This window comes from Nonomuraea spiralis (assembly GCF_014648435.1).
Classification (GTDB): Bacteria; Actinomycetota; Actinomycetes; order Streptosporangiales; family Streptosporangiaceae; genus Nonomuraea; species Nonomuraea spiralis.
The window spans coordinates 57,672-112,532 of the sequence record NZ_BMRC01000007.1 but is presented as its reverse complement, the minus strand read 5'-3'; the positions used below and the strand labels follow the sequence as shown (position 1 = coordinate 112,532).

General features: G+C 73.6%; 52 protein-coding genes and 1 pseudogene (2 of these 53 running past the window's edge). 25 read left to right on the top strand and 28 right to left on the bottom strand.

All coding sequences use genetic code 11. The features are described 5' to 3' along the window. Nucleotides 1–228, top strand: the final stretch of a protein-coding gene (locus IEZ27_RS18875; RefSeq protein ID WP_189648436.1) for a GNAT family N-acetyltransferase. 576 nt of this gene lie to the left of the window's left edge; 228 of the gene's 804 nt are visible here — the last part of the coding sequence; the start codon falls outside the window, past its left edge; its stop codon occupies nt 226–228. A gap of 7 nt (nt 229–235) precedes the next feature. Here the strand turns inward: IEZ27_RS18875 and IEZ27_RS18870 are convergent, their stop codons facing one another. The 4 genes from IEZ27_RS18870 to IEZ27_RS18855 all read right to left on the bottom strand — a co-directional run bounded on the left by IEZ27_RS18870 (nt 236) and on the right by IEZ27_RS18855 (nt 4,456). Continuing rightward, on the bottom strand, nt 236–547 hold the full coding sequence (locus IEZ27_RS18870; protein ID WP_229824114.1) for a low temperature requirement protein A: 312 nt from the start codon (nt 545–547) through the stop codon (nt 236–238). Between the two features lie 144 nt (nt 548–691). Then, nucleotides 692–2,113 carry a PI-PLC domain-containing protein gene (locus IEZ27_RS18865; protein ID WP_189648435.1) on the bottom strand — a complete coding sequence of 474 codons (1,422 nt, stop codon included), beginning with the start codon at nt 2,111–2,113 and terminating at the stop codon, nt 692–694. Between the two features lie 123 nt (nt 2,114–2,236). Next, complete coding sequence (locus IEZ27_RS18860) at nt 2,237–2,758, bottom strand: snapalysin family zinc-dependent metalloprotease (RefSeq protein WP_189648434.1); 522 nt, start codon at nt 2,756–2,758, stop codon at nt 2,237–2,239. Between the two features lie 168 nt (nt 2,759–2,926). Beyond that, nucleotides 2,927–4,456: an alpha/beta fold hydrolase gene (locus IEZ27_RS18855; protein WP_189648433.1), complete on the bottom strand. Its 1,530-nt coding sequence runs from the start codon at nt 4,454–4,456 to the stop codon at nt 2,927–2,929. Between the two features lie 136 nt (nt 4,457–4,592). Between IEZ27_RS18855 and IEZ27_RS18850 the strand changes: the two genes are divergently transcribed. The 3 genes from IEZ27_RS18850 (at nt 4,593) to IEZ27_RS18840 (ending at nt 10,868) form a co-directional block, all read left to right on the top strand. Continuing rightward, nucleotides 4,593–6,944 carry an ATP-binding cassette domain-containing protein gene (locus tag IEZ27_RS18850; RefSeq protein WP_189648432.1) on the top strand — a complete coding sequence of 784 codons (2,352 nt, stop codon included), beginning with the start codon at nt 4,593–4,595 and terminating at the stop codon, nt 6,942–6,944. A gap of 237 nt (nt 6,945–7,181) precedes the next feature. After that, complete coding sequence (locus IEZ27_RS18845; protein WP_189648431.1) at nt 7,182–9,986, top strand: helix-turn-helix transcriptional regulator; 2,805 nt, start codon at nt 7,182–7,184, stop codon at nt 9,984–9,986. Nucleotides 9,987–9,989: 3 nt separating this feature from the next. Continuing rightward, nucleotides 9,990–10,868, top strand: coding sequence for an alpha/beta fold hydrolase (locus IEZ27_RS18840; RefSeq protein ID WP_189648430.1), 879 nt, complete (start codon nt 9,990–9,992; stop codon nt 10,866–10,868). Nucleotides 10,869–10,903: 35 nt separating this feature from the next. Here the strand turns inward: IEZ27_RS18840 and ppk2 are convergent, their stop codons facing one another. From ppk2 to IEZ27_RS18820, 4 genes and pseudogenes are all read right to left on the bottom strand, one after another. Continuing rightward, complete coding sequence (gene ppk2 / locus IEZ27_RS18835; protein WP_125638300.1) at nt 10,904–11,698, bottom strand: polyphosphate kinase 2; 795 nt, start codon at nt 11,696–11,698, stop codon at nt 10,904–10,906. Nucleotides 11,699–11,773: 75 nt separating this feature from the next. Then, on the bottom strand, nt 11,774–12,280 hold the full coding sequence (locus tag IEZ27_RS18830) for a hypothetical protein (RefSeq protein WP_189648429.1): 507 nt from the start codon (nt 12,278–12,280) through the stop codon (nt 11,774–11,776). A gap of 40 nt (nt 12,281–12,320) precedes the next feature. Further along, nucleotides 12,321–13,223: pseudogene (locus tag IEZ27_RS55545) on the bottom strand (Acg family FMN-binding oxidoreductase); the annotation flags it as partial. Nucleotides 13,224–13,291: 68 nt separating this feature from the next. Beyond that, complete coding sequence (locus IEZ27_RS18820) at nt 13,292–13,522, bottom strand: PLD nuclease N-terminal domain-containing protein (protein ID WP_229824112.1); 231 nt, start codon at nt 13,520–13,522, stop codon at nt 13,292–13,294. A gap of 217 nt (nt 13,523–13,739) precedes the next feature. On the opposite strand from IEZ27_RS18820, the gene IEZ27_RS18815 reads away from it, so the two are divergent. Continuing rightward, nucleotides 13,740–16,643 carry a pyridoxamine 5'-phosphate oxidase family protein gene (locus tag IEZ27_RS18815; RefSeq protein ID WP_189648428.1) on the top strand — a complete coding sequence of 968 codons (2,904 nt, stop codon included), beginning with the start codon at nt 13,740–13,742 and terminating at the stop codon, nt 16,641–16,643. Between the two features lie 92 nt (nt 16,644–16,735). Continuing rightward, nucleotides 16,736–17,617 (top strand): GerMN domain-containing protein, encoded by an 882-nt coding sequence (locus tag IEZ27_RS18810; protein WP_189648427.1) that lies wholly within the window; start codon nt 16,736–16,738, stop codon nt 17,615–17,617. A 28-nt stretch (nt 17,618–17,645) separates the two neighbouring features. Here the strand turns inward: IEZ27_RS18810 and IEZ27_RS18805 are convergent, their stop codons facing one another. Then, complete coding sequence (locus IEZ27_RS18805; RefSeq protein ID WP_189648426.1) at nt 17,646–18,509, bottom strand: universal stress protein; 864 nt, start codon at nt 18,507–18,509, stop codon at nt 17,646–17,648. Between the two features lie 215 nt (nt 18,510–18,724). Between IEZ27_RS18805 and IEZ27_RS18800 the strand changes: the two genes are divergently transcribed. Next, complete coding sequence (locus tag IEZ27_RS18800) at nt 18,725–19,576, top strand: universal stress protein (protein ID WP_189648425.1); 852 nt, start codon at nt 18,725–18,727, stop codon at nt 19,574–19,576. Nucleotides 19,577–19,675: 99 nt separating this feature from the next. After that, complete coding sequence (gene lgt / locus IEZ27_RS18795; RefSeq protein WP_189648424.1) at nt 19,676–20,551, top strand: prolipoprotein diacylglyceryl transferase; 876 nt, start codon at nt 19,676–19,678, stop codon at nt 20,549–20,551. A gap of 34 nt (nt 20,552–20,585) precedes the next feature. Here lgt and IEZ27_RS18790 read toward each other — a convergent pair whose 3' ends face one another. Then, nucleotides 20,586–21,494, bottom strand: coding sequence for a sigma-70 family RNA polymerase sigma factor (locus tag IEZ27_RS18790; RefSeq protein WP_189648423.1), 909 nt, complete (start codon nt 21,492–21,494; stop codon nt 20,586–20,588). An 84-nt stretch (nt 21,495–21,578) separates the two neighbouring features. Here IEZ27_RS18790 and IEZ27_RS18785 point away from each other — a divergent pair, with 84 nt between their 5' ends. Then, entirely contained in the window at nt 21,579–22,028 is a 450-nt protein-coding gene (locus IEZ27_RS18785; RefSeq protein ID WP_189648422.1) for a carboxymuconolactone decarboxylase family protein, read from the top strand. 15 nt (nt 22,029–22,043) lie between these two features. Here the strand turns inward: IEZ27_RS18785 and IEZ27_RS18780 are convergent, their stop codons facing one another. From IEZ27_RS18780 to IEZ27_RS18765, 4 genes are all read right to left on the bottom strand, one after another. Continuing rightward, complete coding sequence (locus tag IEZ27_RS18780; RefSeq protein ID WP_189648421.1) at nt 22,044–23,054, bottom strand: C-terminal binding protein; 1,011 nt, start codon at nt 23,052–23,054, stop codon at nt 22,044–22,046. Then, a complete protein-coding gene (locus IEZ27_RS18775) occupies nt 23,041–24,810 on the bottom strand; it encodes an IlvD/Edd family dehydratase (RefSeq protein WP_189648420.1) in 1,770 nt (589 codons plus the stop codon). Before IEZ27_RS18775 ends, IEZ27_RS18780 begins: the two co-directional genes overlap by 14 nt. A 252-nt stretch (nt 24,811–25,062) precedes the next feature. Further along, the gene (locus IEZ27_RS18770; protein WP_189648419.1) at nt 25,063–27,357 is read right to left on the bottom strand and encodes a phosphoketolase family protein; all 2,295 of its coding nucleotides are present in this window, start codon (nt 27,355–27,357) and stop codon (nt 25,063–25,065) included. A gap of 81 nt (nt 27,358–27,438) precedes the next feature. Then, nucleotides 27,439–28,287 (bottom strand): universal stress protein, encoded by an 849-nt coding sequence (locus IEZ27_RS18765; protein WP_189648418.1) that lies wholly within the window; start codon nt 28,285–28,287, stop codon nt 27,439–27,441. Between the two features lie 204 nt (nt 28,288–28,491). Between IEZ27_RS18765 and IEZ27_RS54990 the strand changes: the two genes are divergently transcribed. Beyond that, nucleotides 28,492–28,620: a hypothetical protein gene (locus tag IEZ27_RS54990; RefSeq protein ID WP_260478010.1), complete on the top strand. Its 129-nt coding sequence runs from the start codon at nt 28,492–28,494 to the stop codon at nt 28,618–28,620. Nucleotides 28,621–28,707: 87 nt separating this feature from the next. On the opposite strand, the gene IEZ27_RS18760 is transcribed toward IEZ27_RS54990, so the two are convergent. Continuing rightward, a complete protein-coding gene (locus IEZ27_RS18760; RefSeq protein WP_189648417.1) occupies nt 28,708–29,187 on the bottom strand; it encodes a universal stress protein in 480 nt (159 codons plus the stop codon). A 224-nt stretch (nt 29,188–29,411) separates the two neighbouring features. Here IEZ27_RS18760 and IEZ27_RS18755 point away from each other — a divergent pair, with 224 nt between their 5' ends. Beyond that, nucleotides 29,412–31,925 (top strand): cation-translocating P-type ATPase, encoded by a 2,514-nt coding sequence (locus IEZ27_RS18755; RefSeq protein ID WP_229824111.1) that lies wholly within the window; start codon nt 29,412–29,414, stop codon nt 31,923–31,925. A 51-nt stretch (nt 31,926–31,976) separates the two neighbouring features. Here the strand turns inward: IEZ27_RS18755 and IEZ27_RS18750 are convergent, their stop codons facing one another. Genes IEZ27_RS18750 through IEZ27_RS18740 form a run of 3 tightly spaced genes read right to left on the bottom strand, consistent with a single transcriptional unit; the run spans nt 31,977 to nt 33,833 of the window. Continuing rightward, nucleotides 31,977–32,495 (bottom strand): flavodoxin family protein, encoded by a 519-nt coding sequence (locus tag IEZ27_RS18750; protein WP_189648416.1) that lies wholly within the window; start codon nt 32,493–32,495, stop codon nt 31,977–31,979. Between the two features lies 1 nt (nt 32,496). Beyond that, nucleotides 32,497–32,997, bottom strand: coding sequence for a CBS domain-containing protein (locus IEZ27_RS18745; RefSeq protein WP_189648415.1), 501 nt, complete (start codon nt 32,995–32,997; stop codon nt 32,497–32,499). Beyond that, nucleotides 32,994–33,833 carry a universal stress protein gene (locus tag IEZ27_RS18740; RefSeq protein ID WP_189648414.1) on the bottom strand — a complete coding sequence of 280 codons (840 nt, stop codon included), beginning with the start codon at nt 33,831–33,833 and terminating at the stop codon, nt 32,994–32,996. The genes IEZ27_RS18745 and IEZ27_RS18740 overlap by 4 nt, the downstream gene beginning before the upstream one ends. Nucleotides 33,834–34,026: 193 nt before the next feature. On the opposite strand from IEZ27_RS18740, the gene IEZ27_RS18735 reads away from it, so the two are divergent. Then, entirely contained in the window at nt 34,027–34,482 is a 456-nt protein-coding gene (locus IEZ27_RS18735; RefSeq protein ID WP_189648413.1) for an ester cyclase, read from the top strand. 81 nt (nt 34,483–34,563) lie between these two features. Here IEZ27_RS18735 and IEZ27_RS18730 read toward each other — a convergent pair whose 3' ends face one another. Then, the gene (locus IEZ27_RS18730; protein WP_189648412.1) at nt 34,564–35,670 is read right to left on the bottom strand and encodes a cellulose binding domain-containing protein; all 1,107 of its coding nucleotides are present in this window, start codon (nt 35,668–35,670) and stop codon (nt 34,564–34,566) included. Between the two features lie 133 nt (nt 35,671–35,803). Further along, nucleotides 35,804–36,343, bottom strand: coding sequence for a GyrI-like domain-containing protein (locus tag IEZ27_RS18725; RefSeq protein ID WP_185844912.1), 540 nt, complete (start codon nt 36,341–36,343; stop codon nt 35,804–35,806). A gap of 133 nt (nt 36,344–36,476) precedes the next feature. On the opposite strand from IEZ27_RS18725, the gene IEZ27_RS18720 reads away from it, so the two are divergent. Beyond that, nucleotides 36,477–37,094, top strand: a complete 618-nt coding sequence (locus IEZ27_RS18720; RefSeq protein WP_189648411.1) for a TetR/AcrR family transcriptional regulator — start codon at nt 36,477–36,479, stop codon at nt 37,092–37,094. Beyond that, nucleotides 37,091–37,498 (top strand): hypothetical protein, encoded by a 408-nt coding sequence (locus tag IEZ27_RS18715; protein WP_189648410.1) that lies wholly within the window; start codon nt 37,091–37,093, stop codon nt 37,496–37,498. Before IEZ27_RS18720 ends, IEZ27_RS18715 begins: the two co-directional genes overlap by 4 nt. Before the next feature lie 10 nt (nt 37,499–37,508). On the opposite strand, the gene IEZ27_RS18710 is transcribed toward IEZ27_RS18715, so the two are convergent. Further along, entirely contained in the window at nt 37,509–38,132 is a 624-nt protein-coding gene (locus tag IEZ27_RS18710) for a response regulator (protein WP_189648409.1), read from the bottom strand. Beyond that, nucleotides 38,129–39,316 (bottom strand): sensor histidine kinase, encoded by a 1,188-nt coding sequence (locus tag IEZ27_RS18705; RefSeq protein ID WP_189648408.1) that lies wholly within the window; start codon nt 39,314–39,316, stop codon nt 38,129–38,131. Before IEZ27_RS18705 ends, IEZ27_RS18710 begins: the two co-directional genes overlap by 4 nt. A gap of 148 nt (nt 39,317–39,464) precedes the next feature. On the opposite strand from IEZ27_RS18705, the gene IEZ27_RS18700 reads away from it, so the two are divergent. Together IEZ27_RS18700 and IEZ27_RS18695 are read left to right on the top strand one after the other, a co-directional pair. After that, nucleotides 39,465–40,547 (top strand): ABC transporter permease, encoded by a 1,083-nt coding sequence (locus IEZ27_RS18700; protein WP_189648407.1) that lies wholly within the window; start codon nt 39,465–39,467, stop codon nt 40,545–40,547. After that, nucleotides 40,544–41,233: an ABC transporter ATP-binding protein gene (locus IEZ27_RS18695; protein WP_189648406.1), complete on the top strand. Its 690-nt coding sequence runs from the start codon at nt 40,544–40,546 to the stop codon at nt 41,231–41,233. Before IEZ27_RS18700 ends, IEZ27_RS18695 begins: the two co-directional genes overlap by 4 nt. Here IEZ27_RS18695 and IEZ27_RS18690 read toward each other — a convergent pair whose 3' ends face one another. Then, a complete protein-coding gene (locus tag IEZ27_RS18690; protein WP_189648405.1) occupies nt 41,234–41,431 on the bottom strand; it encodes a hypothetical protein in 198 nt (65 codons plus the stop codon). Between the two features lie 96 nt (nt 41,432–41,527). On the opposite strand from IEZ27_RS18690, the gene IEZ27_RS18685 reads away from it, so the two are divergent. Then, nucleotides 41,528–42,094, top strand: coding sequence for a carbohydrate ABC transporter permease (locus tag IEZ27_RS18685; RefSeq protein ID WP_189648404.1), 567 nt, complete (start codon nt 41,528–41,530; stop codon nt 42,092–42,094). A 791-nt stretch (nt 42,095–42,885) separates the two neighbouring features. Here the strand turns inward: IEZ27_RS18685 and IEZ27_RS18680 are convergent. The 3 genes from IEZ27_RS18680 to IEZ27_RS18670 all read right to left on the bottom strand — a co-directional run bounded on the left by IEZ27_RS18680 (nt 42,886) and on the right by IEZ27_RS18670 (nt 44,945). Beyond that, nucleotides 42,886–43,758, bottom strand: a complete 873-nt coding sequence (locus IEZ27_RS18680) for an alpha/beta fold hydrolase (RefSeq protein WP_189648403.1) — start codon at nt 43,756–43,758, stop codon at nt 42,886–42,888. Beyond that, nucleotides 43,755–44,348: a TetR/AcrR family transcriptional regulator gene (locus tag IEZ27_RS18675; protein WP_189648402.1), complete on the bottom strand. Its 594-nt coding sequence runs from the start codon at nt 44,346–44,348 to the stop codon at nt 43,755–43,757. The genes IEZ27_RS18680 and IEZ27_RS18675 overlap by 4 nt, the downstream gene beginning before the upstream one ends. A 93-nt stretch (nt 44,349–44,441) precedes the next feature. Then, complete coding sequence (locus tag IEZ27_RS18670; protein ID WP_189648401.1) at nt 44,442–44,945, bottom strand: beta-class carbonic anhydrase; 504 nt, start codon at nt 44,943–44,945, stop codon at nt 44,442–44,444. 82 nt (nt 44,946–45,027) lie between these two features. Between IEZ27_RS18670 and IEZ27_RS18665 the strand changes: the two genes are divergently transcribed. Further along, the gene (locus tag IEZ27_RS18665; RefSeq protein WP_229824110.1) at nt 45,028–45,768 is read left to right on the top strand and encodes a GNAT family N-acetyltransferase; all 741 of its coding nucleotides are present in this window, start codon (nt 45,028–45,030) and stop codon (nt 45,766–45,768) included. Nucleotides 45,769–45,807: 39 nt separating this feature from the next. Here IEZ27_RS18665 and IEZ27_RS18660 read toward each other — a convergent pair whose 3' ends face one another. Continuing rightward, nucleotides 45,808–46,188, bottom strand: coding sequence for a DUF6223 family protein (locus IEZ27_RS18660; protein ID WP_189648400.1), 381 nt, complete (start codon nt 46,186–46,188; stop codon nt 45,808–45,810). A 217-nt stretch (nt 46,189–46,405) separates the two neighbouring features. Between IEZ27_RS18660 and IEZ27_RS18655 the strand changes: the two genes are divergently transcribed. From IEZ27_RS18655 to IEZ27_RS18625, 7 genes are all read left to right on the top strand, one after another. Beyond that, nucleotides 46,406–47,533, top strand: coding sequence for a sensor histidine kinase (locus IEZ27_RS18655; RefSeq protein WP_189648399.1), 1,128 nt, complete (start codon nt 46,406–46,408; stop codon nt 47,531–47,533). Next, nucleotides 47,530–48,192: a response regulator gene (locus tag IEZ27_RS18650; RefSeq protein ID WP_189648398.1), complete on the top strand. Its 663-nt coding sequence runs from the start codon at nt 47,530–47,532 to the stop codon at nt 48,190–48,192. Before IEZ27_RS18655 ends, IEZ27_RS18650 begins: the two co-directional genes overlap by 4 nt. Nucleotides 48,193–48,282: 90 nt before the next feature. Further along, the gene (locus IEZ27_RS18645) at nt 48,283–48,639 is read left to right on the top strand and encodes a YybH family protein (RefSeq protein WP_229824109.1); all 357 of its coding nucleotides are present in this window, start codon (nt 48,283–48,285) and stop codon (nt 48,637–48,639) included. Between the two features lie 113 nt (nt 48,640–48,752). Beyond that, the gene (locus tag IEZ27_RS18640; protein ID WP_189648396.1) at nt 48,753–49,304 is read left to right on the top strand and encodes an RNA polymerase sigma factor; all 552 of its coding nucleotides are present in this window, start codon (nt 48,753–48,755) and stop codon (nt 49,302–49,304) included. Further along, on the top strand, nt 49,301–50,284 hold the full coding sequence (locus IEZ27_RS18635; RefSeq protein WP_189648395.1) for a hypothetical protein: 984 nt from the start codon (nt 49,301–49,303) through the stop codon (nt 50,282–50,284). Before IEZ27_RS18640 ends, IEZ27_RS18635 begins: the two co-directional genes overlap by 4 nt. Before the next feature lie 66 nt (nt 50,285–50,350). Beyond that, entirely contained in the window at nt 50,351–52,447 is a 2,097-nt protein-coding gene (locus IEZ27_RS18630; RefSeq protein WP_189648394.1) for an NACHT domain-containing protein, read from the top strand. 84 nt (nt 52,448–52,531) lie between these two features. After that, entirely contained in the window at nt 52,532–53,353 is an 822-nt protein-coding gene (locus IEZ27_RS18625) for an IclR family transcriptional regulator (protein ID WP_189648393.1), read from the top strand. A 49-nt stretch (nt 53,354–53,402) separates the two neighbouring features. Here the strand turns inward: IEZ27_RS18625 and IEZ27_RS18620 are convergent, their stop codons facing one another. Further along, on the bottom strand, nt 53,403–54,861 hold the final stretch of the coding sequence (locus IEZ27_RS18620) for a hypothetical protein (RefSeq protein WP_189648392.1). Its footprint extends 2,816 nt past the window's final position; 1,459 of the gene's 4,275 nt are visible here — the last part of the coding sequence; its start codon lies off the right edge, out of view — the gene reads right to left on this strand; the stop codon is at nt 53,403–53,405.

The following is a 54,861-nucleotide window of genomic DNA, read 5'->3' as shown; positions in this document are numbered from 1 at the left end:
GGCCGGTGCGGGCTGCTGGAACCGGTCGGCACGCATCCGGACCATCGCGGGCACGGCCACGGGCGCGACGCCGTGCTGGGCACGTGCGCGGCCCTGGTCCGCCTGGGCGCGAGCGCGGTCGCCGTCCTGACGCCGTCCTCGAACGAGGCCGCGGTGGCGCTCTACCGGTCGGCGGGGTTCACCGTCGTACGCGAGAACCGCGACCGGGTCCGCCCCCGACCGGCCTGACCGGCGTTCAGGGCGACCGCGAGCCCGGCCGACGACACGCGGGTCGCCGCGATCGCCGCGAAGACGCCGTAGTGGCCGTACCCCACAGGTACGAGCGATCGCGGCGGTCGCCGAGCCCGTCACCGGCCTCCACCAGGAAGTACAGCCACCACAGGGCGAACAGCACCACGAGGCCGGACACCGCGATCACCACGAATCGGCCGCTGATCCCGTTCGTCCCGACCGCCGCCGCGACGCCCCTGGACGCCGCGAGCACGCTCTCGCCGAGCAGGATGATCGTGAACAGGCCGTAGCGCTCGTCGATCGGACGTGCGCTCATCCTGATCCGAACCCTGATGCCGGCTGCCGCCAGGATCCCGCTCCTGTCGCTCGGGTTCCGGCACTGAGACAGGGCGGCGTCCCGGATTGTGGCAGTCAGGCCGTCACCGGGCCCTCGTTCCCGCGTTCGCGGCGCGGCCGGCGGTCATTCGACGGCCCCGGCCCGCGTCAGGAGGTCCCGGTACCAGGTGTCGTACGGGTGGTTGGTCGCCAGGTAGCTGGCCGGCGGGTCGGTCGCCTGGCCCGCCGAGTCGAAGTCCCAGCCGCGTACGAGCCGTCCGGCCTGCCGTGCCGAGGTGATGAACGCCGACTCCCCGGCGGGCGCCGCGTAGAACAGCGCGCCCTGCTGGAGCTCCGCGCTGTCGCCGCGCTGGAACTCGTCGAAGGCGACCTGCCGGTAGCGGATGCGGTCGCCGGTGACCGCGTCGGTGTCCACCCGCAGCGTCCTGGCCGGGGTCGGGCCGTCCGCGCCGGTCCACACGTGCACGCGGGGCGTACCGCCGGCCGAGGTGGTCTTGTCGTAGCGGGCGTCGGAGGTCTTGGCGTTGCCGCTCCACGCGACGGTCATCGCGCCGCCGTCGAGCGCGCCGGTCCACTGCCAGTTCTGGTTGTTGCTCTGGCTGCGGTGGATCTCGCGGAGCCGGGTCCCGCCCGCGTCGGTGAAGCGGACGGTCGGCAGGACGCCGTTGTCGTACTGGCGGCTGGCGGACCAGGTGATCTCGCCGTCGGCGCCGAGGCGACCCACGCGGTACCAGAGGGTGGTGGCGTTCTGGGACTGGTGGACCTCGACCAGGTCGCCGTTGTCGGAGAGGGCGACGGCCGGGGTCACGCCGTTGTCGTAGCGGCCGTGGCGCAGCCAGCTCACCCGGCCGTCGGCGCCGTACGTGCCGGTCCAGTACCACAGGACGCCGTCGCCCGAGTCGTGCACCTCCACGACCTGGCCGCGGTTGTTGGCCGCGACGGCCGGGTTGGAGCCGATGTCGCGTTTGTACAGGGTGCGGGTCACGCCGTCGCCGGAGATCACGGGGAGCACGCGGCCGCGCAGCGCGTCCACGGTCGGCGGGGTGGCCGGGTAGTCCTCGGCGCGGAACAGCCGGGGCCCGAAGGCGGAGACGAGTTTCTGGTTGAGCGCGGCCAGGTTGCCCGCGGCGTAGGAGGGGTTGTCGGTCAGGTCGTCCTTGATGTCGAGGGCGACGACGATCGGGGCGGCCGTGGGATGCGCCGCGGACCAGGTGTCGATGACCGCGAGCCAGTCGCGCAGGAGGTTCGAGGCCGGGTTGCCCGCGTGGTCGACCTCGTCGCCGGGCGCGTCGTGGCCGACGGAGTAGTCGAGGGCGGTGGCGTAGCCGTTGTCGTGGATGTCGAGCTCGATGAAGCGGACGCCGTGGTCGAGCTGGTAGGCGATCGAGTTCCTGGCGCCGGAGATGTTGCCCGAATAGCTGTTGTGCGTGGCGCGGAAGATCGCCGAGGGTAACGGCACGTCCGCCGCCGCCTCCGCGGACCCGCTGATCAGCAGGATCGAGGCGGCGGCGGCGAGGACTGGCAGGACGGCTCTCGGACGAGGCATGCTCTGATCCTCACGTCGGGGGCGATGCCCCCAGACAATACGATCAACGCCGTTCGGCCAACCCCGTCGCCGCCGCCGTCCCGCCCGTGGCCGCCGGGGCCGGGGCGGGACGGCGGTCGCGGGTCAGCGGTTCTCGTGCACGCGGCCGAACTCCACCGCCGGGGCGCTGCCGGCGAAGTTGCGGTCCACCTCGGCCCGTTCGGCCGTGCTGGGGTTGGCGTTCGTGCAGCTCACGGGGGCGCTGGAGCCGGACATCAGGTCACTGCACAGACCGGTACGCCGGTCGGGCAGGCCCAGGATGTGGCCGATCTCGTGGGTGGCGATCCGGAGCGGGTAGTAGCCCTGGTTGACCGCCTGCCGGCCCATCCAGATCGTGCCGCGGCCGAGGCTGGTGGGCAGTGTCCTCGGCCAGTTGTTGTCGGCCAGGACGACGAAGCTGGCGGGCGTGCCCTGCACCAGCCGGACGTTCACCACGTTGGCGTTCCAGACCTGGGCCGCCTGGTTGACCACGCTGACGAACTCGGCCGCGCGGGAGGCGTCGTACCGTACGACCCTGACCAGGACGGCGGCCTGGGCCGGGGAGGTGACCAGCAGGAAGGAGAGGGCGAGGACGACGGAAAGCACATGCCGGAGAGACCTTGACACGGATCCTCCTCCTGGAGTTGGGGGGTTCTGTCACGGTATGCATGCCTTCGGTCGTCCGAGAAGTAGCGAATCGCACCTATCACTGGGATATAGCCGCCACGCCAGACCCAGCCCGTTCACCGGACGGCGCGGCCCGCGGAAGGCGTCCGCGGGCCGCGCCGCCGTACGTCACCGCAGTGCGGACGTCCAGCCGGGACGGCCGGGCAGCGGGCCCGGGAAGGGCTGGAGGCGCTTGAGCGTCACCTCGGCGGGCGGGACCGCCGGGCAGCGGGCACCCTTGGCGGGCAGGTCACGGGAGAGCAGAAAACGGTCGAAGGCGGCCGTCGGGCAGTCGCCGCGGCCGTAGATGCCGTGCCCCCACCCCTCGTACGTGAGCAGGCGAGCCGCCCGCCCGGCCTGCCGCGCGGTGCCGGTCGCCCACATGTACGGGGTGGCCGGGTCGTGCAGCGCGTTGCCGAGCAGCAGCCCCGGCGAGCCGTCCAGCTTCAGCCGGTGTTGCGGGTTGGGCGTGGCCGCGCCCTGGCAGGCCAGTGTGAGCGGGTGCGCCGCGGCGCTGACCAGCATGTCCGGCGCGATGGCCGCCGACCGGCGCAGCAGCCGGTCCCATTCCCGGTAGCCGCGGACCGGCAGCGCGTAGTCCTGGCAGAACACGAACGTCGCGTCGTTGACGGTCTCCCCCGCCGCCTTCACGGGCGGCGCGAGGAGCGGGCTCGCCACCTGGGCGCCGCTCTCCATGGCGGCCAGCAGGTCGGCCAGCTCGCTCCAGGCGGGGCCGTAGAACGCGCTGAACGCCACTCCGATCAGGTCGAGCTTGCGCAGCACGACGCCCGGCTGCCCGGGGAAGGTCAGCTCGCCGCGCTCGGCCCGGCCCAGCAGGTCGCGCCAGACCGCGCGCAGGTCCCGGCCGTGCAGCGCGCACGACGCGGTCCGCTCGCACCAGGACACGAACTCGTCGAAGGAGTCCTGCGAGGTCCACGTCTCGGTCTCCAGGAACGCCTGGGTGCCGAGGCTGTGGTCCATGTTGCTGTCCAGCGCGAGGGCCCGGACGCGGCGCGGGTAACGCTCGGCGTAGAGCTGGCCGATCAGCGTGCCGTACGAGACGCCGTAGTAGGTCAGTTTGTCGTCGCCGAGCGCGGCGCGCAGGGCGTCGAGGTCGCGGATCACGTACCCGGTGTGGACGTTGTCGAACAGCGGGCCGGTGCGCCGGCGGCAGTCGTCGCCGTAGCGCTTGTTGAAGGCGAGCAGGGCGTCCCAGCCGGCCTGGTCCTTGATCGACAGCGGGTCGGGCGCCTGCTGGGCGAGCTCCAGCGAGCAGGTGATCGGGTGGCTGCGGGCCACGCCGCGCGGGTCGAAGCCGACTATGTCGAAGCGGCTGGTGATCTGGGGGGTGAAGCTGAGCCAGTTGTTCAGGACGCTGGTCACGCCCGAGCCGCCGGGGCCGCCGGGGTTGATCACCAGCGATCCGATGCGGGCGGCCGGGTCGCTCGCCCTGCGGCGGGCGAGGGCCAGTTCGAACGTCCCGGCGCCCGGGTTGTTCCAGTCGATCGGCACGGTCAGCGTCCCGCAGTCGACCGCGGGATCCTCCGCGCACGGCGCCCACCTGACGGCCTGGGACGGTGTCGCGGCGGCCGCGGGGACCGGCGCGAGCGGGGCCGCCAGGGCCGCTAAGAGGGTGAGGATCAGGACTGGTCTTCGCATCGCGATTCCAATCGTCGGGGGTTTGATCATCGGTCACTTCACCCGACAAGACCATCCGACTGGAGTAGGAGAACCGGGTCATCCCCTGGTACCTGTCCCCCTCATCCCGTACCGGCCGGGGGGCGTACGGCGGGCGATGGGTAGATTGCGCAGAGTGGAAGACGATGTGGTCAGCGGCATCCGGGTGCGCGGCGCGCGGGTGCACAACCTGCGGGACGTGGACGTCGCGATCCCGCGCGACGCGCTCGTGGCGTTCACGGGGATCTCGGGGTCGGGCAAGTCGTCGCTGGCGTTCGGCACGATCTTCGCCGAGTCGCAACATCGTTACCTGGAGTCGGTCGCCCCGTACGCGCGGCGGCTGCTGCAACAACTGCCCATGCCCGACGTGGACGACATCACCGGCCTGCCGCCCGCGGTCGCGCTCGGCCAGCGGCGCTCGACGCCGTCCGCGCGATCCACGGTCGGCACGCTGAGCAGGGTGTCCAACTCGCTGCGGATGCTGATGTCGCGCGCCGGCGACTACCCCGCGGGCGCGCCGCGCCTGGACTCGGACGCGTTCTCCCCCAACACGGTCGCGGGCGCGTGCCCGGAGTGCCAGGGGCAGGGCGTGCTGCACGAGGTCACCGAGGAGTCGCTGGTCCCCGATCCGGCGCTGAGCATCGCGGAGGGCGCGATCGCCTCGTGGCCGGGCGCCTGGCAGGGCAAGAACCAGCGCGACATCCTGGCGACGCTGGGCTACGACATCCACCAGCCCTGGCACAGCCTGCCCCAGGAGCAGCGGGACTGGATCCTGTTCACCGAGGACGAGCCGGTCGTCACGGTTCACCCGGTGCGCGAGGCCGGCCGGATCCACCGCCCCTACCAGGGCAAGTACGCCAGCGCGCGGCGGCTGGTGCTCAAGGCGTACGCCTCCTCGGCCAGCGAGAAGAGCCGCCTGCGGGCCGAGCGGTTCATGACCCGCCGCACCTGCCCGACGTGCGGGGGACGGCGGCTGCGTCCCGAGGCGCTGGCGGTCACGTACGCGGGCAGGACCGTCGTCGAGCTGGCCTCGCTGCCGATGAGCGAGCTGGCCGGCGTGCTGGGCCCGTCCAGGGGCGAGCCGGGCCCCGCGGGGGCGCTCGCGAGCGACATCCTCGACCGCATCGAGGTGCTGGACGAGCTGGGGCTCGGCTACCTGAGCGTCGCCCGGCCCGCGCCGACCCTGTCCAGCGGCGAGCTGCAGCGCATCCGGCTGGCGACCCAGCTCCGCGCCGGCCTGTTCGGCGTCGTGTACGTGCTGGACGAACCCTCGGCCGGCCTCCACCCCGCCGACTGCGCCGCGCTGTCGGAGCTCCTGCGCCGCCTGCGCGACGGCGGCAACACCGTCTGCCTCGTCGAGCACGACATGGACGTCGTACGCCAGGCCGACTGGCTGGTCGACGTGGGCCCCGGGGCGGGCGGCGACGGCGGGCGCGTCCTGTACAGCGGGCCGGTCGCCGGGCTGCGCGAGGTCGAAGGATCGGTGACCCGCCGCTACCTGTTCGCCGCCGTCGTGCCGGAACGCCCGGCCCACCGCCCGTCGGGCCTGCTGGAACTGCGCGGCCTGACCCGCAACAACCTGCGCGACGTGGACGTGGACGTGCCGCTCGGCGTCTTCACCGCGGTCACCGGGGTCTCGGGCTCGGGCAAGAGCAGCCTGCTGGAGGCGATCGCCGAGGCCGCCGCCGTGGACCGGCGGGTGGTGTGGGTCAACCAGCAGCCCATCGGCCGCACCCCGCGTTCCAACCTGGCCACCTACACCGGGCTGTTCGACACCGTACGCAAGCTGTTCGCCGCCACGGACGGCGCCCGCGCCCACGGGTACGGCCCCGCGCGCTTCTCCTTCAACGTGGCGGGCGGACGCTGCGAGACCTGCCAGGGCGACGGCTACGTGGCGGTCGAGCTGCTCTTCCTGCCCACGACGTACGCGCCCTGCCCCGACTGCGGCGGCGCCCGCTACAACCCCGACACCCTGCGGGTGACCTACCGCGACCGGACGGTCGCCGAGGTCCTGGCGATGACGGTCGACGAGGCCACCGGCTTCTTCGGCGACGTCCCCGCCGTACGCCGCCCGCTGGAGACGCTGCACGACGTCGGGCTCGGCTACCTGCGGCTGGGCCAGCCGGCCACCGAGCTGTCCGGCGGCGAGGCCCAGCGCATCAAGCTGTCCGCCGAGTTGCAGGGCCGCCGGGCCGAGTCCACGATCTACCTGCTGGACGAGCCGTCCACCGGACTGCACCCGCACGACACCGACGTGCTCATGGACCGGCTGCACGAACTGGTCGGCGGCGGCGGCACCGTCGTGGTCGCCGAGCACGACATGCGCGTGGTGGCGACCGCCGGCCACGTCATCGACCTCGGGCCCGGCGGCGGTTCGGCCGGCGGCACCGTCGTGGCGGCCGGGACGCCGGCGCGGGTCGCGGCCAGCCCGCGCAGCCGTACCGCGCCGCATCTGAAGGGGCTGCTGTGATGCGCCGCGGGGTGTACCTGCCGCCGTTCGGCGAGCTGGCCGACCCGCGCGTGCTCGCCGATCTGGCCGTCTGCGACGCCTGGATCGCGCCGGCGGCGAGCTGAGCCGGACGGTCCAGCGGTCCCGGATCCCCGTCTGACGGCCGAACAGGTGATCTCGGCCCTGACGCGGGGCTGACGTACGCTCGTCCGGCTCGGCGGGACGGGACCGCCTGGGGGCCTCCTAGAGTGTGGTGTTGTGCTCTACGGCAGATCGGCGGAAATCAGCGCAATAGACCAGGTGATCGCGCGGGCCCGCGAGGGCTCCGGCGGCGCGGCGGTGTTGCGGGGCGAGGCGGGGGCGGGCAAGACCGCCCTGCTCGACGCGGCGTGCGAGCGGGCCGGCGGGATGCGGGTGTTGCGGACCACCGGCGTCGAGTCCGAGTCCGACCTCGCGTTCGCGGCGCTGCACCAGGTGTTGTGGCCGGTGACCGGCTCGCTCGGCGCGCTGCCCGAGCCGCAGCGCCTCGCCGTCGGGGCGGCCCTGGGGCTGGCCGCGGGCGGGACCGGTGATCGGTTCCTGGTGGCGGCGGGCGTGCTCTCGCTGCTGGCCGAGGCCGCCGCGCCGGACGGGCTGGTGTGCGTGGTCGACGACTTCCAGTGGGTCGACCGGGCCTCGGCGGACGCGCTGCTGTTCGCCGCCAGGCGGCTGGGCACCGAACGCGTCGCGATGCTGCTCGCCGTACGCGGTGACGCTCCGGTCAAGGGCGTGCCGCTGACGGTGGACGTACGCGGCCTGGCCGAGCCCGCCGCGGCCGAGCTGCTGGAGTCGCGGCACGGCGCGCTGCCCGTACGGGTGCGGCGGGAGCTGGTCACGCTGACCGGCGCGAACCCGCTGGCCCTGGGCGAGATCGCCGCCCGCCTGACACCCGCCCAGCTCGCCGGACGCGAACCGCTGCCCGACCCGCTGCCCGGCGGCGCCCGGCTCTTCGGCGACCGCGTCGCCGCGCTGTCCGCCCCCGCCAGCCTGGCCGCCCTGATCGCCACCGCCGAAACCGACCTCACCACAATCCTCCACGCCACCACCCACCTCCTCCCCACCCCCACCCCACCCGTCCCCCACCCCGACGCCCCCCTGGCCTCGTACTCCCTCCCCGCCGACAGGACCTCGGCCCCGCGCGGTGCGGTCGGGCCGGAGGGCGGGGAGGAGGCCGGGCCGGTTGCGGCGGATCCGGCGGACGGCGCGCGGAGGGCTGTGGCGGAGTTGGAGGAGGTGGGGCTGGTCGAGGTGGTGGGGGCCGGGGTGCGGTTCAGGCATCCGCTGGTCCGGTCGGCGGTGCACGAAGCGGCCGCGCCGGCCGAGATCCGCCGCGTGCACGCCGTCCTCGCGGAGCTGACCGCGGACGACCGCCGCGCCTGGCACCTGGCCGGCGCGGCGATGGGCCAGGACGAGCGGGTCGCCGCCGAGCTGGTGGCCGCCGCCGGACGGGCCCGCGACCGCGGCGGGTACGGCGCCGCCGCCACCGCCCTGGCCAGGGCCGCCGAACTGACCCCCGGCCCGCGCGACCGCGCCGTACGCCTGAAGGACGCCGCCGTCGCGGCCTGGCTCGGCGGCCGTCCGGGTCAGGCGGACTCTCTGCTGGCCGAGGCCCGCGAACGTGCCGGCGCGGACGCCGTCCTCGCCATGGAGATCGCCCGGCTCCGGGGCCGCTTCGAGCTGAACTCGGGCAACGCCGCCGAGGCCGTACGGATCCTGGCGGCGGGCGACAGCCTGGACATGCTGGCCGACGCCGTGGAGGCGGCCTCGTACGTCGGCGACACGGCGGCCATGGTCGAGCTGGGCCGACGGGCCACCGCGCACCCCGAGGGCTTCCTGCGCGACACCGTGGCCGGGATCGGCCTCACCCTGGACGGCGACCCCGCGGGCCCGGCCCTGCTGCGGCGCGCGCTGGCCAGGAGCGGCGAACTGGAGGACGCGGCGGGCTACCTGTGGGCGACGGCCGCGGCCAGCCAGCTCGGCGAGCCTGACCTGGCCGGCGAGATGACCGACCGGGCCGGCCGGGTGGCCAGGGTGTCGGGGATGGCCGGGCAGCTCCCCGTGGTGCTGGAGTTCGTGGCGACCGCCGAACGCCTGGCCGGACGGCTGGCGCGCAGTCAGGCCATCTCCGAGGAGGGCCTGGAGCTGGCCCGCGAGGCCGGGTACACGAACACGGTGGCCGCCCACCTGGCCAACCTGGCGGTGCTGGCGGCGCTGCGCGGCGAGCAGGAGTCCTGTGAGCGGCAGGCCCGCGAGGCGTTGGCCATCGCCGTACCGCACCGGGTGGGGTTGCGGGCGGGGGTGGCCGCGTACGCGCCGGCGCTGCTCGACCTGTGCCTCGGCCGGTACGCGGCGGCGAACGACCGTTTCGCGGCCATCGCGGCGGCGGGGCCGGGCGCCGGGCATCCGGCCGTGGTGTGGCGGATGACCCCGGACCGCGTCGAGGCGGCCGTGGGCGCGGGCGACGAGGCGGGCGCGCTGGCGGCGCTGGAGGCGTACGAACGATGGGCGGAGCACGCCGCGACGCCCGAGTCGCGCGCGCTGCTGGCCCGCTGCCGGGGTCTGGCCGGCGCCGGCGAGGACGCCTTCGGCGAGGCGCTGCGCCTGCACACCAACCCCTTCGAGGCGGCCAGGACCGCCCTGCTGCTGGGCGAGCGGCTGCGCCGCGGTCAGCGGCCCGGCGAGGCGCGGGCGCACCTGCGGACGGCGTGGGAGACATTCGAACGAGCGGGCGCGCGGCCGTGGGCGCGACGCGCGCAGGAGGAGCTGCGGGCGGCGGGCGAGAGCGGGCAGGCGCCGCCCGCGGCCGTGCTCGACGCGCTGACCCCGCAGGAGCTGCGCATCGCGGGCCTGGTCGCCGACGGGTTGTCCAGCAAGCAGATCGCCGCCCAGCTCTTCCTGAGCCCGCGCACGGTCGAGTACCACCTGTACAAGATCTATCCGAAGCTGGGCATCGGCTCCCGTACGGATCTGGCGCGGCTAGTAGTTCTACAGAAGGCGCCCGTAACCGGCGACGGCATGATCTGAGGCATGCAAAACGTGAACATCTGGAGCGAAGAGTTCGGCGCCGAGAACGCCACGCCGATCCTGTTGATCATGGGTTCGATGTCGCAGGGCGTCCTGTGGCCGGACGAGTTCGTCGGCCGTCTGACCGCCGGAGGCCGCCGGGTCATCCGGTACGACCACCGCGACACCGGCATGTCGGACACCGTGGACTTCGAGGCCCATCCGTACACGTGGGACGACATCAAGGACGACGTCTACCGCGTGCTGGACGCCCACGGCCTGGAGAGCGCCCACCTGGTCGGCCATTCGGCGGGCGGGCTGCTCGGCCAGTTCGTGGCCGTGGAACGGCCGGAGCGGGTGCGTTCGCTGACCGTCATCGCCTCCTCGCCGCTCGGCGGGGGCGAGGGCCAGGTGCTCATGCGGGCGCTGCTGGGACAGCCGCAGCCCGAGGGCAGTCTGCCGGAGCCGGCGCCGGAGTTCGTGGACTTCTACCGCGCCCTGATGGCCGCCCCGCCGCCGCAGGACCGGCGCGCGGTGATCGACGGCATGATCGCCGAGCAGCGTGTGCTGCACGGCACCGGGCTGCCCTTCGACGAGGACGCGGCCCGCCGGGCGCAGGAGCGGATCTTCGACCGGGCCCGCGACCTGTCGGCGGCGGCCAACCACCGGCTGGCCGCGGGCGGCAAGCCCGACTTCGAGCCGGTGGGCGTGCTGCACCAGGTCAAGGCGCCCACGCTGGTCATCGAGGGCAGTCACGAGCCGGTCAAGCCGGGGCACGGCGCGGTGATCGCCGAGCAGATCCCGGGGGCGCGGCTGGTGATCGTGGCGGGCATGGGACACACCCTGCCGCCCGAGACGCACGAGGAGCTGGCCGCCGCCGTCCTCGCGCACACGGCCGGCTGACCCGCCGCGCGGGCCGGCCCCCTTACGCCCGGCCGTCAGAGCTCGGCGGTCACGTCGGGCACGGACGACTCGGGGCGGCGCGGCGGGCGCCGGTAGCCGGTGGCGGGCGGTCGCTCGGGGATCTCCAGCGGCGGCCGCCGCACCTGGCGGTAGGGGATCGTGGACAGCAGGTGGGAGATCATGTTGATCCTGGCCCGCCGTTTGTCCTCGCTCTCCACCTCGTACCAGGGGGCCTCGGGGATGTCGGTGTGCACCAGCATCTCGTCCTTGGCCCGGGAGTACTCCTCCCACCTGGTGATCGACTCCAGGTCCATCTCCGACAACTTCCACCGGCGCATCGGGTCCTCCAGCCGGTCGCGGAAGCGGCGCTCCTGCTCGTCGTCGCTGACCGAGAACCAGTATTTGCGCAGCAGGATCCCGTCCTCGACCAGCAGTCTCTCGAAGATCGGGCACTGGTGCAGGAAACGCGTGTACTCCTCCTGCGTGCAGAATCCCATCACCCGCTCCACCCCGGCCCGGTTGTACCAGCTCCGGTCGAACAACACGATCTCCCCGGCGGCGGGCAGGTGCTCGACGTACCGCTGGAAGTACCACTGCGACCGTTCCCGCCCGGTCGGCACGGGCAGCGCGGCGATCCGGGCCACGCGCGGGTTCAGGTACTCGGCGACCCGCTTGATCGTGCTGCCCTTGCCCGCGGCGTCGCGTCCCTCGAAGATCACCACGACCCGCCGCCCCTCGGACCGCACCCACTCCTGAAGGTTGACGAGTTCCGCCTGCAGGCGGAGAAGTTCCTTCTCGTACGGCTTGCGACGCAGCCTGTCGGTTCCCATACCTGCGGATTCTAGGAGTGCGGACACGCCGAGGGCCCGCCCCCCGCGCGGGAGACGGGCCCGTGGCCTGGGCGGTTACCTGAGCCAGGCGTTGCGGCGGACGATCGGCAGGTTGCCGAGCCCGAGGGTGGTGCCGGCGCCGGTCAGGGCCAGGCCGACCAGGACGATGGCGTAGATGATGTGCTCGTCGAGGAAGGGGTTGGTGGCCAGGGGCAGTTCGGCGGCCCACATCAGGGCCAGCATCAGGGTGCCGGTGACCGCGGCGATCCGGGTGCCGACGCCCAGGACCAGCGCCAGGCCGATACCGGCCAGGCCGGTCATGAACAGCCAGTCCACCCACGCCTGGCCGGCCAGCGCGCCGAACAGGCCGCCGAGCGCGTTCTCGCCGGTGCCCTTGAGGAACCCGGTCGTCGGGCTGCCGCCGTTGATCCACGCTTTGGCGGCGGGGGTGGCGAAGCCCCAGCCGAACGTCTTGTCCAGGAACGCCCACAGGAAGATCCAGCCGATCGCGATCCGGGCGGCGGCCCAGACGTAGTCGACCGGGGCGTGCGCCGCCTTGGCGACGGCGGCGACGTGCGTCACACGTCTCCTCGCCGTCCGGGGCGACGCCGAGCCGCATGATCATCTGCGGGTACTCGCCGGAGAAGAGCTCCTGGCGCAGGAACTCGCGCAGCAGGTCCATCTCCAGCGCCTGGGTGTGGAAGGCGGCGCTGACGCCGTGCGCGGAGGCGTGCAGCAGGACGTGTTGCAGCGCCTGCCCGGTGGCGAGCCACTCCGCCCGGCCGTCGTCGCGCGTGGTCATGACGGCCACGACCCCGGTCGCCGCCTCGTCCCGGTCGCTCGGCGCGCTCCAGCCGTGCCGCCAGGAGTAGCGGCGCTGTGGGAAGGCCGACTCCGCCGGCGCGGACTCGCGCGGCCGGTCGTCGGCCGGCATCCCGTCGGCGCGGGCGCTGCCGGGCGGCCTGGACCAGCGTACGATCTCCAGGCTGAACTTCTGGTCCTGCGTCTGGACGCCCTGCGCCGCCCGGGTGAGCGCGGCGAGCACGTCCACCGCCTCCGGGGAGCGTACGGGCGTCAGCTTGCCGCCCTCGCTCATGGCGGCCCTGACCAGCGACTCGACGAGCTGATCGGGGACCGGGACGTCGGCGAACCCCGCCCGGTGGGTGTGGCGTCGTTCGATCTCGTCGCCGAGCACCCGGGTGGGCTCGTCGGGCTCGCTCTCCGCCCCCGGCCTGATCGTCGCCAGCAGGCCGGGCCGGTCGGGATCGGGCAGGATCCGGACGACGGGCTCGTACCCCTGGCAGCGCATCGCGGTGCGCATCGTGAACAGCGCGGCGCCGCAACTGATCAGCAGTTCCCGGCCGGCGGCGTCGCTCACCGCGAGCTTGCGCGCGGTGTCGGCCTTCAGGCCGATCTCCTCGCCGGTGACGGCGAAGGTCCAGGGCTGGGTGTTGTGCACGGAAGGAGCCAGTCGACCGGCCTCCACCGCCGCGTCCAGCGCCTGCTTCGGCGAGCGCGTGGTCATGGTCCACCTCCAGGAGACGATGAGGTCAGCGCATCACATCCGGGCCGCCCAGTGACGCAGACCCGCCCTTACACCTGCGGAAACGCGTCCGGGCGGCGGCGTCGTCCCCACAGCAGGTAGGCGACCGGGCCGAACGGCTGGACGAAGATGCCGAGCCACCACAGTCCCTTCTGCCCGCGTACGTCCCCCTTCGGACGGCGCCACAGGTCCACCGCCGCGGCCGTCGTGGCCGCGAGCTCCACCGAGGCCAGCACCGCCAGCCAGCTCCGCTGCCTGTTCGACATCTCGTTCCAGCGCACCGGACGCGCTCCTCTCTTCAACCTTCCGTACCAGCATGGGCACGTCGGCCGCCCGTCAGCGTGGGTAGGAAGTCCTGTCCTTTCAGGCCATTGTCCTCTTTTCCAGAGCTTCACCTGATCTCGGTGCCTCAAGGGCCGAAGGACCCTGTCTGCGCGGATGGCACGTGGGTAGCGTCACCGGTATGGCCGCCTTCGACCCGCCCCGACAGGGGACGGGATGAACCCGTGGACGCTCTCGTACGAGGGCTTCGACCCCGCCTCGGCGAGACTGCGCGAGGCGCTGTGCACGCTCGGCAACGGCCGGTTCGCCACCCGGGGCGCCACGCCCGAGGGCCGGATCCGCACGCCCGGCACCTACCACGCTGGCTGCTACGACCGTCTGGCCTCCGACGTGGCGGGGCGTACGGTCGTCAACGAGGACCTGGTCAACCTGCCCGACTGGCTGCCGCTGACGTTCGCCACGCCCGGCTCGGACTGGTTCGCGCCGGAGCTGGCCGAACTGCTGCACTACACCCAGGAGCTCGACCTGCGCCGCGGCGTGCTGCTGCGCGACCTGCGCTGGCGGGACGGGCAGGGCCGGGTCACCCGGGTGTGCCAGCGCCGCCTGGTCTCCATGGCCGATCCCGCGCTGGCCGCCCTGGAGACGACGTTCACGGCGGAGAACTGGTCGGGCCCGCTCCGCGTCCGCGCCGCCCTGGACGGACGGGTCACCAACGACGGCGTCGAACGCTACCGTGACCTGCGCGGCGACCACCTGACGGAACACGCGACCGGCGGCCGGGACGGGCTGACCTGGCTCACCGCGGCCACCCGCTCCTCCCGCGTCACGGTCGCCCTCGCCGCACGCGTCGACGCCCCTGCATCGGGTTCCCGTGCCGAGGAGCCCGGTCTGGTCGCCACCGAGCACGTGCTGGACGTCGTGGAGGGCGTGCCGGTGACGCTCACGAAGGTCGTCGCGCTGCTGATCTCGCGCGATCCCGCCGTGCACGACCCGCTCTCGGCCGCGCTGCGCCGGGCGCGGACGGCCCCCGGCTTCGCCGACCTGCTGGCCGCGCACACCGCGGCCTGGGAACGGCTGTGGGAGCGGGCCTGCCTGGACGTGGACGGCCCGGAGTTGTCGCAGATCGTCCACCTGCACATCTTCCACCTGCTCCAGACCCTCTCCCCGCACACCGCCGACCTCGACGCCGGCGTGCCCGCGCGGGGCCTGCACGGCGAGGCGTACCGGGGGCACGTGTTCTGGGACGAGCTGTTCGTCCTGCCCTGGCTCAACCTGCGTTTCCCCGAGATCTCCCACGGCCTGCTGCGCTACCGCTGGCGGCGCCTGCCCGAAGCGCTGGCGGCGGCCCGCGCGGCCGGGTACGACGGCGCGATGTTCCCCTGGCAGAGCGGCAGCGACGGCCGCGAGGAGACCCAGACCTACCATCTCAACCCCGACTCGGGACGCTGGCTGCCGGACGTCTCCCACCTCCAGCGCCACGTGGGCCTGGCCATCGCCTACAACGTCTGGCAGTACCACCTGGCCACCGGTTCCATGCCGTCGTGGTGCGCCGACCTGCTGATCGCCATCGCCCGCTTCTTCGCCTCGCTGGCCGTGCCCGACCCCGGCTCCGGCCGGTACGAGATCCGCGGCGTCATGGGCCCGGACGAGTACCACACCGCCTATCCCGGCGCCGCCGAACCGGGCCTGTCCAACAACGCCTACACCAACGTCATGACCGTGTGGCTGCTGCGGCACGCCCTCCAGCTCGGCGTGGCCGGCCCCGAGGAGGCGGCCCGCTGGGAGGACATCACCCGGCGCATGCGGGTCGACTTCCACGAGGGCGTCATCAGCCAGTTCACCGGCTACGACGGCCTGGCCGAGCTCGACTGGCAACGGTACGAAGGCGTGCGCCGCCTGGACCGGGCCCTGGAGGCGGACGGCGACGACGTCAACCGCTACAAGGCCTCCAAGCAGGCCGACACGCTGATGTTGTGCTACCTGCTCACCGCGGGCGAGCTGCTGGAGATCCTGGAAGGGCTCGGCTACCCGGCCGACCCCGCCCTGATCCCCCGGACGATCGGCTACTACCTCGACCGCACCAGCCACGGGTCCACCCTCAGCGCCGTCGTCCACGCCTGGGTGTTGTCGCGCTGCGACCGGGCGCGCTCGTGGCAGTTCTTCGCCGAGGCGCTGCTCGGCGACGTGCGCGACGTCCAGGGCGGCACCACCGCCGAGGGCATCCACCTGGGCGCCATGGCCGGCACCGTGGACATGCTGCAACGCTGCTATCTGGGCCTGGACCTGCGCCCGGACGGCCTCTATCTCGATCCCCTGCTGCCCGGACGGCTCGGCACGCTGTCGTTGCCGATCCGCTTCCGCGGCCGCCTGATCACCGTCGAAGCCGACCACGCGAGCACGCGGGTCGACGGCGTCCCCCTGCCGGGCGGCGCCGGCCTCGTCCTCACGGAGAAGGAGATGATCATGACGAACAGTGGTGACTTCGGACGCCGGGTGACCTATCACCGCGACCGGCTCGGCCTCACGGTCGACCAGCTCGCGGAGCGGGCCGACATGTCCCCCGGCTATGTCGCGTACCTGGAGGGCCACCTGGGCACCCCCGACAGGAACACGGTGATCCGCCTGGCCACCGCCCTTGAGACCATCCCGCAGGACCTGCTGGGCGGCGGCCGCGACCGCCCGCCGGGCACCGGTCCCGGCCCGGACGAGCCGGTCCTTGAGAACCTCGACCCCGAGGAGTGCCTGCGGCTGATCGCGCCGGGCGGCATCGGCCGGATCGCGTTCAGCGGCTCGCACGGGCCCACGGTGCTGCCCGTCAACTACAGGCTGCACGACGGCGCCGTCCTGTTCCGCACCGCCCGCGGCGGGCCCATGGACCAGGACCTGCGCAGCGGGCTCGAAGGCGTGGACATCAAGATCGGGTTCCAGGTGGACCGGATCGACGAGGCACGGAAGGAGGGCTGGAGCGTGCTCGTCCAGGGGCCCGCCCACCACGTGCCCGAGGACGAGGTGGCCAAGCTGGCCGACGCCGGCGTCACGCCCTGGGCGGGCGGGGAACGCCATCTGTACATCCGCGTCGTACCCCACCAGATCACCGGTCGCCGCGTCCACGGCCTCTGAGGAGCTTTTTCGGGGACGTCCGGCGGTGTCGCCGGGCGGTCGCAGGGGCCAGTCTGGGATCAGGAGCTCCCATTGGAAGAGAGATGATGACCATGCTCCCGATCCGTCCCCTCGTCGCCGTCGCGGCGGCGGTCTGCGTCGCCGTCCTGCCTGCGTTACCGGCGCAGGCCGTCCGGCGGGCCGCCGTCCCCGTCCTCGTGGACGTCCGGGCCGCCCATCAGTCCGGCCTGGACCGGCTGGTCTTCGAGTTCCGCGGCCCGCTCCCGGCCCGGCGCGACGTCCGCTACGTGTCCCGGCTGATCGCCGACGGCTCCGGGGAAGCGGTCGGCGTGGCCGGTGACGCCGTGCTCCGGATCAGCTTCGACCGGGCCGACGGCCACGACCGCGACGGCCGGGTCACCTACGGTCCCGCCCGCCGTACCTACGCGTTGCCCGGCCTCGTCCAGGTCGTCAACACCGGCGACTTCGAGGCCACGCTCACCTTCGGCGCCGGCCTCGCCCGGCGCGTACCGTTCCGGGTCCGTACGCTCACCCGTCCGAGCAGGGTCGTCGTGGACCTGATCACGTCCTACCGGACCGTGCCCGCGCGCGCCTACTTCCTCGACACCACCGGGCGCGGGCCGCGGACGGCGGCCGTGACGCGCCCGGTGATCCCGCCGGCCACCGCCGCCGGCGCGCTGCTGCGGCTGTTCGCCGGCCCGACCCAGGCCGAGCGCGCGCGGGGGCTGCGTTTCGCGGCCTCCAAGGCCACCGGCTTCAGCAGGCTGACCGTCGCGGACGGGATCGCCAGGGTCTACCTGACCGGGCCGGTCTCCGGCGGCGGGTCGGCCTTCACCGTCGCCGACCAGATCAGGCCGACGCTCAAGCAGTTCCCGGCGATCAGGTGGGTCAAGATCTACGACGCGGCGGGACGCACCGGGCAGCCCGCCGGCCCGTCGGACTCCGTCCCGCCGTCACTGGAGCGGCGACCCTAGCCGTCCTGCCGTCGCTGGAGCGGCGACCCTAGCCGTCGCGGTGCTCGGGCGGGCGGACCACCGCGACCGGGCACTGCGCGTGGTGGAGCACGCCTCTGCTGACCGACCCGAGGAGCAGCGCGCCGAACGCGCCCCGCCCGTGGGAGCCGACCACGATCAGGTCGCTCGGGACGCCGGTGAGCGCCTCGACGGGATGAGCGCTCTGGACGTCCTCGACCACGTTCACGTCCGGATACCGCTCCCGCCACCCGGTGGTACGGGACTGGATCACCTCGCGCTGCCCGGCGCGGACCTCGTCCAGGTCGAAGGAGATCTCCGGGGCGAAGGCGTGCACGGGCAGCTGCCAGGCGTGGATCAGGCGCAGCGTGGCGCCCCGCAGCCGGGCCTGCTCGAAGGCGTAGCCGATCGCCGGTTCGCAGGTGCCGGAGTCGTCGATCCCGATCCCGATCTCGCCGACCGGCTCGGGCGGTTCGGCGCGCACGACCACCACGGGACACCGGGCCTGCCCGGCCACCTGCATGGTCACCGAGCCGAGCAGGGCCCCGGCGAACCCGCCCATCCCCCGGTTGCCGATGACCACCTCGTCCGCCCGCCGCGCCTGGTCCTGGAGGACGGCCGCGGGCGTCCCCTCGACGATCTCGGCGCGCACCCGTACCGACGGCTGCCGGGCGCGTACGGCCGCCTCCGCCGCCTCCAGCACCTTGGCCGCGCCCATCAGCAGGTAGTTCCCCTGCCCGAAGTCGGGGAAGCGGGTGCTGCTGTACGGCTGCCGGTCCAGGCCGTGCACGATCAGCAGCTCGGCGCCCGTACGCGCGGCGTCGTCGGCCGCCCAGTCGACCGCCGCGGCACCGGGAGCCGAACCGTCCGCCCCCGCAACGATCAGCCCGGCCATGGTGTCTCCCCCGTACGACAGCGCCCTCGGTGGACCTTCCTCGGCCCTGCCCACCCCAAAGCCAGGATTGGGCGAAAAATCCCCAAGTTCCCGAAAGACGCGCGCGGACGCCGGGCGGCCGGGTCCCCGGGCCGCCAATCTTCTCCAAGTTTTGGAACTTGTCATCCTGTCCGCTCACCTGCCGACCGGCTGAATGAGAGGGGGAGGTAGATGCGATGTCCGAGCTGGTCGTGGTGGGTGTGGACGGGTCGGCGGCCGGGTTCGACGCGGTGGCGTGGGCGGCCGACGACGCCTTCAGGATGGGGGCGGCGCTGCGGGCCGTGTGCGTGGTGGAGACCTGGCCGTACCAGGTGCCGCAGATCGCCGTGCCTGAATGGGAGGACTCGGTGGCCGAGCGGGCCAGGGCGTCCCTGGCCAGGGCCGAGGAGATCGTCCGCGAACGCCGGCCCACAGTCGAGGTGAGCACCCGGCTGCTGGTCGGCAAGCCGGCGGTCGCCCTGCGGGAGCAGGCGGGCGAGGCCGCCGAGCTGGTGGTCGGCCGCAAGGGGGTGGGCGGCTTCGCCGGGGCCGTGCTCGGCTCGGTCAGCATGAACGTCGCCGGCCAGGCGCCCGGCCCGGTGGTCGTCGTCCGGGACGGGGACGCCGCCCCTCAGGACGAGGTGGCGGTCGGCATCGACGGCTCCATCGCCAGCGAGCCCGCCCTGGCCTACGCCTTCCGCCAGGCCGAACTGCGCGGCGCCGCGCTCCGGGCGGTGCACGCATGGCCGCTGCCGTTCGCGCTGGCGCCCGACTTCTCGTGCGACCTCGAAGCCCTGCGGGAGAGCCACCTGCACGTCGCCAGGGAACAGCTCGCCCCCTGGCGCGAACGGCACCCCCGGGTCAAGGTGATCGCGGACGTCCAGTGCGGCCACCCCGTCAGGACGCTGGCCGCCGCCGGCGAGCGGGCCGCCCTGCTGGTCGTCGGGTCGCACGGCAGGACCGGCCTCGAGGCGATCGTCCTCGGCTCGGTCACCCGCGGCGTCCTGCACCACGCGCACTGCACCGTGGCGGTGGTGCGCGCCCGCTGACCGGCGAGCGCGCCCGGCCCGTCGGCGGCACGTCGCGGGATGCTCGCGATCGGATCACGAAAGCGGCCGGGCGGCCTGTCGTTGGCTAGCCTCACCGGCATGCCCCTCGCCTCGATTCCCAGCCCCGCCCAGGGGGTCTGGCATCTCGGAATCATCCCGATCCGAGCCTACGCCCTGTGCTTCATCGTCGCCATCGCCTTCGGCGTCTGGCTGAGCGAACGCCGCTGGCGCGCCCGCGGCGGCGAGAAGGGCGTGATCGGCGACATCGCGGTCCCCGCGGTGATCTTCGGGCTGGTCGGCGGACGCCTCTACCACGTCATCGTCGACTGGCAGACCTACTTCGGCCCGCGCGCGATCAAGGAGCCGTACCAGGCGCTGTTCGTCTGGGAGGGCGGGCTCGGCATCTGGGGCGCGGTCGCCCTGGGCGGCGTGGGCGTGTGGCTGGCCTGCCGCCGCCGTGGCCTGTCCCTCGGCGCCGTGGCCGACACGATCGCGCCCGGCATCGCGTTCGGCCAGGCGATCGCCCGCTGGGGCAACTGGTTCAACCAGGAGCTGTACGGCAGCCCGACCACCCTGCCGTGGGGCCTGGAGATCGACCAGGCCCACGGCGGCGTGCCGGGCACGCTCTACCACCCGGCCTTCCTGTACGAGTCCCTGTGGGACGTGGCGCTCGGCTTCGCCCTGATCCTGGCCGGCAGGCGGTTCACGCTGCGCCACGGACGCCTGTTCGCCCTGTACGTCGCCGGCTACACCCTGGGCCGGTTCTGGATCGAGGGGCTGCGCATCGACCCCGTGGGTGGGGTGGACCACGCGGTGACGCTGCTCGGGCTGCGGATCAACCAGTGGACCTCGATCGTGTTGTTCGCCGGCGCGCTGGTCCACCTCTGGGTGAACCGGCACAAGGACGCCGAAGAGCACGTGGTGCCCGCCGCCCGCGAGGAGAACGGCGGTCACCACCCCGTCGGAAGCGCCTGACAGGGCACCCGGCGAAGGCGGGGACCGGCGTCCCTCACGCGCCGTCCGCCGGGCCACCCGCCTCCCGTTCCGGGACCGGCAGGGCCAGGGCGGCGAGCCGGGCCGGGTCCACCACGGCCGTGATGGCGGTGATCCGGCCGTCCACGATGGTGAAGGCGAGGACCGAGAGCGGGGTGCCGTCCTCGTGCCAGGCGACGAAGCCGGGCAGGCCGTTGACGAGGGCCGCCCGCCCGCGCGTCGCCCCGCCGGAGGCCACCCGCGCGCCGGAGGCGATCTGCGTGGCGCCGAGGACGACCGTCGTGCCGCCGGAAGCCTCGACGGTCAGCCGCACGTCGGGGTCGAGGACGCGCAGCAGCCCCTCGAAGTCGCCGTCGCGCGCCGCCGCCAGGAACGCCTGGACCACCGCCCGCTGCTCCGGCCCGCCGGCGGCCGGCCGTTCCGTGGCCCGTACCTTGCGGCGGGCGCGGCTGGCCAGCATCTTGGCGGCGTCGCCGGACCTGCCGAGGATCGTGCCGATCTCGTCGAACGGCACCCCGAACAGGTCGTGCAGCACGAACGCCAGCCGCTCCCCCGGCCCGAGCGAGTCGAGCACGGTCAGCAGCGCCAGCCCGACCGAGTCGGCCAGCGCCACCTCCTCGTCGGGGGCCGGGGCGTCGTCGAGGATCACCGTGAACTCGGGCAGGCGGTCGTCGTAGGACGCCTCCGGGCGGGCCTTGCGCGACCGGAGGACGTCCAGGCTGATCCGGCCGACCACCGTGGTCAGCCAGCCGGCCAGGTTGCCGATCTCCTCCGGGTCGTGGCGGGACAACCGCAGCCACGCCTCCTGGACCGCGTCCTCGGCGTCGGCGTGCGAGCCGAGCATCCGGTAGGCGACCGCGTGCAGCCGGCCGCGCTGGGCCTCGAACGCCTCGGCCGTCGGATCCCCCGGGCTGGTTCCGGACATGCTGTTACCTTTCTCGGTTCCACTCCGTCATGGATGATGACGGGCCCGGCCGGGCCCGGGTAACCGACCATGATGGAGAAGACCATGCCGGTCCGTCTGACCAGCGCGCCGAACGCCGACATCTACACCGCGATCAAGCATCTGAACAAGGCCATCGCCGCCGGGGGCGTCGACGGGCGGCTGTTGTCGCTGGTCCACCTGCGGGCCAGCCAGATCAACGGCTGCAGCCCCTGTGTGTACACCTCGGTCGCCGCCGCGAGCAAGGCCGGGGAGAGCGACGAACGTCTGCACGCGGTGTCCGCCTGGCGCGAGACGCCGTTCTTCACCGACGCCGAACGGGCGGCGCTCGCGCTGACCGAGGCCGCCACCCGCATCCAGGACGGCGCCCCCGGCGTGACCGACGAGATCTGGCAGGCCGCCGCCGACCACCACACCGAGGAGCAGCTGAACGCTCTCATCCTGGAGATCGCGCTGACGAACTTCTACAACCGCATCAACCACACCATCCGGGAGCAGGCCGGCAAGACCTGGTGAGCCGGATGGCGTCCCTCAGCGCGACAGCCGGGCCCGTACGTCGTTGACCGGGCTGCGGGCGCCCTGCCCGGTCAGGACCCGTACGGCCTCCTCGGCGGCGAAGCGCCGCACGGTCGCGACGGCCTGCTCGGAGTAGTAGGCGGCGTGCGGGGTGACGATCACGTTGGGCAGCGTGAACAGGGGGTTGCGCGGCTGCCAGCCGCGCTGTTTCGCGGGCTCCTCCTCCAGGTCGTCCAGGGCCGCCCCGGCGATCCATCCTTCGGCGAGCGCCTGGTGGAGGGCCGCGTCCTCGACGATCGGGCCGCGCGCGGTGTTGACCAGGACGGCGGTCGGCTTCATCCGGCGCAGCGTCGCGCGGTCGAAGGTGTGGTGCGTCGCCGGGGTGAGCGGCGCCTGGATCACGAGGTAGTCGGCGCCCTCCACGAGTTCGTCGAACGACACCGGCCGCACCTGGTGCTCCCGGATCGCGGCGTCGTCCAGGTACGGGTCGTGCGCCCACACCTCGACGCCGAACGCCCGCGCGCGCTCGGCGATGAGCTGGGCGATCGCGCCGAAGGACAGCAGCCCGAACACCCGTCCCCGCAGCCGCCAGATCGGCTGCCCGGTCTGCCACTGCCACAGGCCCCGCCGGGTCGCCCGGTCGTACTCGCAGATCTTGCGGGCCGTGGCCAGCCAGAGGGCGACGGCGTGGTCGGCGACCTCGTCGGCGCACCACTCGTTCGGCGCGTTCGTGACCTGGATGCCGCGCCGGGTGGCGGCGTCCACGTCGACGATGTCCACGCCCGTGCCGTAGCGGGCGATCACCCGGCAGCGGGTGAACGCCTCGATCGCGCGGGTGCCGACCTCGGCGTACTGGGTCAGGACGCCGTCGGCGTCCCGGCCCTTGTCGATCACCTCCTGCTCGCTCTTGCACTGTTCGGCGCGGAGGTCGAAGCCGGCGCCCTCGATGATCGCGCGTTCGATGTCCACGTCGCCGAAGTCGGAGTCGGCGATCATGATGGTGCCTCTGGCGTCAGTGCGAGTCACGGGGAATCCCCTTGGTGTGGACGAGATCCTGGTACGACAGCGCCAGCTCCAGGCATCCGCCGCTGTCGAGCTGGCCGACGGTCGCGCGGTAGATCTCCTGCCACGGAGTCTGGTTCTCCAGTGCCGGAGGCGTGTGGGCGGCCCAGCGTTCGGCGATCTCCTCGTCGGTCAGCAGCACGTCCACGCGGGCGTTGCCGAGGTCGACGCGGATGCGGTCGCCGGTGCGCAGGATGGCGAGGTTGCCGCCGGCCGCGGCCTCGGGGCTGGCGTTGAGGATGGACGGCGCGTCCGAGGTGCCGCTCTGGCGACCGTCGCCGAGCGTGGGCAGCGTGGTGACACCCCGCCGGAGCAGCGCGGCGGGCACCTCCATGTTCACCACCTCGGCCGAGCCCGGGTAGCCGATGGGCCCGGTGTAGCGGATGACGAGGATGCAGCCCTCGTCCAGGCCGAGCTCGGGGTCGTCGATGCGGGCGTGGTAGTCCTCGGGCCCGTCGAAGACGACGGCGCGGTAGTCGGCGACCGCGCGGGCGTCGTCGGTGAGGACCGAGGTCTTCATGACCGCGGAGTCGAACAGGTTGCCCGTCATGATGAGCAGCCCGCCGCGCGCGGCGACCGGGTCGTCGAAGGGACGGATGACCACCGGATCGGCGGCCGGGCCGCCGGCCAGGTTCTCGGCCACGGTACGGCCGGAGACGGTGACGGCGTCGCCGTGCAGGCGCCCGGCCGCCAGCAGCGACCGCATGACCGCGGGCACCCCGCCGGCGCGGTAGAAGTCCTCGCCGAGGAACTCGCCTGCCGGGGCGACGTTCGCCAGCACCGGTACGTCGCCCCCGACCCGCTGCCAGTCCTGGATGGTCAGCGGCACCCCGACGTGCCGCGCGATGGCGTTGACGTGGATGGGCACGTTCGTGGAGGCGGCGATGGCCGAGGCGACCACGATCGTGTTCTCGAAGGCCGCCCTGGTCATGATCTTGCGCGGGGTGAGGTCCTCGCGTACGAGGTCGACCGCCCGGCGGCCGGTGTCGTAGGCCATCTGCGCCCGCCGCCGGTACGGGGCCGGGATCGCCGCGCAGCCCGGCAGGGACATGCCCAGTGCCTCGGCCAGGCTGTTCATCGACAGCGCGGTGCCCATCGTGTTGCAGTGGCCGACGCTGGGCGCGGAGGCCGCCACCCGCGCCATGAACTCGGCGTAGTCGATCTCCCCGGTGGCGAGCAATCGCTTCGACTGCCAGATCACCAGCCCCGACCCCGAGGCGGCCATCCGCTCGCCCTGGTGGTAGCCGTTGAGCATCGGCCCGCCGGACAGGACGATCGCCGGGATGTTCACGGTCGCCGCCGCGGCCAGGCAGGCGGGCGTGGTCTTGTCGCAGCCCGTCGTCAGGACGACGCCGTCGAGCGGATATCCGTACAGGACCTCGACCAGTCCGAGGTAGGCGAGGTTGCGGTCCAGCGCGGCGGTGGGGCGTTTGCCGGTCTCCTGGAGCGGATGGACGGGGAACTCCAGCGGGATGCCGCCGCCGTCGCGGATCCCGTCCCTGACCCGGTCGGCGAGGGCCAGGTGGTGGCGGTTGCACGGGACGAGGTCGCTGCCCGTCTGGGCGATGCCGATGATCGGCCGGCCGGACTGTAGTTCATCCGGGGTCAGTCCGAAGTTGAGAAAACGTTCGAGGTACAGGGCCGTCATCTCCGGGTTGCCCGCGTTGTCCCACCATGCCTGGCTGCGCAGGCTGAACGCGGCATGCTCCGTCGGCTCCATCAGCCCCCCTCACCGCGCGGCAGGCCCGCCCCGAAGGCGCCGCTCCCCATGAAGGCCGCCGGTGTCGCCGCGCCGCGCCGGCCGGACCGAAAACCCCCTCCGACCAGCCACGCCGCACACCTGACGGCCGATGACTGGCCTACCCGCCCGCCCTCACCACGTAAACGCCACCACACGCGCGACCCCCGCCGTGACCACCCCTGGTCCTGGGACTTCTTGGCGAGGAGGGCAACTACGAGGGCCGCGCCGAGGTCACCAGGTCCAGTCGCGCGTGCCGGGCGCGTCCTCGCCGTGCTCGCGGGTGTACGCGCGCGCCTGGAGCCGGGCGTCGGCCATCCGCTGGCGCAGGTGCGCCTGGGTGGCGCCCAGCCCTGGGACCCGGTCGATCACGTCCATGACCAGGTGGTAGCGGTCGATGTCGTTGAGCATCGCCATGTCGAACGGCGTGGTCGTGGTGCCCTCCTCCTTGAACCCCCGTACGTGGAGGTTGTGGTGGCCGTGGCGGCGGTAGGTGAGGCGGTGGATCAGCGAGGGATAGCCGTGGAAGTTGAAGATGACCGGCCTGTCGGTGGTGAACAGGGTGTCGAACTCGGCGTCCGGCAGGCCGTGGGGGTGCTCCGACGGCGGCTGCAACCGCATCAGGTCCACGACGTTGACGACCCGTACCTTCAGTTCGGGCAGGTGTTCACGCAGGATGGCCGCGGCGGCCAGCGTCTCCAGGGTGGGCACGTCGCCGGCGCAGGCGAGGACGACGTCCGGCTCGCTGCCCTCGTCCGTGGACGCCCAGTGCAGGACGCCGAGGCCGCGGGTGCAGTGGGCGACGGCCTCGTCCATGGTGAACAGGTCGAGCACCGGCTGCTTGCCCGCGACGATCACGTTGACGTAGTCACGCGAACGCAGGCAGTGGTCGGCCACCGACAGCAGGGTGTTGGCGTCCGGCGGCAGGTAGACCCGTACGACCTCGGCCTTCTTGTTGACCACGACGTCGAGGAAACCGGGATCCTGGTGGCTGAAGCCGTTGTGGTCCTGCCGCCAGACGTGGGAGGAGAGCAGGTAGTTGAGGGAGGCGACGGGCCGCCGCCAGGGGATCCTCTTCGACGACTGCAGCCACTTGGCGTGCTGGTTGAACATGGCGTCGATGATGTGGATGAAGGCTTCGTAGCAGTTGAACAGCCCGTGGCGGCCGGTCAGCAGGTAGCCCTCCAGCCAGCCCTGGCACAGGTGCTCGCTCAGCACCTCCATCACCCGGCCGCCCGGGGCCAGGTTCTCGTCCGTGGGCAGGATCTCGGCCTCCCACGCGCGGTCGGTCACCTCGAACACGTCCGACAGCCGGTTGGAGGCCGTCTCGTCGGGGCCCATCAGCCGGAAGTTGTGCGGGTTGGCGGCGATCACGTCGCGCAGGAACGTCCCCAGCACCCGGGTGGGCTCGGTGGAGCGCGTCGCGGGCGACTTGACCTCGACCGCGTAGTCGCGGAAGTCCGGCAGGGCCAGCGGGCGCAGCAGCTCGCCGCCGTTGGCGTGCGGGCTCGCGCTCATCCGCAGCGGCCCGTCGGGGACCGTCCCCCACAGGGCGGGCGCCGGACGGCCGTCGGCGTCGAACAACTCCTCCGGCCGGTACGAGCGCATCCACTCCTCCAGCATGGCCAGGTGCTCAGGGTTGTCGCGGACGCCGGACAGCGGCACCTGGTGGGCCCGCCAGGTGCCCTCGACCGGCTTGCCGTCCACCTCGCGCGGGCCGGTCCAGCCCTTCGGCGTCCGCAGGACGATCATGGGGAGGCGGTCCACGCGCCCCTCCTTGTAGGCGGCGATCTCGTCGAAGACGGCGTCGAGGGTGGCGGCCATCTCCTCGTGCGACGGGCCGACCAGGTGGGGACGGTAGCCGTACCCCTCCATCAGCTTGAGCAGCTCCTGCTCGGGGATGCGGGCCAGCACGGCCGGGTTGGCGATCTTGTAGCCGTTCAGGTGCAGGATCGGCAGGACGACGCCGTCCCGGTAGGGGTCGAGCAGCTTGTTGGAGTGCCAGCTCGCGGCCAGCGGGCCCGTCTCGGCCTCGCCGTCGCCGACGACGCAGGCCACCACGAGCCGCGGGTTGTCGAAGGCCGCGCCGAACGCGTGCGCGAGCGAGTAGCCCAGCTCGCCGCCCTCGTGGATGGACCCCGGCGTCTCCGGCGCGACGTGGCTGGGGATGCCGCCGGGGAAGGAGAACTGGCGGAACAGCCGCCGCATGCCCTCGGCGTCCTGCGAGACCTCGGGGTACTTCTCGGAGTACGAGCCCTCCAGCCAGGCGTGCGCGACCGCGGCGGGCCCGCCGTGTCCCGGGCCCGCGATGTAGATCATGTCCTGCCGGCGTTCGGCGATGATCCGGTTGAGGTGGGCGAAGCAGAAGTTGAGTCCCGGGGTGGTGCCCCAGTGGCCGAGCAGGCGCGGCTTGACGTGCTCGGGGCGCAGCGGCTCGGTGAGCAGCGGGTTGTCCAGCAGGTAGATCTGCCCGACGGACAGGTAGTTCGCCGCCCGCCAGTAGGCGTCGATGTGCTGCAACGTGGTCATGACGACGATGATTTCCTGAGCTGTGCGCGTTCCCTAGGGCCCTTGGTCCCGTCCTCGGGGGGCAGAGGGTCCCGCGCGGCGTCAGTCCCGCGCACGGACGACCGCCACCGGGCAGCGGGCGTGGTGCAGCACGCCGCGGCTGACCGAGCCGAGCAGCGCCGACCCCAGGCCACCGCGTCCGTGCGAGCCCACGACCAGCAGGTCGGCCTCGTCGGACGCCGCCGTGAGCGCGTCCACCGGATGGGCCGTCGGGGCCTCCCGCAGGACGTTCACCTCCGGGTAGTCGGCGGCGAACCCGTTCACCCGCTCGGCGACGACCTGGTGCTGGGCGGCGCGGACCTCGTCCAGGTCGTAGGCGGCCTCCGGCGCGAACGCGTGCACCGGCAGCTGCCAGGCGTGCAGCACCCGCAGCGTGGCGCCCCGCAGCCTGGCCTGCTCGAAGGCGTAGGCGAGGGCGGGCTCGCACTCCGGCGAGTCGTCCACCCCGGCCACGACCTGCCCGCGCACCTGCTGGTGCTCGCCGCGTACGACCACGACGGGGCAGCGGGCGTGCCCGGCGACGTTCGTGCTGACCGAGCCCAGCAGCGCGCCGGCGAACCCGCCGAGGCCGCGGCTGCCGAGCACGATCTCGGTGGCCTCCTTCTCCTGCGCGCGCAGGACCGTCGCGGGCACACCTTCGACGTCCAGCGTCGTCACCTCGACGGACGGCTGACGCTCGTGGGCCAGCGCCTCGGCCTCGCGCAGGATCCGCCGTCCCTCGTCCATCAGCATGTCGGGCATCCAGGCCGTGGCGAACCGGTGGATCTGGTACGGCGTCCGGTCCACGGCGTGCACGATCCGCAACGGCGTCCGCAGGCGGAAGGCGTCGTTGGCGGCCCACACGACGGCCGCCCGCGCGGCCACCGAGCCGTCGACTCCTACAACGATCATGATGTTCCCTCCTTCGTCACCTCCCAGGGGACCCCACCGGCCCCCGTTCCTCGCAGGGCCGGAGGTCGTTCAGGGACAGGGCCGAAGGACCCTGCCCGGTGGGGTGCGGTCGTCCCCCGGGTCCGGGACGTTCGCCGCTGGCCGAAGCGCGTCCGGAGGCGCACGATGGTGCTTGTCCCGGAAGAGACGAAGGGGTGAACCGTCGTGATCGGTGGACGTGTGCTCATGCAGTCACCGGCGCTCGAAGCCGAGCTGCTGGCCCTGAAACAGCGGGTCGACGAACTGGAGGAGCAGGTACGCCGGCTGGCCGCCGCCGTCACGGCCGAGTCGTAACAGGACGACGTCCGCGCCCGCGTCGCACCGCCTTCCCGGGCGGCGCGCGGCGCTTCCGGAGAACCCTCAGCGGCCCCTCAGCAGCCCTCAGTGGGCCAGGGCGAGGTCGGCGCCGGCCGGCCGGACGCCGCCCGGCCCCGCCGCCGGCACCACGACCACCGGGCACGGCTGCAGGCGCAGGCACGTCAGCAACACCGCGCCGAGCCTGCCGTCCCCCGCGCGCCGCGCGGCGGAGCCGAGCACCAGCAGGCCGGCCCCGCGGGCCCGCTCCGCGAGTGCCGCCTCGGGCCGTCCCCGTACGAGCCGTCCCTCGACGGCGACGCCGGGGATCCGCTCCCGGGCCAGGGCGAGCGCGCGATCGAGTACGACCCCCGCGCAGGCCTCCTCAAGTCCAGCCGGCTCCGCCGGATGACGCGCGTAGGGCGCCCTGTGCTCGGTCCTGGGCTCCCAGGCGTGCACCACGACCAGCCGCGCACCGCGGCGGTCCGCCTCCTCGGCGGCCCACAGCAGCGCGGCCTCGCAGTCACCGGTGCCGTCGATCCCGACCATGACACGACGATCGTCCATGCCCTCATCCTCGGCCCGCCGTACCCGTGCGCGGAGCGGCCGAAGGTCCCGCCTTTCGTGACTTTCGCCCCTGATGCCGTACGGGCCGGGGCCTGGAGGCTGGAGCGGGCGGGCGGCGTCGCCGTCCCTGTTTACGGCCGCGCCGTTCGCCAAGACTAAGTCCTGAGACCCACGTATCGACTCCGCCGACCTGCAAGACCACGGCGGGCAGGAAGGACACCCACGTGACGCCATCGTCTCCCGGTCTGTCGTCGGCCGAGGCCGCCGCGCGCCTGGAGCGGGACGGCCCCAACCTGCTCCCGCGCAAACCGCCCACCCCGCTGTGGCGGCGCGTCGTCACGCAGCTCCGCGACCCGCTCATCATCGTGCTGCTCATCGCGGCGGCGCTGACCGTCTCCACCGGCGACTGGACCGACGCCGCCGTGATCGCGCTGGTGATCGTGGTCAACACGGCCGTCGGGGTGGCCCAGGAGGTACGCGCCGACCGCGCCATCGCGGCCCTGGCCGAGCTCGCCACCCCCGAGGCCCGCGTGGTGCGCGACGGTCACCAGCGGCAGATCCCGGCGGGCGACGTCGTGGCCGGGGATCTGCTGGTGCTCGCCGAGGGCGACATCGTCCCGGCCGACGCCGAGGTGGTGGAGTCGGCGGCGCTGCTGGTCGACGAGTCGGCGCTGACCGGCGAGTCCGTACCCGTGGACAAGGCCGAGGGCGCGGCCGTCTCCTCCGGCACCGTCGTGGCGCGGGGCAGGGGCCGGGCGGTCGTCACCGCGATCGGCGCGGCGAGCGCGAGCGGCCGGATCGCCGCCCTCATGGTCAAGGGGGCCGGGCTCACGCCGCTGCAGCGCCGCCTGGTGGGGGTCGGACGGATGCTGGCCGCCGTCGCGGTGCTGCTGTCGGCGCTGGTCCTGACGCTGGGCCTGGTACGCGGCCAGCCGGTCGAGCTGATGGTGGTGACCGCGATCAGCCTGGTGGTGGCCGCCGTGCCCGAGTCGCTGCCCGCGGTCGTGACCTTGAGCCTGGCCCTCGGCGCCCGCCGGATGGCCGCGCGGGACGCGCTCGTACGCAACCTGCCCGCCGTCGAGACGCTGGGCTCGGTGACCGTGCTCGCCACCGACAAGACGGGCACCCTCACCGAGGGCCGGATGGTCGCCCGGCGCCTGTGGACCCCGGCGGCGGAGGCCACGGTCACCGGTTCCGGCTACGCGCCCGACGGCGAGATCGCCGGCGGCGCGGGCCCGGAGGCGTTCGCCGCGCTGCTGACGGCCGCGACGTTGTGCAACGACGCGCGGCTGCGCCCGCCGCTGGAGGCCGGCGAGGAGTGGACGGCGCTGGGCGACCCGACCGAGGCGGCCCTGCTGGCCGCCGCCGCCCGGCTCGGCCTCGACCGCCAGAGCCTCCAGGCACGTTTCCCGAGGGCCGCCGAGCTGCCGTTCGACAGCGGCCGCAAGCGGATGAGCACGGTGCATCTCCTGCCGGAAGGCGGTGCCCGGCTGCTCTGCAAGGGCGCTCCCGAGGCGCTGCTGGACCCGGCCGTGCTGACCGACGACCCGGCGCTGCTGGCCCGCGCCGCCGCCCAGGCCGACCGGTACGCCCGCGACGGCTACCGCGTCCTGGCCGTGGCGAGCGCCGACCTGGACGCCGTCCCGTCCCCCGTACGGGAGAGCGGGTTGTCGCTGCTCGGGCTGGTCGCGATCCTGGACCCGCCGCGTCCCGCCGCGGCGGCGGCCGTGGCCGACTGCAGGCGGGCCGGCATCAGGCCCGTGCTCATCACCGGGGACCATCCCGGCACCGCCCGCGCCGTCGCCGCCGACCTGGGCATCGTCGAGGCCGGCGACCGGGTCGTCGACTGCCGCGAGCCCGGCGCGCTCGCCGGGGAGCCGGCCGGCGTGTACGCGCGGGCCACGCCGGAGCAGAAGCTCGACATCATCCAGGGCCTGCGGGATCGCGGCGAGGTCCTGGCGATGACCGGCGACGGCGTCAACGACGGCCCCGCGCTGCGCCGCGCCGACATCGGGGTGGCCATGGGCAAACGCGGCACGGAGGTCGCCCGGCAGGCCGCCGACCTGGTGCTGGCCGACGACAACCTGGACACCGTCATCGCGGCCGTCGAGGAGGGCCGCCGGGTCTACGCCAACATCCGCCGTTTCCTGGTCTACGGCCTGTCGGGCGGCGCGGCCGAGATCGCGGTGATGGTGCTGGGGCCGTTCGTCGGGCTTCCGCTCCCGCTGCTGCCCGCCCAGATCCTGTGGATCAACCTGCTCACCCATGGCCTGCCCGGCGTGGCGCTGGGCGGGGAGCCCACCGTGCCGGGAACCATGTCAGGCCCGCCCCGGCCGCCCGGCCAGAGCATCATGGGGGCGGGGTTGTGGCAGCGGGTGCTCCGCATCGCCGTCGTGCTCACCGCCGTCACCCTGGGCGTGGCCGTCTGGGCCTCGCTGACCGGGCGGGCGTGGCAGAGCATGGCCTTCTTCGCCCTCGGCGCCACCCAGCTCGGCGTGGCGCTCGGCACCCGGACCCGGCCGCGTTCGCCGGCCAACCCGATGTTGCCGCTCGCCGTGGCCGGCGCGCTCGTCCTGCAACTGGCCGGGCTCTACCTGCCGCCGCTGCGCGAACTGCTCGGCACCGAGCCGCTGCCGCCGGGCGACCTGCTGATCGTCGTCGCGCTGTCCACGCTCGGGTACGCCGCCGCCCGCCTGGACCGGATCCTGCACCCGTCCCCCAGCCCCGCGGCGGCCTGACGACGAAGCGGCGCCCGGCGGGATGACCGCCGGGCGCCGCTTCGTGGGCCGTCAGGACGCCGGGACCGGGAACGAGGCGGCCAGGCTCTCGCCCCACTGCCTGGCCCGCTCCAGCTCCCCCGCCGCGAGCGGCCCCTGGGTGCCGGTCACGTAGAAGCTCTGCGGCGGCACGACCTGCCGGACGCCGAGGCGGCGCAGCCGCTTGGCGACCGCGGCACCGGCCGAGCCCGGCAGGCGGGGCCTGGCCACGCGGGTGTCGAACGCCGCCGAGCAGAGCCCGGCCGACGACGTGCTCAGCGTGGCCAGCCATTCGCGTACGCCCCGGCTCCGGGAGACCAGCGGACCGGTGGCCTGCTGGGCCGCCGATTCGCGGGTGGAGGCCCGGCTCATGGAGAAGACGTGTGTCGGGCCGCCCACCACCAGCAGCGCGACGTCGCCATCCACGTGCGCGGGGGCCGAGCCGACCTCCGCCACCTCGGCCCGCATCCGGGTGGCCAGCCCTTCGGCCACGGCCTGGGCGATCTTCTCGGTGTTGCCGTACATGGATTCGTAGACCACCAGCGCCTTCATGTCACGCCTCCCGCCAGCTCCTGGACGACCGGGCCGGCTCCCGCCGTTCCGGCAGGACCGGTTCGAGGTGGAACATCCCGGTCACCACTTCGCTCGGCTCGTGTCGCGGTTTGAGCCGCCCGGCGACCACCGACAGGACGTCCCTGGCGGTGATCAGGCCGACCAGGCCGTCCCTGGACAACACGGGCACCGCGTCCACGTCGGCGTCGAGCATGACGGCCGCGACCCGGCTCAGCGAGGTGCCGGGCCCGACCCTGGGCGTACGGACGCCCGCGAGCAGGTCGCGCACCTCGCGCCCGGCCTGCTCCTGCGGCCCGCCGGACCAGGACGCGGCCAGCCGCTCACGGGTCAGGATGCCCACCAGGTGCCGCCCGTCGACGACCGGCAGGTGGTGCACCCCGGCCCGGCGCATCAGCTCCCAGGCCATCAGCGGCGACTCGTCCGGCCGGACGGCCACCAGCACGCGGCTCATCACCTGTCCGGCGGTCGGCGAGCCGTTCATGACCGCTCCTCCGTCCGGGGACGGACCACCGCGACCGGGCAGGTCACGTGGTGCAGCACGCCCTGGCTGACCGAGCCGAGCACGGCGGCGGCGAACCCGCCCCGGCCCCGCGACCCGACCACGACCAGGTCGGCCGATCCGGCCGCCTGGATCAGGGCCGAGACCGGGTGCGCGCACGGCTGCTCGTCGGTGATGACCAGGTCGGGGTTGGCCGCCCGCCAGGGGACGACGCACTCGTGCGCGGCCTCGCGCGCCTGCCGCACCGCCTCCTCGATCAGGCTGTTGTACGCGACGGCGTACGGCGAGAACACCGGCACCTGCCAGGCCGAGACCACGTGCAGGCGGGCCCCGCGGGAACGGGCCTGCTCGACGGCGTACTCCATGGCCGCCCGCGCGTCGTCGGAGCCGTCGTAGCCGACCACCACCGTGGCGTGCCCGGCCGTGGCGGCCGTGCGGACGACGACGACCGGCCCGGCCGCGTGCCCGGCCACGCCGACGCTCACCGACCCGACCACCATCCCGGCGAACCCGCCGAGCCCCCGGCTGCCCAGGACCACGCTGTCGGCCGTCGCCGACTCGCGGATCAGCTCCTCGACGACGTTCCCGGAGAGCAGTTCCGTGGTCACCTTGACGTCGCCGGCCCGCTCGCGGGCCCGCTCGGCGGCCGCCTCCAGGGCGCGGGCGCAGTGCTCGACGTTCTCGCCGTGCCACCACTCGGGGCACACGTGCACGATCCGCAGGTCCAGACCCCGCCGCCGGGCGTCGGCGGCCGCCCATTCCACCGCTTCGGTCGCCGGGGCGGACCCGTCCACGCCGACGACGATGTGAGTGCTCATCACGCGTCTCCTTCACCGGTCGAAGCTCTCTGCCTTCACCCTCGTACGGGTGGCGGCGGCGTACCGGAGGAGGAGGTCCCGCATGACCGGGCCGTTGGTCCCGAGCCCGGCATCGGACGCGTTTCAGGAAAGGTATTCCGGGCGGTGGCGATGGTTTGCCCGTGAGCTGTACCGGCACGGGTACGTAGCCGGCATGGAACAGGTGCCGCCATCGCCGGGCGACGTCGTGCGCCGGCTGCTCGACGCCGCCAACGCTCACGACCTCGACGCGGTGCTGCGGTGTTACGCGCCGGACGCGATCGTCGTGAGTCCCGAGATGGAGGCGCACGATCCCGAGGAGATCGCCTCGTACTTCAGGCAGATATGGGACGGCTTCCCCGACCTGCGCTTCACCCCGTGGGACACCGTCGCCGCGCACGACATGGTGGCGACCGTGCTGACGGCGACCGGCACGCACACCGGCCCGTACCTGACGGTCGGGGGCGAGCTGCTGGCCCCCACGGGCGGTCACATCAGCGTGCGGGGCTGCTGGTTCTCGCACCTGCGCGACGACCTGGTCGCCGGCCAGCATTTCTACTACGACCAGCTGGAGATCTACGCGCCGCTCGGCCTGCGCCTGCCGCTGCCCTTCGGCGACGACGGCCCGTGACCTCCGCGGCGCGGCCCGTACGGGCGATGCGGCCGGCCCTCCGGATCGAGGGGCGCGGCCGCATGCCCGTACGGCGGGGTATCAGCCGCTGGCGCAGGTCTTCCCGTTGAGTGCGAAGCTCTCGGGCGCGGGCAGCGGGCCGCCGTACGCGGCGGTGAACCCGACCTGGACCGCCGAGCCGACGCCGATGACCTTGTTCCACTGCTTGTTCGTGCCGGCCGGCCCCGTACCGGCCTGGGTCCAGTTCGCGGACCAGCCCGAGACGAGACGCACGCCGGCCGAGGCCGGGTAGCCGACGGTCAGGGTCCACCCGTCGACGGCCTCCGTGCCGGTGTTGCGCACGGTGACCTCGGCGTCCAGCCGCGACCCCGCCGGCATCGCCCGGTACGACACCGAGCACGCCGCGCCGGACGTCGGCGTCGGGCTCGGCAGACCTTCCCTGGCCAGCGCGGACAGCGGGTCGGACGGCGTGCTGAGGTTGTCGGCCGCGTCCTTGGCGACCACGACGTAGGTGTAGCGCCGGCCGACGACCAGGCCGGGTTCGGCGAAGTTCGTGCTCGGCGGGACCACCGTGCCGACCTTGCTGTACGACGTCGCGGTCTCGCGGTAGACGTCGTACGCCGTCACGGCCACGTTGTCGGTGGACGGCTGCCAGCAGAACGTGACGCCCGCGTAGTCCTGGAGGCAGGCGTCACGCAGCCCGGCCGGCTTGGACGGCGGCACGTGGTCGCCCGGCAGCGGGGTCGGCGAGGTGCTGGGGGTCATCCCGAGCAGCGCGGGCACCGTGATCAGGGCGGAGGGCGGGCTGAGGTGCCCGGCCAGGTCCCTGGCCACGACGTACATCGTGTACAGGTGGTTCAGCTCGCCGGAGAAGCCGCCGACCGTGCTGGTCGTGGTGGCGGCCAGGACGAAGCCGCCGGGGTCGAGACGGTACAGGTCGTAGCCGGCGATCCCGATGTCGTCCGAGGAGGCCGCCCAGCAGATGGAGGCGTATCCGGTCGGATTCGCGGCGAACGGGACCGGGCAGGGCCGCAGCCCGCCGGGCCGGGTGGGCGGCGCGTCGTCGGCCGCCGCGGGCACGATCGCGTACGCGGCGCCCTTCGCGGCGGCGCCCTTCGCCAAGGGGACGGAGGCGAGGGCCGTCTCCCCGGTCGGGCCGATCACGAGTGCCGAGAGGAACAATGCCAAAGTGAGAAATCCGAGGGTGAGCACAACCGCCCCCAAGGATCGCCTGCCGAGCCGCATGGGGCTCCCTTCTGATCGTTTCGGCACCCCCTCGCAGTGATCGTGGACCAGTTTCCACCTCCCGTAAAGCCGTGTCTCAGCCCTCTCGCGGGAGCTCCCCGGCGGGGCGGGTGACCGGCTGCCGGAGGATCGTCCTGGGCTCGGGGTCGGTGGGATCGGTCAGGTAGATCTCGTGGTGCAGGCCGGTGCGCGTCAGCCCGTGCTCGGCCATGTACGCCTCCATCACCTCCAGCGACGCCTTCTCCTCGCTGAAGGGGCCCTCGTGAAGCAGCTCCACGCACTCACCCTCGGTGAACGTGACCACCTGGACCCGGTCGACTGCCGCGCCGGACGCGCGTACCCGCTCCCGGGCCGCCTCGGCCGTCCCCGGCTCGGGCACGCCGGGCAGCGGCAGCAGCAGGTGCCACCGCCACAGGTCGCGTGGGGTCTCCAGCGGCGGCAGGGAGCTGTCCTCCACCCACCAGCGCCCCTCCAGCGGCCCGGCCGGGCCGCCCATGGCGGAGGCCACGGTGTAGAGGGCGCGGATGGCCGAGACGTGCTCGGGGCCGCCGGGCTCTCCCATACCCGTGACGTTGAGGCAGGTGACGGGGGCGCAGTGCACCAATCGCGGTGTCATGACTTCTCCAGAAGATCGGCAGGGGGGCCGGCGGCCCCTCGTTCGTGCGCCCAGCCTGGGGCCTCCCAATGGGGGAGAGTCCAGCCGCGCGACCCCTCTTGCGTTTTTCGACCACTCGGTCTAACTTTGGACCATGCGGTCAAAGGAATCGGGAGCGCCCACGCGTACCCAGCGGGCCAGACACCAGGACCTGATCACCGCCGCGATCCAGGTGATCACCAGGGACGGCTACCGGGCCGCCTCGGTGGACCGCATCGCCCGCGAAGCGGGCACCAGCAAGGGCACCGCGCTCTACCACTTCTCCTCCAAGGAGGAGCTCTACCAGGCGGTCGTCAGCGCGCTGTTCGAGACCGGCGCGACCTACATGGCCGAGCGCCTGCTCGCCGCCGACACCGCGACGGACAAGCTCCGCACGTACATCGAGACCAACCTGCGCTTCATCACGCTCCACCCCGCGCACGTCGGAGCCACCCAGCAGATCCTGATGAACTCCGACACCGTCCACGCCGTGCAACTCGACGACGCGATCGCCCCGCTGCGGCGGCTGCTGCAGTCAGGGCAGGAGAGCGGCGAGTTCGGCGAGTTCGACCCCGAGGTCACCGCTCTGTCGATCCGCGCCATCGTCGACGGGGCGGCGTCCTATTTCCTCGCCCACCCCGAGCTGGACCACGAGCACTACATCCGCGAGGCCGCCGCGCTCTTCCTGCGCGCCGTCCAGCCGGCCTCCCTCACCTCCAAGGACGCCTCATGAGCAACCCGAACTCCTCCGACGCGCTGCCCCGTCCCGGCCTGCACGCGGCAATGCTCCTGGTCGCCGCCTACACCACGCTCAGCCTGCTGACCATCGTGGCGATCGCCGTCCTGTCCGGCGTCGCGCCCTCGCTCGTCACCGACGAGGCATGGGGGCGCGGCATCATCGTGGCCGCGACGTCGATCCTCACCCTCGCCTTCGCCCGCCGCGCCCAGCACGGAGGCGACCGGGCGCTCCTGCGCCTGCGGATCGTGCTCGTCGTGATCCTCGTCGCGGTGGTGGGCGTGCTGCTGTTCCTGCCGCTGCCGGGCTGGATGGTCGCCGAGCAGGGCGTGTGCGGGATACTCCTGCTCGCCGCGGCGATCCTCGCCTTCCGCGCCGCGGGCCCGTCCAACGGGAAGTGATCGCCCCCGTTCAAGGGGTACGGATGAGCCCCCTCTTGGAGGCCGCCGCGACCGCCGCGGTACGGGAGTCCACGTCCAGCTTGGTGTAGATGTGCGCCAGATGGGTCTTGACCGTCGTCTCGCTGAGGAACATCGCCTTGCTGATCTGCCGGTTGGACAACCCGGCGGCGACGTGCGCGAGCACCTCCAGCTCGCGCGGGCTCAGGGCGGTGTCGGGCGCCCGGACCCGGCCCATCAGGCGGGCGGCCACGCTCGGCGCCAGGGCGCCCGCGCCCGCGGCGGCCGAGCGGATGGCGGCGTGCAGGTCGTCCGACGGGGCGTCCTTGAGCAGGTAGCCGGTCGCGCCCGACTCGACGGCGGCCACGATGTCGGCGTCGGTGTCGAACGTGGTCAGCACCAGGACCCGCGGCCCGCCCAGTGCCACGATCCGGCGGGTCGCCTCGCTGCCGTGCATGCCCGTACCGAGCCGGAGATCCATCAGCACGACGTCGGGCGCGAGCGCGCCGGCCAGTTCCACGCCCTCCTCCCCCGTGGCGGCCTCGCCGACCAGGTCGAAGTCGGGCTGCCCGGCGAGCATGGCGCGCAGCCCGGAGCGTACGACGGGGTGGTCGTCCACCAGGACGATCCGGATCACGACGCCGGCTCTCTGGGCGGCAACGGCAGGGTGGCCACCACGGCCGTGCCCTCGCCGGGAGCCGACTCCACGGTGAGGCTGCCGCCCAGGGCGCTCACCCGTTCGCGCATCGCGCGCAGGCCGAAGCCGGTCGCGTTGCCGGGGTCGAACCCCCGGCCGTCGTCGTAGACGTCCAGCATGACCACGTCGTCCAGGTACGTGAGGGTCACCCCGGCGTGACCGGCTCCGGAGTGCCGGCTGACGTTGCCCAGCGCGCCCTGGGCGATGCGGAGCAGCGTGGCGTCGTAGTCGGCGGGCAGCGGCGCCGGCGTGCCGGAGATCTCGAAGCGGGCCCGTACGGGTGTGCCCGCCACGGCGGAGTCGCTGATCCTGCGCAGGGCCGCGGCCAGCGACGCCTGTTGCAACGCCGGCGGAGCCAGGGCCCGGACGAAGTTGCGTGCCTCCTCCAGGTTCTCCTTGGCCGCGTCCGCCGCCTCGGTGATGCGGCGTTCGGCGGCCGGGAGGTCGTCGGCCAGGTCCCTCCGGGCGGCACGCAGGAGCAGGATGATGCTGGACATGCCCTGCGCCAGCGTGTCGTGGATCTCCCTGGCCAGGCGTTCGCGCTCGGCCAGCCGTACGGCGTCGCCCTCCGCCTGGAGCAGCTTGCCCCTGGTGCGGACCAGGTCGTCGATCAGCAGGCGGCGTTCCTCGCTCTCGGCGTGCAGCGTCTTGTAGATCATCGCCATCAGGGTGGCCACGGCGGCGCCGATCGTCGGCCCGACGACCAGGGCAGCGGTCAGCCGGCCCTCGTGCCAGGCGGCGGCCAGGACGGCCGCGACGGTCAGCGCCGCCACGCCCGGCAACGCGACCGCCAGGGGCAGCAGGTGGAGGTGGGCGAAGAAGAGCGGGAAGGCCAGCCAGACGAACTGCGGCGCGGCCAGGGCGAGCGCCGCCCATCCGGCCGTGGTCAGCACCAGCCAGACGCGGCCCAGCCGCAGGTGCGTCGTCCCGCCGAAGTGCGGCAGCCGTCCCTCGATCACGATGCCCGCCGCGTAGAGCACCCCGAGGAGCACCCCGCCCAGCACCAGCGCGGGCCGCCCCTTCCCGGCGACCCCGGCCAGCGCGATCACCAGGAGGATCGCGAACGTGCCGTGCACGGTCCATCGGAGCAGCCGGAGGGTGGGCGGGAACGGATAGTCAGACATCTCTCACCCAGAGTATGGGACAGTTCCCACCAGCAAATCGTCCAAAAGAAGTATTTCGGGCGGCCCGCATGCACGATGTGCGGACGAACCAGGCGAACCCACGCTGAGAACCGTCAACATTCCCTTCAACCGCAACGGGGGATGCGCCGTGTTCGTGGCGCTCAGAGACCTGCGCTTCGCCAAGGGACGGTTCGCCCTGATGGGCACCGTCGTCTTCCTCATCACCCTCCTGGTGACCATGTTGTCCGGCCTGACCGCCGGGCTGGCCCGGGAGAACGTCTCGGCCGTGGAGGGCCTGCCCGCCGCCCACCTCGTCTTCGACGGCGCGGAGAAACCCGCCTTCGCCGACAGCCGTATCACCGACCGGACCTGGCAGGACTGGCGGCAGGTGGCCGGCGACGCCGTCGAACGGCTCGGCGTCTCCATGTCGAGACTCGCCTACGGCGACGAGCGGAGCACGGCGGCGGCGCTCTTCGGCGTCCAGCCGGGCGGCGCGCTCGCCCAGGGGCGGCCCGTCGGCGCGGGCGGGATCGTCCTGTCCACCGCGCTCGCGACCGGCACCGGGCTGAAGTCCGGCGACACGCTACAAATCGCCGGCGAGGACTTCACCGTCTCCGGCATCGGGGACGAGGCGTCCTACAGCCACACTCCCGTCGCCTGGATCGAGATCGGCGACTGGCAGCGGATGGCCCGCCGTGGGGACGCCGCCACCGTGGCGACCGTCCTGGCCCTGACGACCGACGCCCCGACCAGCCCGAACGCGGCCGACCTGGACGCCGCCGACGCCAGGATCGGCACCACGACGGTCCCTCTGTCCGAGGCGCCCGCCGCGATCGGCTCGTTCTCCTCCGAGAACGGCTCGCTCCAGCTCATGCGCGGTTTCCTGTTCGCGATCTCGGCCCTGGTCATCGGCGCCTTCTTCACCGTCTGGACGATCCAGCGGCGTGGCGACGTCGCCGTGCTCAAGGCGCTCGGCGCGAGCACCGGCTACCTGCTGCGGGACGCCCTCGCCCAGGCGGTCGTCGTGCTGCTCGCCGGGGCGGCCGCCGGCGGCCTGCTCGGGGCGGGACTCGGCGCGCTGGCCGAGGGGACCGTGCCGTTCGTGTTGTCGGCGGCCACCACCGTCGTGCCGGTGGCCGTGCTGGTCCTGCTCGGGGCCGCCGGGGCCGCGCTGGCCATCCGCAAGATCACCTCCGTCGACCCGCTGACCGCCCTGGGAGCCTCCCGATGACCCTCAAGCTCACGGACGTCGTCCTGACCTACCCCGACGGCGACCGTACGCTGACCGCGCTCGACCACGTCAGCCTGGCCGTCGCGCCGGGCGAGTTCGCCGCGGTGGTCGGCCCGTCCGGCTCGGGCAAGTCCAGCCTGCTCGCCGTCGCCGCCACGCTCGTCACGCCCGCGTCGGGCGGCGTGAGCATCGCCGGGCAGGACGTCTCGCGGGCCGGTCAGGCGGCCCGGACCAAGGTGCGCCGCGACCACGTAGGCATCGTGTTCCAGCAGGCCAACCTGCTGCCTTCGCTCACCGCGCTCGACCAGCTCCTGGTGATGGCACACCTGGCCGGCGAATCCCCCCGTACGGCGGCCGAGCGGGCGCGGGAGCTGCTGCTCGCCGTCGACCTGGGCGGCAAGGAGCACAAGCGCCCGCACCAGTTGTCCGGGGGCGAGCGCCAGCGTGTCAACATCGCCCGCGCGCTGATGAACTCCCCCGAGGTCCTGCTGGTCGACGAGCCGACCAGCGCGCTCGACCACCACCGGGGCGAGCGCGTCGTCTCCCTGCTGGCCGACCTGACCAGGAAGAACGACCTGGCCACCGTCATGGTCACGCACGACCTGGCCGCGCTGGCGGCGGTGGACACCGTCCTGACCATGAGCGACGGCAGGCTCGCCGAGGGGACGCCGCCGCGAGCCCACTGATCATCCGGCCGGGCGGTCTCCCGGGGATGGGCCGAGGCGGTCGACGGCGGGCGCGGCGTGCACGGCGTACTCGCCGAGGAGCTGGCCGTGGGCCTGTTCGAGGCTGAGGACGGCCGCGCCGAGCGTGGTGGCCAGCGCGCCGACGACGCTGCCGGACACGGCCACGAACTCGTGCAGCGGCCGGACCGCGGCCTGCACCGCCGCGACGACCTCGGGCGCGTCCCCGATCTCGAACTCTGATGGCCATCGCCACGCATGAGCGGGTGAGCGGGCGGACGGCTGCTGCTGTCGGCCATGGGCGCCTACATCTTCGCCCGCTTCGAGTTCCGGCTCAAGAACGCCCTGTACTACTTCTTCATCGCCGGGATGACCTTCCCCGTCTTCATGGCGCTGGTCCCGCTGTTCTTCGTCGTCCAGAACCTCGGGCTCGGCAACTCGCTGCCCGGGCTCATCCTCGTGTACACGGCGTACTCGCTGCCGTTCTCGATGTTCTTCCTGGTGGCCTTCTTCCGGACGCTGCCCGAGGAGGTCGCCGAGGCCGCCAAGCTCGACGGGTGCGGCGAGGCACGCATCTTCTTCCGGGTCATGTTGCCGCTGGCCCGGCCGGGGCTCATCAGCGTCGGGATCTTCAACTTCATCGGCCAGTGGAACCAGTACCTGATCCTCCTGCTCCTGGTCAGCGACGACGACAAGTTCGTCCTGTCGCAGGGACTTGCCAACCTGGCGGTCGAGCAGGGTTACGCCGGTGACCGTTCGGGGCTGTTCGCGGGCCTGACGATCGCCATGGCGCCGATCCTCATCGTCTACGCCCTCCTCCAGGGCCGGATCCAGGCGGGCATGACGGCGGGCGCGCTGAAGTGACCCCTGCGAGGGAGCATTCTCACCCGCGGGAGGGAGACCGGGAGCAGGGGCCGCGTCCTAGCGTGGGCGGCCATGAGAGCACACGTACGGCCGGCGCTGCTGGCCGCGGGCTGGGCCGCCTCGGCCGCGCTCGCGCTGGTGGCGCCCGGGAACCTGGTCATGCGGCTGGCCTTCGGCAAGTTCGACGACCCCGCCCTCGCCCGGCAGTCGCTGCTCGCCGTACTGGGGGTGCTGCTGGCCCTGGCGACCGTCCGCCATGGCTCGCGTACGTCCGCGCGGGCGCGCGTGTCCCGGGACGGCGGGACGGTCCGTCCCGCCCCCTGGGCCAGGGCGGCGACCTGGACGGCGGCCGCCGTGCCGGTGCTGGGCTTCTCGGTTCCGCACCTGCTGTGGGGAGTGGGCGTGCCGCTCGGTGTGGGCGGCGGCTCCCGCGCCGGCCTGGCGGAGCTGGGCGGCTCGGCGGTGTTCTGGGTGCTGCTCGTCGCCGGGCCGGTGCTCGGCGGGCTGCTCACGCTGGGGCTGATCAGCCGTTGGGGGCAGGTCGTCCCGGAACGGGTGCCGTTCGCCGGAGGGCGGCGGGTGCCGCGTGCCCTGGCCGTCGTCCCGGCGGCGGCCGTCGGCCTCCTGGTCGGTCAGTACGGCGCCATGATGACGACCTGCCTGGCCTTCGGCGTCACCCGTACGTGCGCGCCCGGCGGCGGAGCCGGGATCCTCGACGGGAGCTGGGGGTTCGCGGCGACCTACCCGGTGTTCCTGTTGTGGGGGACGTCCCTGCTCGCCGCCGCCGTCGGCTACCTCGACACCACTGACCGCTCGCCGCTCCTCAGGACCTGCGCGAGCAGTTCCCCGAACTCGGCCGGGTGCGTGCTGAGACCGGTGTGCCCGCCCGGGAAGTGCACGAACGACGTGCCGAGTCGTTCGGCCAGGAAGGCGGCGGGCCGGTAGGGCAGTTCGCCGCGCGAGTCCGTTCCGCCCGCGAGCACGAGCCGCCCCGACACCTCCTGGAGGCGATCCAGGTCGGGGACGTAGGCCATGAAACTCGGCACGATCTGCCCGAGGAAGTAGGGCATGTCCCCCATCGTGCGCCGCACCCGGGCCGCCGCCTCCGCCGACAGCTCAGGCTGCGGGGTGGCCGCCGGGACGTCGGCGGGATCGTCGCCCGGCCGCCTGAGACCGGCCGCGAACACGGCCGCCGCCGGCATCAGCCCCTCCCGGCGGAAGGTGTCCTGGACGCGGGCCAGCAGCGCGCGATGCTCGGCGGCGTCCGGCAACACCTCCACCACCGGCGGCTCGTGCGCGACGAGGCGTTCCACCCGTTCTGGACGGGTGGTGAGCAGGTGCAGCCCGGCGATCGCCCCCGAACTGCAGGCCGCCACGAGGGCGGGCGCGCCGGGCGACAGCAGCTCCAGCAGCCGGTAGGCGTCGTCGGCGTGCTGTTCTACGCGCTGCGGTTCGCCGGGGTCGTCCAGCGGGCTGCGGGACAGGCCGCGCGGATCGTAGGAGGCGACCGTGTGATCGGCGGCCAGGGCGTCGGCGACGCCGTCGAAGGCGGCCGCGCCGCCCGTGCCGCCGGGGATCAGCAGCAGCAGGGGGCCGTTCCCGCGCACCTCGTAGCGCAGGGTGGCGCCGTCGACGCGCAGGTGGCCGATGGTCGGGCCGGTCATTCCGAGTCTCCTTCACGGGGTGCGGGCCAGTGCTCCAGGGCGTTGTGCACGGCGTCGAGGCACCGCCGCCAGGAGTCCTCCGCCGGGCGCGCGTGCGCGAACCCGCCGGCGGCCTCCAGGCTGACGAAACCGTGCAGCATGCTGCGCATGAGCCGGACCGCGTCCGTCAGGTCGGGCTCCTCCAGCCGGTACGCGCGCAGCATGCTGTAGGTCAGCTCGATCGCGCGCCGGGGCCCGGCGGCCTGGGCGGCGAGGTCGGGGTCGATCCGCATCGGGATCTGCGTCGCCGTGTACCGGCCCGGGTGCTCGTGGGCGTAGGCTCGCCAGGCGTCGGCGTACGCCACGAGCGCGTCCTTCCCGGCCCGCCCGGCGATGGCCTCGGCGATGCGGATGGTCTTCTCGTCGGCGCCCAGCAGCGCGACGCGCCCGCGCAGGTCTTCCAGGTTGCGTACGTGCACGTAGAGGCTGGCGTCCTTCACGCCGAGCCGGCGCGCCACCGCCGACATGGTCACGTGGTCGAGCCCGACCTCGTCCGCCAGTTCGGCGGCCGCGAGCGTCACGCGATCGGCTGTCAGTCCAGCACGGATCATGGGTTCACCTAGTCATGTTCGGTCCAAGCTAATGTTGCTAGCTTAAACCTAATACTCCTAGGATCGCAATCCCGGCCGAACACACCCGGCTGATCAGGCGGTTTCCGGCTTGACCTCGCTCAGGCCGCCCGTGGTCACGTCGTAGACGAACCCGCGCACGGAGTCCTTGTGCGGGATGAACGGGTCGGCCTGGATGCGCCTGATCGACTGACGCACGTCCGCCTCCAGGTCCTGGAACGCCTCGGCGGACCAGTCGGGCTTGACGCCCACCTCCTGGTAGATGTCGTTCTTGAAGCCGTCGTCGGTGAACGTCAGCATGCCGCAGTCGGTGTGGTGGATGAGGATGATCTCGCGGGTGCCCAGGAGGCGCTGGCTGATGGCCAGGCTGCGACGTTCGCCGGCGGTGACGACGCCGCCGGCGTTGCGGATCACGTGCGCGTCGCCCTCGCGCAGCCCGAGCAGGCCGTAGACGTTGAGCCGGGCGTCCATGCAGGCCAGCACGGCCACGCCCCGGGCGGGCGGCAGCGGCAGGTCGCCGGCGTCGAAGGAGGCGGCATAGCGTTCGGAGTTGGCGATCAGCTGGTCGGTGACGCTCATGGGGGGAGTCCTCCTGTCGCGCGCTGACGATGCGCGAGAATAATCGACATTCCCTACTGACTATACATGTTATTGTCTCCGTGTGCGCCCCCTCTTCGGCAGCGACTCCTCCGTACGGACCTCCGCGCCCCTGGAGGGCGCGCCGCCGCACCCGCTGGACAACCCGGCCCGCTCCTCGCTGACCGGTCCGCACGCCCGTTTCGCCGAACGGCGCGGAGACGTGCTTCGTTACCCTCCCGACGTCTCACCCTTCGTGGCCCTGCCCGAGTCCCTCACCGAGCGCGACTGGGCCGACGCGGCGGCGCTGGTGGGGCCGGGCGGGCTGGTCTCGTGCTCGGCCGCGGAGCTCACGCCGCCCGCCGGATGGGAGGTCGTGGCGCGCGGGGCGGGTGTGCAGCTGACCGGCGACGCCGTGGCCGCGGCTCCCGACGAGGAGGCGGTCCGGCTCACCGGGGCCGACGTGCCGGAGATGCTCGCCCTGGTCGAGCTGACCAGGCCGGGGCCGTTCCTGCCGCGCACCATCGAGCTGGGCCACTACCTCGGCGTCCGCCGCCGCGGCGAGCTGGTCGCGATGGCGGGCGAACGCCTGAGCCCGCCGGGCTGGACCGAGATCAGCGCCGTCTGCACCCATCCGGCCCACCGCGGGCAGGGCCTGGCGGCGCGCCTCGTCCGCGCGGTCGCCGCGGGTGTCCGGGCCCGCGGGCAGACGCCGTTCCTGCACGCCGCGGCGAGCAACACGAACGCCATCCGCCTCTACGAACGGCTCGGCTTCCGGCTGCGCCGCACCACGACGTTCCACTCCGTACGGGCCCCCGCCCGGTGACCGCACCGGCCGGGCCGCCGCACTTCGGCGTCCGCGTGCTCACGACCCGCCGGGCCGGCCGCGCCCGTCGGTGAGGCGGCGGGCACGGGCCAGGGTCAGCCCGCCGAGGGCCAGCGCGACCACCCCCACCACGAGGGCCACGTAGCCGCCGACGATTCCGTAACCGGTTCCCGGGCCGCCCTTGGCGGCGGCCACGACCAGCCCGCCGATGACCACGCCGGCCAGTCCCCCCGCCAGGGCTACGACGGCGCCGCGCCGGCCGTTCGCGGCCCGGCCTCGGGAGCGGGCCAGGGCGCGACCTCCGGCGACCGCGCCCGCCAGGCCCAGCAGGATCGCCACCAGGGACCAGGTGCGTCCGGTGGTCAGGTAGGAGATGGCGGGGTCCGGCTGGACGGCGGCGAGCAGATGGCGGGCGGACATGGACGGCTCCTTCTCCGGGACTTCGGCTGTCGTACGAGCATGTCCCCCGGCCCCGCCCCGGGTCGTCCGGCGCTCGGCGGCCCTCCGCGCTGCTGCCGCCGCCGCAGCCGGCTACCGCGGACGCCGTAGGAGCAGCGGGGATACCGCGTCCGCGGTAGCCGGAGGATCATCCCCGCGCGGGAGCGACCCGGGGCGCGCGCCAGGCTAGGGTGCGCGCATGAGAACAGGATGGTCAGGTGTCCCGCCCGCCGCCGCCGACTGGGTGATCGCCACCGGGGTGGCCGCGGCGCTGCTGGTCACCGGCCTTTCCGGCGGGGGCGCCACGACGTACCTCGACCTGCTCGGCTACGCGCTGCTGGCGGGCGGCGGGCTGGCGCTGGCCGCGCGCCGCCGGGCCCCGGTCGCCGTCCTGGCCGTCACCGGCCTGTGCGCCGTGGCCTATCAGGCGGCCGGTTTCGACGTCCCGGCGGTCGCGTACCTGTTCGCCGTGTACGCGGCCGTACGCGCGGGCAGGCCCGTCGTCACCGTCGTGACCAGCGTGCTCGTGCTGGCCCTGCTCCCCCTCGCGGCGCTGGCCTCGGGCCTGCACGACACCGGCGAGGCGTTCGCCCAGGCCAGGGGCGCCCTTGAGCTGGCCTGGCTGGTCGCGGCCGGCGCCGCGGGCGAGGCGCTGCGGCAGGCCGAACGGCGGGCCGAGGAAGCCGAGCGCACCCGCGAGGAGACCGCCCGGCGGCGGACCGAGGAGGAACGGGTGCGCATCGCCCGTGAGCTGCACGACTCACTCACCCACCAGATCTCGATCATCAAGGTGCAGGCCGAGGTCGCCGTGCACGTGGCACGCAAACGGGGCGAACAGGTGCCCGACGCCCTGCTGGCCATCCAGGAGGCCGGGCGCGAGGCGACCCGGGAGCTGCGCGCGACCCTGGAGGCGCTGCGCGAGGACGCCCCGAGCCCGCCGAGGGGGCTCGACCAGGTCCCGGAGCTGGTCGAACGCGCTCGGGCGACCGGCCTGTCCGCGACCCTGACGATCGAGGGGGAACGCCGGGAGGTGCCCGCCGCGGTGGACCGGACCGCGTACCGGATCGTCCAGGAGTCGCTGACCAACGTCGCCCGGCACGCCGCCGCCGCGACCGCGTCGGTCCGCATCCACTACCGTCCCGGCGCCCTCGCGGTGCAGGTCGAGGACGACGGCACGGCCTCGCCGGACACGGTCCCGGTGCCCGGCGTCGGGCTGCTCGGCATGCGGGAACGGGTCACCGCCCTCGGCGGCAGCCTGCGCGCGGCGCCGCGCGGCGAGGGCGGGTTCAGCGTACGGGCCGAGCTTCCCGTGGACCGGCCGTCATGATCCGGGTCCTGCTGGTCGACGACCAGCCCCTGCTCCGCAGCGGGTTCCGCGCCCTCCTCGACCTGGAGGACGACATCGAGGTGGTGGCCGAGGCCTCCGACGGGCAGGAGGGCCTGGCCCTGGTCAGGGAGCACCGGCCCGACGTCGCGCTCATCGACATCCAGATGCCGGTCGTCGACGGCATCGAGGCCACCCGGCGCATCGCCGCGGACCCGGCCCTGGCCGGGGTGCACGTCGTCATCCTCACCAACTACGGCTTCGACGAGTACGTCTTCAACGCGCTGCGCGCCGGCGCGGCCGGATTCCTCGTCAAGGACATCGTCCCGGAGGACTTCCTGCACGCCGTACGCGTCGCCGCCCGGGGTGACGCGCTGCTGGCCCCGTCGATCACCCGCAAGCTGATCGACCGGTACGTCACCCAGCCGCCCCGCACGGGCGCCGGCAGGGGGCTGGAGGAGCTGACCAAGCGCGAACGCGAGGCCGTCGCCCTGGTCGCCCAGGGCCTGTCCAACGAGCAGATCGCCGACCGTATGACGATCAGCTCGCTGACCGCGAAGACGCACGTCAACCGGGCCATGGCCAAGCTGCGCGCCCGCGACCGGGCCCAGCTCGTCGTGCTCGCCTACGAGTCGGGCCTCGTCGTCCCGGGAGCGCTCTGACCGGCCCGAGCCCCTGACCGGGCGGCTTTGTCGTACCCGCCTGGCATGATCACCTGCCGTCAGGACCAGCACGGCGGACGGGAGTCACAGGTGACGGACAGCGGGAAGCGGGCCGAGCGGCCGGAGGACCTGAGCCGGTTCGTCGTGGAGCGGCTCAACGCCGGCGACGTCGAGGGCCTGGTGGCTCTCTACGAGCCCGGCGCGGTGCTCGCCCTGCCGGACGGCGGGGTCGCCACGGGCAGCGACGAGATCCGCCGGGCCTATGCCCACCTGGTCGCCGACAGGCCCGTCTTCACCCCCGGACGGCAGCAGCCCACCCTGCGCAACGGCGACCTCGCCCTCACCTCGGTCCGCCTGCCCGACGGCGGCGTCACCGTCGAGGTGGCCCGCCGCCAGCCCGACGGCACGTGGTTGTGGGCGATCGACCAGCCCAGGATCCCGGAGTAGGGCGACTTCCCGGAGATTTCCAAGGTTCGTACGAAATGGTGGGCCATCTCTCGCCATGTAAGGAGATGTCCGTGGTTTCGTACTGACAAGGAGATCAACCATGGGAGTCGCCCGTGGATGACGACGACGGGGCGGCCAGGTTCGAGGCCGTCTACCGGGAGACATTCGACCAGATCGCCGCCTACGCCGCGCGCCGTTGCGACTCCCCGCAGGACGCGGCCGACGTCGTCGCGGAGACCTACGCCATCGCCTGGCGCCGGGTGGCCGACCTGCCGCCCGGACAGGAGGCCAAACTCTGGCTGTACGGCGTGGCGCGCAAGGTGCTGGCCGACCACCGCCGCAGCACGGCCCGGCAGCGGCTGAGCAGCGTCGAGCTGGACACCGAGCTCGCCGACCTGTACGGCGACCACAGCGGCAGCAGCGTCGAGCTGAACGTGATCGGCACGGTGTTCCGCGGCCTGTCCGACGACGACCGCGAGCTGCTCTCACTGGTCGCCTGGGAGGGCCTGGGTCGCGACGAGATCGCCGCGATGCTGGGCCTGTCCCGCAACGCCGTACGCATCAGGCTCTACCGCGCCCGCAGGCGCTTCTCGCGCGCGCTCGACGAGGCCGGTGTCCTGTTCACCACAGCAAGCCGGATGATCCCGGCGGGGAGGTCGTCGTGAGGAACACCGATGAGATCAACGAGCTGCTGAGGCCGCTGTCGCGGGTGGAGCCCGGCAGGCCGGACAGCCACGCGGCGGGCACGGGGGCACGCGCGTTGCTGACCTCGATCAGGTCCGAAGAGCCCGGTGGGCCCGCCCGGACGATCACCCGGACGCCCGCCGCCAAGCGCCCGCCCCGGCGTCTCGCGCTGGGCCTGGTTGCCGCGTCCGTGCTCGCCGCGGGCATCGTGGTGGGCCCGAGCCTGCTGGAGGACGGCCGCGGCGTGGCGGCGTCCTACGCCAACTCCGCCATGGAGATCCGCAGGGAAGGCGACCAGTACGTCGCCCGCATCAAGGACCCGTTCGCCGAGCACAGTGCGTACACACAGGCGTTCCATGCGGTCGGCCTGAACGTCAGCCTGCGCCCGGTGCCCGTTTCGCCGGGCGGCGTGGGGAAGATCCTCGGCGCGATCATCACGGGCGGGAAATCCTCCGGCCCCGACCCGACGACCGAGCCTGACCCCTCCGGTCCCCGCTTCGACGGCGTCCCGCTCTCGATGGGGACGACTCCGAAGGACTGTCAGCCGGGGCAGGACGCCGGATGCGTCATGGTCATGCGCATCCCCGCCGCGTTCACCGGCCAGGTCGACGTCAGGCTGGGACGCCAGGCGAGGCCGGGCGAGGAGTACACGAACTTCGACTCGGCCATGGCGCCCGGCGAGATGTTCGACGGGGTCCGGCTACGGAACGGCCGCCCCGTGGCCGACGTGCTGGCCGAGGCGCGCAGGCGCGGCCTGTCGGCGACGTTCAGCCTCGTCCGCGTCGACGCGGCGACGGGCGGCCTGTCCTTCGAGCCGCTGCCCGACGGCCAGGTCGGCCCGGACTGGACGGTCTGGAACGCCTGGCAGGTGAAGGCCGGCGTGATCCGGCTGCTCGTCACCTCCGAGCGGCTGCCCGAGAACCCGTTCTACAACGGCAGCGCGCCCCCGCCCGCCTCCTGATCACGTGCCCCGGCCGGTGGGCCGGAATGCCCCCGGCCCGGGGATCACGATCACTACCATGGCCGGATGGCAGCCGGGCGGAAGTGGCGTACCTGGCCGTTATGGCTGTCTACCGTGCTCGCGCCGGTCGCGGTGTCGGTCGCCGCCAACCAGGTGCTCAACGACGGTGTGTGGAGCGGCCCCTGGCTGGCCGGCACCATCGTGGCGGCGGTGTTCGCCGGGCTGGTCGCCGAACGGGCGGCGCGGGTGGCCGCCCCCGCCTCCGGGACCGTCGCCGAGACGATGCGGGAGCTCGCCCGGCTGGTCCACGACCGGTGGAGCGAGGAGGTGGTGACCCGTTCCCTGGGCGATCCGCGCATCCCGGTCTCCTGGCACATGACCCGCCGGGCCAGGCTCATGGACCATCCCCACCTGATCGCCGACCGCGAGCCGGCGGTGTCGGGCCGTTCCGACGACGTCGCCGCGCTCGCCGTCGCCTTCCGCTCGCTGCGCCGCCGCCGTCTGGTCATCACCGGAGGTCCGGGTACGGGCAAGACCACCCTGGCCATCCTGCTGACGCTGGAGCTGATCCGTACGCGGGCCGACGACGACCCGGTCCCGGTGCTCCTGCCCGTCGCCGACTGGGACATCGACGCCCACCCCCGGTTCCAGGACTGGGTGGCCGAGCGCGTGCGCACCGACTACGCCGCCCTGCGCCCGCCGGGCGGCCGGCGGGACGGCGCCGACGTCCTGGCCTCCCGCGGCTCGATCCTGGCGGTACTCGACGGCCTCGACGAACTGCCCGAACCGGCCCGCGCCAAGGTGATCGAGAAGTTGTCCGGCACGCTCACGGAACGCGACCAGGTGATCATCACCTCGCGCACCACCGAGTACGGCGACGCGGTCACCGCCGCACGGCGTCCGCTGAAGGCCGCCGCCGTCATCGCGCCGAAGGCGCTGGTCCCCGACGTCGTGGCGGACTACCTGGGCGACTGGGTGTCCGCGCACTCCCCCGCCTGGACCGAGGTCCTCCGAGCCCTCAGGAACGGCGCCGCGCCGGCCCTGGCCGAGGTGACCTCCACCGCCCTGGGCCTGTGGCTGGTACGGGCCGTCTACATCGACCGGCCGGACGCCGACCCGGCCCCGCTGGCGGCCGAGTACGCCCACGACGAGCGGGCCCTGCGCGTCCACCTGCTCGACAACCTGCTCCCCGCGCTGCTGCACGCGCACGGCACGATCCGGCAGGCCACCTGGGACCCGGCCGCCGTCACCGCGTGGACGCACCGGCTGGCCCGCCTCCCGTCCGGACCCGGCGGGCCCGACCTGGCCTGGTGGCGGCTGACCGACCAGGCGCTGCCCGCGTCCCGGACGCCGCGGGCGGTGGCCCGTACCTGGATCGGCTGGTTGAGCGGCCTGGTGTTCGCCGTTCCCGCCGCGCTGACCGCCATGCTGACCTACGGGCCGGTCTTCGGCGCGGCTTTCGGCCTCTGCTTCGGCCTGTCCGCCGCGCAGGCCGTCCGCACGCCCGACTTCGCCCCCCTGCGCGTACGCCGGCGGCTGCGGGACTTCACCCGCGGCCTGCTGTCCGACGTGCCGACGATCCTGCTGGTCCTGCCGTTCGGCCTCGGCCTGCCCGCGGTGATCTACTCGACGTGGACGGACGGCTGGCGGGCGGGCCTGGCCACGCTGCTGGCGGGGCTCGGCCTCGGCTGGGTGGGCCTGCGGGTGCTGCGGCAGCAGGACGGCGCTCCTGGCCCGGCGGACGAGAACCGGCTCCCGCCGTTCACCGCCGCGCTCACCCCACAGTCCACCTGGCGGGTCAACCGCGGCCTGGTGGGCCTGCAACTGATGAACGCGCTGCTCCTCGGGGCGATCGTCGGCTTCGCCGTCGACTTCATGAACGAGGTGTCCGTCGTGGCGTTCCATCCGTCCCCGTCCGTGGACGCTGGGATGGGGATCGTCTTCGGCGTGTCGTTCGGCCTGGTGAACAAGCGGCAGCACATGTGGCTGACGTCCGCCGTCGCCCTGGTCCACCTCGGGCCGTCGGGCCGGCTGCCGTTCCGCCTGATGCGCTTCCTGGACGAGCTGCACCGGCTGGGCGTCCTGCGGACCGTGGGGCCGTTCTACCAGTTCCGCCACGCCGAGCTGCGGGATCACCTGGCCGCTACGGAGAGTGCCGAGTAAGTCACATATGGCTACGGGGAGCCTGGGGTCCCCGGCGGCCCGGTGATACGAACGGGTGGGATCACTGCGGCCCGGGGGTGCGCGATGGTAATCGGCCCGGAAGAGGCCGGCGGCTCGACCGGCGGCTGTGGTCATGCGGGTGGGATCGAGGCCGTGCCCGGCCGCGGGGTGCTGCACGGCGCCTTCGCGGTGGTGGAGGAGCTGGCCCGGGTCGAGGAGGCGGGGCTGACGCAGCTCGCCCTGGCCACCGGCCTGCCCAAGGCGACCGCCCATCGGCTGCTCGTCCGGCTCACCGACCTGGGCGTGGTGCACCGCGAGCACGGCGGCCGCTACCGCATCGGCACGCGCATGTTCCGCTGGGGTCAGCGCTGGACGCCGGCCCAGGTGCTGAGCACGGCCGCCGTACAGCCGCTGCGGCGGCTGGCCGCCGCCGGGTGCAGCGCGACCATCGCGGTCCGGGACGGCGGCGACGTCATCGTCGTGGCGGGCATCGGCGACCCGGCCGTGGAGGAGGTCTTCCGGATACGTCCGGGGGTCGTGCTGCCGGCGGCCAGCGCGGCCGAGGTCGTGTTGTCGGTGGGCGACCCGGCGGCCCTCCGTCCCGATCCGGGCTGGAGCCTGCCGGAGGGGCATTCCCGGGCCGAGTGGGCGCGGCGGATCGGTGACGCCCGCGAACGGCGGCTCGCCTTCGACTTCGAGGCCGCCCTGCCGCCCCTGGGCTGCGTGGCCGCGCCGGTACGCGCGCCGACGGGAGCCGTGGTGGCCGCGGCGGCCGTCGTGGTGGTCGGCACGGAACGGCTGCCCCTGCTGGCGGACGCCGTACGCGACACCGCGGCGTGCATCAGCGCCAACCTGGCCCGCGTGCCGGGCGCCGGCCGGGCCCTGAGCCTGCTGGCCGAGCCCTGACCTGCCGGCCCGCGTACGAACCCCGGGCCGGCAGCCGCGCCGCGTCCGGTCAGCCGTCGAAGTCGATGACCAGCCTGCCGAGGCCGGCGCGGAGCGGCGCGCTGTCCACGTGGGCCAGCCGCTCCCCCACCGGGACGGGCTGGGCCGCGCCGCCCACCACCACGCTCTTGTCGGCCGTGCCCGGGTCGGTGCGGTAGCGCTCCCGCTCCTCCACCAGGAGCCGGTACTGCCAGACGATGTCCATCCCGGCCGGCGGGATCACCGCGGACCACTCGAACCCGCCCGGGGCCGCGCCGCAGGTCAGCTCGGTCCTGACCGGGGTGTCCGCCCAGTCGAGCTCCTCGTCGCTGGTGAAGGGACGCCGCTGGACGGTCGCGGTGACGCGGTGGCTCGCCGCGACCCCGGGCAACCCGGGACCGGCCTGCGCGCCGAACTCGGTGGCGGCGGCGGGCCCCGAGAGCGTGACGCGCAGCCCCCCGTCCGGCGTCTCCTCGACCGCCAGCGTGCGGCGCGGCACCAGTTGCGCGAACTCGGCCTGCACGACGGGCGACAGCTCCAGCCCCGCCAGTGCGTACGGCTGGTAGCGGGCCAGGGCCAACCGCAGGTACGGGAAGTAGGCCGAGTCCCGCCCGGCCGCCCCGAGGTCGACGTCCACGTCGGCGAACCACAATCCCTTGGCCGCGTCGTACGACGGCTCGTGGGCCACAACCGCCGCGACCAGTTCGCGGCCCTCGCCCGACTCCGCCAGCCGGAGCCCGTCGGCGGCCGCGATGGGTCCGGGGAAGTTCACCGGGGCCGGCGGGGGCAGCACGGTCGTGTCCGACCAGATGGGGTCGGTGCCCCACCGGGTCGCCAGATGGCCGGGCAGCGGCCCGCCCCCGGACGGCGCGGGCGGGTCGAGGACGACGGCCAGCAGCTCGTCGTCGCCGGAGGAGAACCACGGCCGGTCCAGGTAGACGCGCACACCGGCCCCCTCGCGCACCCGTACGAACCGCCGGGCGCGGCGGTCCACCCGGCGGCTCCACCGGAAGGTCGGCACCAGGTACGACGGCTTCGGCGGCTCCGGCCGCCGGGCGGCGGGCACCGGCCAGCCCAGGCCGTCCGGCCCGGCGCTCGACTCGCCGGGGCTGGTGACGAGCCCGGGGTCGGCGGTGATCGACGGGTGGAAGTACTCGCGGAACCGGGTGGTGGCGGTCGGCCGGTAGGCGACGTTGCGGTGCAGGGTGTCGCCGAAGTCGTGCCGGAGCGGGGTCGCCGAGTGCGGCAGGCGCACCTCGTCCTTGTCGGCGTACGACAGCTCGACCCGGCCGACGTGGGCGTGCTCCTTGATCCGGCGGGGGGCCGGTTCGGCGACGTCGTCGATCCAGCGGGTCCAGGTGGCGTCGACGTCGACGTGCCCGGTGCTGCGGGGGTGCGACCGCAGCGTGCCGCGCAGGTCGGCGAAGGGCTGGTCCGGCTCCCGTACGAAGCTCAGCCCGGCGAGCTCGGGCGGCGTCAGCGGACGTTCC

Excerpts from the sequence above, each read along its gene's own strand:
- IEZ27_RS18810 (WP_189648427.1), top strand. The coding sequence starts at position 16,736 with ATGCTCCCGATCCGTCCCCTCGTCGCCGTCGCGGCGGCGGTCTGCGTC.
- IEZ27_RS18680 (WP_189648403.1), bottom strand. The coding sequence starts at position 43,758 with ATGACCGGCCCGACCATCGGCCACCTGCGCGTCGACGGCGCCACCCTG.
- IEZ27_RS18770 (WP_189648419.1), bottom strand. The coding sequence starts at position 27,357 with ATGACCACGTTGCAGCACATCGACGCCTACTGGCGGGCGGCGAACTAC.
- IEZ27_RS18840 (WP_189648430.1), top strand. The coding sequence starts at position 9,990 with ATGCAAAACGTGAACATCTGGAGCGAAGAGTTCGGCGCCGAGAACGCC.
- IEZ27_RS18760 (WP_189648417.1), bottom strand. The coding sequence starts at position 29,187 with ATGGACGATCGTCGTGTCATGGTCGGGATCGACGGCACCGGTGACTGC.
- IEZ27_RS18660 (WP_189648400.1), bottom strand. The coding sequence starts at position 46,188 with ATGTCCGCCCGCCATCTGCTCGCCGCCGTCCAGCCGGACCCCGCCATC.
- IEZ27_RS18870 (WP_229824114.1), bottom strand. The coding sequence starts at position 547 with ATGAGCGCACGTCCGATCGACGAGCGCTACGGCCTGTTCACGATCATC.
- IEZ27_RS18790 (WP_189648423.1), bottom strand. The coding sequence starts at position 21,494 with ATGTCCGGAACCAGCCCGGGGGATCCGACGGCCGAGGCGTTCGAGGCC.
- IEZ27_RS18630 (WP_189648394.1), top strand. The coding sequence starts at position 50,351 with ATGGCAGCCGGGCGGAAGTGGCGTACCTGGCCGTTATGGCTGTCTACC.
- ppk2 (WP_125638300.1), bottom strand. The coding sequence starts at position 11,698 with ATGGGAACCGACAGGCTGCGTCGCAAGCCGTACGAGAAGGAACTTCTC.
- IEZ27_RS18725 (WP_185844912.1), bottom strand. The coding sequence starts at position 36,343 with ATGACACCGCGATTGGTGCACTGCGCCCCCGTCACCTGCCTCAACGTC.
- IEZ27_RS18745 (WP_189648415.1), bottom strand. The coding sequence starts at position 32,997 with ATGAACGGCTCGCCGACCGCCGGACAGGTGATGAGCCGCGTGCTGGTG.
- IEZ27_RS18815 (WP_189648428.1), top strand. The coding sequence starts at position 13,740 with ATGAACCCGTGGACGCTCTCGTACGAGGGCTTCGACCCCGCCTCGGCG.
- IEZ27_RS18735 (WP_189648413.1), top strand. The coding sequence starts at position 34,027 with ATGGAACAGGTGCCGCCATCGCCGGGCGACGTCGTGCGCCGGCTGCTC.
- IEZ27_RS18670 (WP_189648401.1), bottom strand. The coding sequence starts at position 44,945 with ATGAGCGTCACCGACCAGCTGATCGCCAACTCCGAACGCTATGCCGCC.
- IEZ27_RS18865 (WP_189648435.1), bottom strand. The coding sequence starts at position 2,113 with ATGCCTCGTCCGAGAGCCGTCCTGCCAGTCCTCGCCGCCGCCGCCTCG.
- IEZ27_RS18855 (WP_189648433.1), bottom strand. The coding sequence starts at position 4,456 with ATGCGAAGACCAGTCCTGATCCTCACCCTCTTAGCGGCCCTGGCGGCC.
- IEZ27_RS18720 (WP_189648411.1), top strand. The coding sequence starts at position 36,477 with ATGCGGTCAAAGGAATCGGGAGCGCCCACGCGTACCCAGCGGGCCAGA.
- IEZ27_RS18785 (WP_189648422.1), top strand. The coding sequence starts at position 21,579 with ATGCCGGTCCGTCTGACCAGCGCGCCGAACGCCGACATCTACACCGCG.
- IEZ27_RS18775 (WP_189648420.1), bottom strand. The coding sequence starts at position 24,810 with ATGGAGCCGACGGAGCATGCCGCGTTCAGCCTGCGCAGCCAGGCATGG.
- lgt (WP_189648424.1), top strand. The coding sequence starts at position 19,676 with ATGCCCCTCGCCTCGATTCCCAGCCCCGCCCAGGGGGTCTGGCATCTC.
- IEZ27_RS18625 (WP_189648393.1), top strand. The coding sequence starts at position 52,532 with ATGGTAATCGGCCCGGAAGAGGCCGGCGGCTCGACCGGCGGCTGTGGT.
- IEZ27_RS18695 (WP_189648406.1), top strand. The coding sequence starts at position 40,544 with ATGACCCTCAAGCTCACGGACGTCGTCCTGACCTACCCCGACGGCGAC.
- IEZ27_RS18750 (WP_189648416.1), bottom strand. The coding sequence starts at position 32,495 with ATGAAGGCGCTGGTGGTCTACGAATCCATGTACGGCAACACCGAGAAG.
- IEZ27_RS18805 (WP_189648426.1), bottom strand. The coding sequence starts at position 18,509 with ATGGCCGGGCTGATCGTTGCGGGGGCGGACGGTTCGGCTCCCGGTGCC.
- IEZ27_RS18715 (WP_189648410.1), top strand. The coding sequence starts at position 37,091 with ATGAGCAACCCGAACTCCTCCGACGCGCTGCCCCGTCCCGGCCTGCAC.
- IEZ27_RS18800 (WP_189648425.1), top strand. The coding sequence starts at position 18,725 with ATGTCCGAGCTGGTCGTGGTGGGTGTGGACGGGTCGGCGGCCGGGTTC.
- IEZ27_RS18650 (WP_189648398.1), top strand. The coding sequence starts at position 47,530 with ATGATCCGGGTCCTGCTGGTCGACGACCAGCCCCTGCTCCGCAGCGGG.
- IEZ27_RS18765 (WP_189648418.1), bottom strand. The coding sequence starts at position 28,287 with ATGATCGTTGTAGGAGTCGACGGCTCGGTGGCCGCGCGGGCGGCCGTC.
- IEZ27_RS18705 (WP_189648408.1), bottom strand. The coding sequence starts at position 39,316 with ATGTCTGACTATCCGTTCCCGCCCACCCTCCGGCTGCTCCGATGGACC.
- IEZ27_RS18850 (WP_189648432.1), top strand. The coding sequence starts at position 4,593 with ATGGGTAGATTGCGCAGAGTGGAAGACGATGTGGTCAGCGGCATCCGG.
- IEZ27_RS18685 (WP_189648404.1), top strand. The coding sequence starts at position 41,528 with ATGGGCGCCTACATCTTCGCCCGCTTCGAGTTCCGGCTCAAGAACGCC.
- IEZ27_RS18655 (WP_189648399.1), top strand. The coding sequence starts at position 46,406 with ATGAGAACAGGATGGTCAGGTGTCCCGCCCGCCGCCGCCGACTGGGTG.
- IEZ27_RS18675 (WP_189648402.1), bottom strand. The coding sequence starts at position 44,348 with ATGATCCGTGCTGGACTGACAGCCGATCGCGTGACGCTCGCGGCCGCC.
- IEZ27_RS18740 (WP_189648414.1), bottom strand. The coding sequence starts at position 33,833 with ATGAGCACTCACATCGTCGTCGGCGTGGACGGGTCCGCCCCGGCGACC.